This is a genomic window from Aphanothece sacrum FPU1 (assembly GCF_003864295.1).
GTDB classification, from domain to species: domain Bacteria; phylum Cyanobacteriota; class Cyanobacteriia; order Cyanobacteriales; family Microcystaceae; genus Aphanothece_B; species Aphanothece_B sacrum.
This window is the reverse complement of sequence record NZ_BDQK01000017.1, coordinates 173,014-227,948: the sequence shown is the minus strand read 5'-3', so window position 1 is coordinate 227,948 and position 54,935 is coordinate 173,014. Positions and strand designations below refer to the sequence as shown.

Sequence of the window (54,935 nt, the reverse complement as noted above, 5' to 3'; positions counted from 1 at the left end):
TCCCTATCTCGAATTTGATCAAGAAGCAACTTCCTTTAGAGAAGCTGTCATTTCTGCTATTCATCAAGTAGAAACAATTAATGATGTAATTAAAGTAGAAAGAATTGAAGCAGATGATTTAGTAACAGCATCAGAAATTGCTCGAAGAATCAACAAAAGTAGAGAATATATTCGTCTTTATCAGATTACAAACAACAACATACTTAAAATTGCAAAATAATGTGGAACCAGATTTTAATCAAACGAGTGAAGATGAGTCACCTCAAGATCCCATTAATCATCCAGATGACAAAGAATGGGAACGTACTTTTAATTTGTTTAAATTAGAGTATGAACAAGCTGCACAACGTTATGAGAATGTATATAAAGCTATTTGGCAAATCTTTCAGTACATGGCCTTATTAGCGGCTGGTATTTTTACGTTTGGTTCAAAAGTAAATGAAAATGATAAATTTCCCTTTGAATTAATTCTATTTATTGCACTATTTCCTCTTGTTTTTTGGTTTTTTGCAACTTATATTCCAATGGATCAATATGGAAAAAACAACTTAGAGCATCTCAAAAATCTTGAAATAAAAATGAACCAAGAATATGAAAAATATCACGAAAATTTTAGCTGGAGACTAGAACATTATTCAAAATTTAAAGCTGTACTTCCTCCCTGGTCTGTAAGACAATCAGTTTTATTCTTCGGTGTTTTTATAACAATTGTTGATATCTTTTCTTTAGTTATTATGGTTCAAGAAAATGAAATAAATGATTTACTATTTCTACAATTTTTTATAATATTTATTCCGATATTCACAGTTGTTTATATTAAAGATAAATTTGATTTATGTCAGCAAAAATTAAAGGAATAGACAAATACTTAGTATGTTTTTATCCAAACAATAAATCTTAAATAAGATAAAAATAGATATACAATAATACAGTTACATAATGTATCAACTTCTTAAATTACTATCTTCTAAACCCATGATTAGCAACCAAACAACTAATCATCGCGCCAATTTTGAGAATTCTCAAAACCAGACAACTAACCATTTTAATATAACAATGATGGTAGAAGTCTATAAAAGTGTTTTAGACACCGATGAAGTCTTTTATTGTAGTTCTCCTGTCACATCAGGTAAACGATACATTGACTGGTTAGAAAGTATTGGAAAGAAATTTGTAGACATTGATAGTGCAGACGAAAACTATCGTATATTACATCATCAAGAAGTCATTACACCTAATCGTCAACACGCACAGGTTATTATTCAAAATTTGCGTCATAAAACAGGTAAAATTGTTGTAGATCCTACTGCACTTCCTCATATTCCAGGTTGGACACAACAAGACTGGCGTTTTTTTTGGCAGCAAGTGATCGAATACTATATAACGACAGCTTTTTTTATTAATGATTGGCAGTATAGTAATGGATGTGTATATGAATTTTGGGTTGCTCAAAAAAAAGGAATTCCTACCTTTAGTGAAACGCAACAACCACTAAATTTAAAAACAGGTGTTAATCTAATTAACAAAGCTATTCCAAGACTAAAAAAGAGAGAAGGAAATACAGAATTTATCGAACAAGTTTTACAAGATTTAGAGAAATTATAAACAATTAATTTCAACAACTAATAAGGAGTATCAAGAAAATGCACTTTAAAGACACAATATTAAATGACTTAGCTGATAAAGCAAATGTGGCTCAATTTGTGAGTTATGATCCTACATTGACACAACGTTATTCTAGAATTTATGGCTACGAAACTAACGATAAATTTACTTCAATTAATGAAGCTATTAGCGCAGTGCTGAATCAGTCTGTTGAAAACTCGGTTAATATACGAAGTTTTGACCCAAAAGATCCAAAAAGTCGGGAATTTTTTTATGGACTTAAAGACATAAATCAAATTGAAGAATCTCTGCAACGTTTATCATCTGAAGGACTCTATACTATTGTTAATGAAACCATTGACATAAATGATGGAGGAGTTTCAGGAGTTATTCTTGGAGATGTGATTGAATTTGCCCCTGGTGATACTCCCCGTTGTGTCGAAAAACCTGGAACAGCATCTTTACCACGCGAAATTGGATTAAATTTACTTAAAATAGTTTATGGTTTCTTACCAGCTTTAGACTATTCTCCCCAAACTCGTGTTGAATTTAGTATTCACCCTTTGCGTCGTGGTTTTCTTCACGATCATACAATTATCTGGGAATTAGAAGATATAGGAATTAGTCATGCTAACGCTAACATTAATTGGCCAAACCGTTTTAGTCAATTTATTGGCGACAAAACTTATGGATTATTAATTGCTTATTTGCTTAATTTACCTGTTCCTTATACAACAGTTATTAGCCGAAAAATAGCACCTTTTAGCTTTGGTCAATCTACAGGATGTACTGAGACTTGGATTCGTACCTCTCCGATGGTTCAAATGCCAGGAAAGTTCACTACTAAGCGAGGATGGTGTGATCCTTTTGAACTGATGAAAACAGAAGATCCCGATGATAATGCAATCGCTTCTATCCTCTCACAAATAGGCATCGAAGCGGCTTATTCCGGGGCATTAATTGTTGGGAAAAATGAAGAAATAATTATTGAAGGAATACAGGGATATGGTGAAGATTTTATGATAGGACAAAAGCATTCTATGGAACTTCCTGATGATATCCTCAACTCAGTAAAAAATATTTATAAACAAGTCGTTGAACAATTAGGTGCTGTTAGAATGGAATGGGTAGCTGACTCTCAAAAAATTTGGGTTGTTCAATTACATCAAGGTTCCACGAAAAGTTATGGTAATACTATCTATCCTGGGAGTGTTTCTTACTACTACAAATTTGATGTCAAACAAGGACTTGAGGAACTTCGGCATTTAATATCTACAATTAATCCTCACTCTGAAGGTATTATCTTAATGGGTGATGTGGGTATTACCAGCCATTTTGGTGATGTACTTCGACGGGCTAAAATTCCTTCTAAAATTGAAGCAGTAGAAAAAATATTTAACAACGAAAATGATGACATATAATTTCACCTTAGTATTGTCAGGTATTAGTCAAATATCAGAAGAATTAGATGCTTTAGCAGATGCTATTTTTGAAGCAGGGTGTGATGATGCTACCCTATGCTTTCGTGATTTAATTCCCTATCTTGAATTTGATCGGGAAGCAACTTCTTTTAGAGAAGCTGTCATTTCTGCTATTGAACAAGTTGAAGGAATAAATGATACTATAAAAGTGGCAAGAATCGAAAAATGAATATTATTTTTACTTATAATGGTATTACTTTTGAATGGAATAAGGAAAAAGCAGTCTCGAATTTTCGCAAACATAATATTTCCTTTGAAAAAGCTTGTGAAACTTTCTTTGATCCTTTTTTATTACCATTAGATAGTGATTATGTAGAAGGAGAAGAACGCGATCGCTTAATTGGTTTAACCTTAGATTGGCAACTTTTATTAGTTGTCTATCTATTAAAAGAAGATACAATAAGAATAATCTCTGCTCGTTCTACAACTTCGTCAGAAAGAAAACAGTATGAAACTCGATAAACTCAAACAACGTTTACATCAAGATAGACCAACGGTTACGATTAATTTACAAATACCAGAAGATGTTTTAAAAGATTTACAAGAAATTGCCCCTAAATTGGGATTTTCTAATTATCAAGCTTTAATTCGTGCGTATATTGGTCAAGGGTTAAGAGTTGATTGGGAAAAATTAGAAAATAATGCTTTATCAAGTTTAATTGAAAGTTTACGAAAACATGGTGTCACTGATGACATAATTTCTGCTGCAATCGCTGATATTAAACAATTTTAACTAAGCTTAAGAACGGATTTTATTAAATCAATGAACAATCAGTTAAACTCAATTTTAAAATCAATAGAGAAGTATTTAAAAACCATCTATCAAGATGAACTAGATCAAGTCATTCTTTTTGGTTCTCAAGCTAGAGGGAATGCTACTGCTGAATCAGATATTGATATTCTAATTATTTTAAAACACCCATTTCGTTATTATCAAGAAGTTCAAAGAATCAGTGAATTTATTAGTGAATTATCCTTAGAATACAATCAATTAATTAGTTGTTGTTTTACCACATCTGAACAATGGCAAACAGAAAATAGTGCTTTTTATCGAAATATTCATAAAGAAGGAATAATCTTATGAATAAAATTCAGCTTAAATTTTTAGAGAAGGCACAAAAAAGTTTAGCCGTTGCTAGATAAATTAATGAGACAGGTTATCCTGAGTTTGCCGTATCGAGAGCTTATTATACTATGTTTTATGTTGCTTCTGCTTTCTTAGAAGGAGAAAATTTATCTTACGGAAAACATTCAGCAATTATTTCTGCATTTGGACAATATTTTGCTAAGAATGAACGAGTTCCTAAAAAGTATCATCGCTATCTAATTGAAGCAGAAAAACTCAGAAAAGGGGCAGACTATAATCTCGATATTGAAATTAGTTGTGATGAAGCTAATCAAATCATACAGCAAGCAGAAGAAATGTTATTGTTTGCCTTTGATCATTTATAAAAAAGTTTATTCAGTCGGAATAAAACCTATATTTGATGCAGTATGGAATGCAGCAGGTTATCCGCGATCGCTTAATTGGTTTAACATTAGATTGGCAACTTTTATTAGTTGTCTATCTATTAAAAGAAGATAGAAAGTGGGATCACCACATTAATTCCTAAAAAATCAAACTCCCCAGGTAGGATTCGAACCTACGACCAATCGGTTAACAGCCGACCGCTCTACCACTGAGCTACTGAGGATTGCTCATCACGATTATTAATCATAGCAACAACCTGTGTAATTTGGCAAGCCCCTAATTCATGTTTTGTGAAAAATTCACCAAAAAGAGCGTTGTGAATTGTTCCCTTACAACGATATCTTATAAGTATGCCTCTCTTAACAGTTAGTCCTAATGCGTACCCATCACTCTTGTCCTGTGTCTTTGTCCCTGATGTCTACGGACCTGCCAATTTTATCCACCATTGAAACGGCCGGAACCCTATATCAAAAAGATCATCTTCGTTTTCATCTGCTGTTGAACCAACCCGATACAGAAGGAACAGCAACCGGAGAGTTTAGCTCATCAGTAGAGACGGCTAAACAATTATTGTGGTTAGAAATTTCTCCGTCTCGTGTCATTATGACTTTACAAGGCAATGGAAAATTTGCTTATCGACATTTTTGGGAAACAGGTATTTATGGGGTCAGTCGTTATTGGTTAAATAATGAGGGAGGAGAACTCACGGATGCGTTTCGCCTACGAAACTACACTCGCAGTATTGAGTTACACGGAGAGGTCTTCCCTGAGTACTTACGGGTAGAATACGAATTATGGACAGGCCGAGTACAACTTGGGCATTATGTCCTACATCTGGAAGTTTATTCGTGAACTACCTCAACTAATCGGCTCTCCCGACATCTTGGTATAAAATGTATAATCAGCTACAATACTTTATATGGTGGGTTACGACGCGCCTTAAAACTTATTAGTTTTTCATCAAAATCATAGCCGCGTCTAACCCACCCTACGAATTATAAGCTTTACTTATCACCACAGGTACGGGAGAGCCAGTTTTTAGTCTTTAGTATTTACCTGAAAGCTATTTCTCTATCTTGGTTAAAATCTACTTATTTTAGCCATTTAGCTATTAAAATAGGTAAGTTTAAGTAATTTTAGCTAATTTTTTAGTCTTTAGTATTTACCCCTTAAAAACTAAACTCTGTCAACACAATAAAAAATGTAACGAAATGTAACGTATAATGAGTAACACACACAAACCCTTATAGAGATTACTATAGATGCGAGTTGCGATCGCCGGAGCAGGTTTAGCGGGCCTTTCTTGTGCCAAATATCTAGTTGATGCGGGACACACCCCCATTGTTTTAGAACGTAGGGATGTATTAGGCGGTAAAATAGCTGCCTGGAAAGACAAAGACGGAGACTGGTACGAAACCGGACTACATATCTTTTTTGGAGCATATCCCAATATGCTGCAATTATTCAAGGAATTGGGCATTGAAGACCGTTTACAGTGGAAAGAACATTCCATGATCTTCAACCAACCCGAAACCCCTGGAACCTATTCTCGCTTTAATTTTCCAGATATTCCCGCCCCTGTCAACGGTATTGTGGCAATTTTGCGCAATAACGATATGTTAACATGGGAAGAAAAAATTAAATTTGGACTAGGGTTAATTCCAGCTATCGTGCGTGGACAAAGCTATGTCGAAGAAATGGATCGTTATTCTTGGTCAGAATGGCTAAAAAAACAAAATATTCCGGCTAGAGTCGAAAAAGAAGTCTTTATCGCCATGTCCAAGGCCTTAAACTTTATTAACCCCTCAGAAATCTCAGCCACCATTTTATTAACTGCCCTGAACCGCTTCTTACAAGAGAAAAACGGCTCAAAAATGGCCTTTTTAGATGGTTCTCCCACAGAAAGACTATGCCAACCTTTAGTAGATTACATTAGCGAACGAGAGGGTCAAGTCAGACTAAATGCGCCCTTAAAAGAAATATTACTCAATGAAGATAATACCGTTAAAGCCTTTCTTTTAAGAGGGCTTGATGGCGCACCAGATGAGGTATTAGAAGCAGATTTATATCTATCTGCTATGCCCGTTGACCCATTAAAGGTCATGTTACCCCAATCCTGGCGACAACTGCCAGAATTTAAACAATTAGAAGGGTTAGAAGGGGTTCCCGTCATTAACCTTCATCTGTGGTTTGATCGTAAATTAACCGATATTGATCATTTGTTATTTTCTCGTTCAGACTTACTTAGTGTCTATGCGGACATGAGTAACACTTGTAAAGAATACGCTAACCGAGATCGCTCCATGTTAGAGTTAGTCTTGGCTCCTGCTCATGATTGGATAAATCAATCTGATGAAGCCATTATTGCTGCGACCCTGGCAGAATTAGAAAAACTCTTTCCTCAACACTTTAATGGGGAAAATCAAGCTAAATTGCTAAAATCTCACGTGGTTAAAACCCCTCGTTCCGTTTATAAGGCAACCCCAGGACGACAAGCTTGTCGCCCTTCCCAAAAAACCTCCATTGCTAACTTTTATTTAGCGGGTGACTATACCATGCAAAAATATTTAGGAAGTATGGAAGGGGCTGTACTCTCAGGAAAATTGGCGGCACAAACCATTGCTCAAGATTATCCGGCTAACTCGACTTTTTCTCACCAAAAAAGCCAAAAACAAGCCTCTTTAGTTTAGGATGAGACATAATCATCCCCTCTTCCTAAAAACTTATTTTTGGGAAATAATGACTAAGGCCTCATTGAATGGGACAATGCTAAATGGTTAACCCCTCAATGATTCGGTCAAGTTCCATACTATAGACAATCATTCTGCCTGTGCTGAATGCTGCAACTGCCTAAACCAACCCAACCCCAAAAATCTCTGGCCCCTCTCGATGAGGCCTACGAATTGTGTCGCCAAATTACCCAGAAATATTCCAAAACCTTTTATCTGGGAACCCTGTTAATGCCCCCCGAAAAGCGTCAAGCAATATGGGCTATTTACGTTTGGTGTCGGCGTACTGATGAATTAGTTGACGGGCCTCAAGCCCAGTTAACTACACCAGAAACCCTAAAACTCTGGGAAGAACATCTAGAATCCCTATTTTCGGGTCATCCCATCGATGATGAGGATGTGGCCTTAGTGGATACTCTGGAACGTTTTCCCATTGAGATTACTCCCTTTCGGGATATGATCGCTGGACAAGAGATGGATTTATATCGCAGTCGTTATGAAACCTTTGAAGAACTAAAACTATATTGTTACCGTGTGGCGGGAACAGTGGGGTTGATGTCAAGCTCAGTATTAGGCATTGAAGGGAATCATTATGGGGCTGCCTGGGAACAACATCAAGAAAAATATCTCCCTAAAGAAGAAGCGATCGCCTTGGGCATTGCTAATCAATTAACTAATATTCTGCGGGATGTGGGAGAAGACGCTCAAAGAGGGCGTATTTATCTACCTTTAGAAGATTTAGAGCGGTTTAATTACACTGAAGATGATTTATTCAATGGAGTGATTGATGATCGTTGGCGTAATTTAATGGCTTTTGAGATTCAACGGGCCCGCCACTATTATCAAGAGTCTGAAAAAGGCATCCGAGGTTTGAACAGAGATTCTCGCTGGCCAGTTTGGGCAGCTTTGATGCTTTATCAGGGAATTTTGGATGTCATCGAAGCTAATGGCTATGATGTTTTTACAACGCGGGCTTTTGTTCCAACTCCGAAAAAGATGCTCTATCTTCCGGTCGCTTGGTTACGGGCCCAAGTCCTTTAACAGTGAACAGTTATCAGTCAACAGTTATCAGTTAAATCCTTGAGTCTAAATCTCTCATTATATGACTGATAATTATTTTAACAAATAGGGGTCAACGGCCGTTGACCCCTACACTTAGGTAATAGTTGACTGAACTAAGATAAACGGTTGTAAAATTAAACTTTTAAATAATTTTGAGGGTTCAATATTCCAGGTGTTTAACTGTTCAACAGAGGGTTTACCAATCAACTCCTCTGCCATCCAATGTTGCACTGAATTGACTTGATCTTGAGCGATCGCTAATCCTACTTCTAATAAGTCTAAATTTTCATTGACGATAATAATAGCATCTCGTTTAGCATGAGGAATTAAGTCTTGCCATTCTACCTCAGCCATATCTTTGATTAAGCGTGTTTTCAGGTCTTCCATGAAAAAATTGGGTAATTATAGTCATTCTGGCGTGGGGACATGAAACCCTGAAAGCCTTACCAGATGACGAAAAGAGCAAAACATGGTAAAAAGAAAATGTTCTTTTTTTAGCGATCGCCGTCTAAACCCAAAATGTTACCAGAAATTTATAACAACCATTTAACAAAGTATCTGAAAAAATCGGAATATTTAATACTGTTAATCATGATAGAATTAGTGCAAGTATATAGGAAAATTAGGTTTTATGAGTTAGCTAGTTATTTTCCCAGTCCCATTTTATTTGAAAGTAAGAGAAAAAAGTTAAAACGGTTTTTCGAGATTCCTTGTTTGACAATTGAAGGAGTATGGATACCTATCATAAAACAGTGGTTAAAGCAATCATTTAGTACAGGAGATGTCTTACATATTGCCATAGATAGAACCCAATGGGGGTTGATTAATATTTTGATGGTAAGTCTGGTAATTGATAATAGAGGAATTCCCTTATATTTTGAGTTGCTAGATCACATCGGTAATAGTAACTTTGACACACAGAAAAGTATATTAGCCCGAATATTACTCTTTCTAAAAGAATATAAAATAGTTGTCTTAGGGGATAGAGAATTCTGCTCAGTTGAACTAGCAAAATGGTTACATGGACAAAAAAGAGTTTATTATGCACTCAGATTGAAGAAAAGCAACTATATTGAAGTAGAAAAGGAAATGTGGACGCGACTAAAAGATTTAGGATTATCTTCAGGAATGTCTTTATTTTATCAAGGAGTTAAAGTTACGAAAACAAAAGGATTTATAGGCAGTAATATAGTGGCGAAATGGAAAAAGAAGTATAGAGGAATAGAGACAAAAGAAGCTTGGTTTATTATCACAAATTTAACCAGTATTGATGAGACGATTGACGCTTATAAAAAGAGATTTTGTATTGAGGAAATGTTTCGGGATTTTAAGAAAGGTGGTTATGATTTAGAAAGAACGAAATTAACAGGACATCGCCTTACTTCCTTAATTATATTGATTACTCTAGCTTATTCAATGGCAACATTTTCTGGAAAAATTATTAAAGAGAAAGGATTGGCAAAATATGTGGGGAGAGTCAGAAAAAACAAGAAAATGCGACGGAGACACAGTAACTTTTATATCGGTCTTCATGGAAAAGATTGGGTTGACTCTTGTGATTTATTTACCGTTGAAGCCCAGGCATTAATGCAATTAAGCCCCGAAAAACGCGCCTATTATCGACGAGGACGACGGGCTATATCCCTGATTAAGTCTAGCTTATAGATTTTTATGTCCCCACGCCAGGAACTTTCCATTATTTTTAGCTGGTTTCAAATCAATGGTTACATTAAAATTAACTCATTCTAGCTTTTCTGTAAACTTTTTAAGGAGGTAACATCCATCCCAATCTTGTCGATTGCTGATATATTTTTTTTAATGTATTAATATCTCTGACAGAAATTAAAGGAGGAGTACGCACCTGAGAAAAATAGAGAGCATCAGTTTCTTTTGGACTATGGCCCCAAATTCCTAAAGCATGGCCTAGTTCATGACGGGCTGTCACCAAGATAGATGACTGACTCCCTCGCGGACTAATCTCAATGATCATGCGATGAAAAAGTTGCCGATCTTGAATATAAAAATTATAGCGAGTTTGGGCGGCTCGCGCTCTAGAAATCTGTAATTGTCCTGTTTTGGGGTCAAATTGACCATCTAAGGGAGGATCAGTTCTTTTAATAATAATATCGGCTAATTCAGTACCTTCAACTTCTTTTAAAGGTAAATAAACATTCCATTGCGCGATGGCCTCTGTTACCGCTTCTGACCATTCTACAAAGCGACGGGTACTAGCTGCGGTATCATCAGGATTAGGAGGACGATCAAGATAGACGTTAATGGGAAATTTTGACCAAATTAAATATCCCACCAAGGTTTCTGTCACTTGCTCAAAATAGTCTTCTGTGTTTTGGTCATTTTGCCATTGAGCTAAGGTAGAGGGAAGGGGATGAATTTTTGGGGGGGGAAGGGATGAGGTTAAATCATCTGCTTGAACTTGAGAAAGGGACGTTAAAGGTATCAGTAAAGCGATTATTATAATCAATCCCCCCATTAACAATAGTTCCCTATATTTCCGCCCGGAACAATTAAAATGACGGAAAATCATAATATCGTAGGAGGGGTAAAGTAGGTTTTCATCAATATAAAGAATGTTTATAGTAGGTTCCCTAAAGGACTTGAAAGCTATTAGGAGTTACGCACTGTAAGGTCATAATAAGGGTTTGAGATTGCTTCGCTATCGCTCGCAATGACACAAAATTGTTGTTTTTGGTTGGTGAGTGCGTAACTCCTCGCTATATAAGGGCGGGTTTATTTAGTCTTTTTGTGAGAATCATAACTCCTGTAAAAAACCCGCCCCTACGAAAACCTGCCCCTACGAAAACCTGCCCCTATAATCTAATTATGAATTGTGAATTGTTGAATTATCCTTTAGGAGTTAACCATCCGGCACTCAAGACGATAGTCAGTCCAATAAACACCACACTGAGGGCCCAAGTTACTTGGTTGAGGGTTTTTTCAGCACTTTTGGCTGAGGTAAATAATTGAGCTTGTCCACCAATACCCCCAATACCGTCTCCTTTGGGACTATGTAACAGAACAACAACGATTAATAAAGCGGCCGAAACGGCCCAGATAATTGAAATCAATTGTACAAGGTTCATAAAGCAATTAAATATCTACCAAAAGAATAGTTTAACGAGAAATGCGGATGGGGGTACGATTTAATTTGATTTCTACCTCTGTGGGTTTAATTAAAGATCGTCCCGTCATTTCTTCCGGTTGAGGTAATTGTAGAATTTGGAGGATAGTAGGAGCAATATCCGCGAGTTTTCCATCCTCTCGTAAATCAACCAAACCTCCATGTCCAGGAATTTTTCTTTGTTCTCCTTCGACTAAAATTAAGGGAACAGGGTTAGTGGTATGAGCCGTCCAAGGATTACCTAATTCATCGCGCATGACTTCTGCATTACCATGATCGGCGGTAATTAATACCGTTCCTCCCATTTTACTAATACTTGAGAGTAATTGTCCCAAACAATTATCAACAGTTTCAATAGCAGTGATGGCAGCTTGAATATTCCCCGTATGACCAACCATATCAGGGTTGGCATAGTTCATGACTATCAGAGAATAAATACCTTTTTCAATAGCTTGACAAGCTACATTTGTCACCGCTTCTGCTGACATGGCTGGAGATTGATCATAAGTTGCTACCATAGGACTTTGGATCAATTCTCGATCTTCCCCTTCAAAGGCAATTTCGAGTCCCCCATTAAAAAAATAGGTAACATGGGGATATTTTTCTGTTTCGGCGGTACGGAATTGTTTTAAGCCATGACGGGCCACCACTTCCCCCAAAATATTATTGAGATTTTGGGGTTCAAATGCTACCTTAACAGGTAGTTTGGGATCGTATTGGGTAAAGGTAACAAAACTCAAGGGTTGAATTAATTCCCGTTCAAAGCCATCAAAATTGGGCATAGTCAAGGCATAACACATTTGTCTAGACCGATCTGGACGGAAATTATAGAAAATAACTCCATCTCCTGATTCTATGGCACCTGGTGCTATGCGAGTCGGGGGAATAAATTCATCGGTTTTATCTTGCTTATAAAAATCTTCGATCACCTCGGTTGCGGTGCGTCCATCTTCTAACCCATCTTGAGTTAGGATATCATAAGCTAGTTTAACCCGGTCCCAACGGCGATCGCGATCCATTGCATAATAACGACCACTGAGGGTACTAATACGCCCGATGCCAATTTTATCGATGTGATTAGTTATTTTAGCAATAGCATTAATCCCTTCGTTGGTGCTAGTATCTCGTCCATCAGTAATGACGTGAATACAAACATCCGAGAGATCTTGTAATTTAGCTAAGTCAAGTAATCCTAACAAATGATCGAGGTGAGAATGAACACCACCATCAGAACATAATCCAATTAAGTGTAGTTTACCCTTGCGAGAACGTACTTCCTCGCAAATTTTGACTAAAACGGGGTTTTTCAATAATGATCCATCTTCTACCGCATCTGAGATCCGTACTAATTCTTGGGGGACAATACGGCCCGCACCAAGGTTAAGATGGCCTACTTCTGAGTTCCCCATTTGACCATGAGGAAGACCAACATCTTTACCGGAAGTCTTAATCAGTGTTCGAGGATAGGTAGTCCAAAGACAGTCCATTACAGGAGTTTTCGCCAAGGCAATGGCATTAGCTTCTGTAGATTGACAATAACCCCATCCGTCTAGAACCACTAGCACCACCGGAGATACAGGTGCTTGCGCCATGATTGTTCACCTATTAATGATAGTTTGATGCACATGATACCATTGACTTCTCAAAAGTACCTAATTTTTAGAATGTTTCTTGAGGTTAAATTTTTAGTCCACACACTCAATTATATATTAACAAATTTCTCCAATAATGAAAACCCCCCTTTTTACGGGGGGAAAAAATACTCTTGATTGGCGTTTAAATGGAACAGGAGTCTCGATAACACCATTTGAGCAAAGTTGCCCCCAGAAGAAATTTCAACCCTTCTAGCAGCCAATAACTCCAATGTAGGGTGATCATGGCTGGTGGCATGGTATTTGTCGCTTCAAAGGGGTTTAACTGAAGACCTAAGCCACTCATTTGCGGGGTTAGTATATAAGTGTATATGAGAGCGATCGCTAGTAAAACACCGGCTAAAACAATTGACCAACGTTCTTGAAGATGGATGAGAGTATGATGGCGACGGAATACTAAAAATCCCGTTAAAACAATGGCTGCACAGATTAATTCTATGCGGTTAAATAATCCGAAAATGAGATATCCTGCACTGGCAAAACCGCCTTGATTCATCATACCGGATAGGGATAATCCAGGAATTATGACCAAATCAAGCATGATACTGGCACTTAGCCAAAATCCCAGGGTCAACATGACTACGGTTGTCCAGCTAAGGGACTTCCCATTTTTTTCAGAAATACTATTCATAGGAGTCCTCTACATTTACTGTCCTGTTTTCATTATTAAAGACATTGCTTATAACTCTCCTATTTCGATAAATATCTTTACAATTAACAGTGTTTGGGGTTTAACATTATTCAATTACTAAAAATTAACTGGCTTCCTTAAATAATATTATGGCTCTCCCGTATCTGTGGTGATAAGTAAAGCTTATAATTCGTAGGGTGGGTTAGACGCGGCTATGATTTTGATGAAAAACCCATAACTTTTAAGACGCGTCGTAACCCACCATCTTGAGTATTTTATCTGATTATACATTTTATACCAAGATGTTGGGAGAGGCTAATATTTAGTGAGATGCGTTGGGAACGCATCCTACTACATAATTAAAATGGCCATTTCCAGTCATTAATTTCTGGTTTATCTATGCCATTTTCGTAAGCATAAGCACGGTGTTCAATAATCGCATTTTTCATGCGTTCCCGTACATAAGCGGCGGCTGATCCTAATTTTGGAACCCGATCAATTACATCAATAACTAAATTAAACCGATCAATTTGATTATTAATGGCTAACTCTAAAGGCGTATTAATATTGCCTTTTTCTTTATAACCTCGTACATGAAGATTATGATGATTAGTGCGACGATAGGTTAATTTATGAATTAACCAGGGATAGCCATGAAAATTAAATATAATCGGCTTATCTTTGGTAAATAAACTGTCAAAATCCCAATCAGATAACCCATGAGGATGTTCTGAATGATCTTGTAATTTAAACAAATCTACTACATTGACAAAACGTACTTTTAATTGAGGAAATTCTTGCCGTAAAATGGCAGTAGCAGCTAAAGATTCTTTTGTGGCTACATCCCCACAAGAAGCCATCACAACATCAGCAAGATCGGGTTCTGTGCCACAATCATCATTACCGGCCCATTCCCAAATTCCAATGCCTTTTGTACAGTGTTTAATGGCATCTTCCATGTTTAAAAATTGCAGATGTTTCTGTTTATCAGCTACAATTACATTGACATAATCTTGACTTTTTAAACAATGATTAGCAACGGATAATAAACAGTTAGCATCAGGAGGAAAATAAACCCGAACAACTTCAGAACTCTTATTAGTAACTAAGTCAACATATCCAGGATCTTGATGAGAAAATCCGTTATGATCTTGTCGCCAAACTGTCGAAGAAAGTAGAATATTTAAGGAAGAAACAGAAGCCCGCCAAGGTACTTCATTCTTACAAATATCTAACCATTTTGCGTGTTGGTTAAACATGGAATCTACCACATGAGCAAAGGCTTCATAAGTGTGGAAAAAACCATGACGACCTGTTAATAAATACCCTTCTAACCATCCTTGCAAAGTATGTTCACTTAACATTTCCATCACTCGACCATCGGTGGTCAGTTCGCTGCCGTCTGCATCATCTTCAATGATATCAGCCATCCATACTTTTTTGCTGACTTCGTAGATAGCATTAAGACGGTTTGAAGCGGTTTCATCTGGGCCGAAAACACGAAAATTTGTCATGTTTTTTGCCATGATATCCCGTAAAAAATTGCCCAAGGGTTTGGTATTTTCTGCTTCTACCTTTCCGGGATGATCAACCGTAACCCCATAGTCACGAAAGTCTGGCATTTTGAGATCTTTTCGTAATATTCCCCCGTTAGCATTGGGGTTCGCACTCATCCGATGGGTTCCGGTGGGGGCTAAATCTTTTAATTCTGGTAATAGTTTACCCGTTGCATCAAATAATTCTTCGGGCTTATAACTTCTTAACCAATCTTCTAAAATCTTAATGTGACCAGGGTTGTTGTGCATTCCTGATAGGGGGACTTGGTGCGATCGCCAAAAATCTTCAGTCTTTTTCCCATCGACGGAGGCTGGGCCTGTCCATCCTTTAGGTGAGCGTAACACAATCATAGGCCACATGGGACGTTGTGCAATGCCACTGATACGCGCTTCTTTTTGTATTTCCTTAATCTCTAAAATAGCAGTTTCCAGGGTTGCTGCCATTTTTTGGTGCATTATTTCGGGGTCGGAACCTTCGACAAAATAGGGTTTGTATCCATACCCTTTAAAGAGATATTCTAATTCTTCGTGACTAATACGGGCTAAGATGGTGGGATTAGCAATTTTATAACCATTAAGGTGCAAAATGGGTAAAACTGCCCCATCTCGGATAGGATTGATAAATTTGTTAGAATGCCAAGCAGTAGCAAGGGGCCCGGTTTCTGCTTCTCCGTCTCCGACAACTGCGGCTACAATCAAATCAGGGTTATCTAAAATTGCTCCGTAAGCATGAGATAAAACATAGCCTAGTTCGCCACCTTCATGGATAGAACCAGGGGTTTCTGGAGTGCAATGACTACCAATACCACCAGGGAAAGAAAACTGTTTGAAAAAGGCTTTCATTCCTTCTTCATCTTCACTCTTTTCGGGATAAACTTCTGAATAAGTTCCCTCTAAATAAACGGGGCCTAAAACTCCAGGGGCCCCATGACCTGGGCCAGCCATATAAACAGTATTAAGATCGTATTTTTTGATCAATCTGTTGAGGTGAATATAGATAAAACTTAGCCCAGGACTTGTTCCCCAGTGACCTAATAAACGGTTTTTGACTTGTTGTTCTGTAAGAGGTTCTTTAAGTAAAGGGTTATCTTGTAAATAAATCATGCCTACAGCTAAATAATTACAAGCGCGCCAAAAAGCATGAATTTTTCGCAATTCTTCGACGGATAAATGGGTTTGTTCTATTTGGATTTTATCGGGTGTTGCTACCATAATGAAGACTCCAAAATTACACCGTAAATTTAAAATGTTAACCAGAAAACCTATCTTGAGTTAACTTATTATTGTTTAATATAATGGCTCAGAGTCAATAATGCAATTAATTAGGTAAAAATTTTATACACTATACATATTCAGTCTCTTTGTAGGGGCTGAATACCATTAAGCCCTAAGATTTAACCCTATGTTTATCTTACTATTTACTTATTGTTAACCTGGAGTTAATTTAGATTCATCTATCTATCAAATCAGGACTTAAAATCAACATCTAGAGACATTGCCTAATTGGTACAACTCAAAATTAATATTATTTTATGATTTGTTTGTTGCTGATTGATATATAATCATTCGTCTATCAATAAAATAGTCTAATAACAATCTAAAATTTTTCTGGAACTAGAGCGAATCAGGGAGAAAATTCATAGGATGTTAATAATTAAACTTCAATCAATAGTTTAGAGTTTAGGGGATAGAGTATTGTAGAAGCAAAAGGTCTTTTTTTGATCATTTTCAAATTCAAGATTACTTATTTTATTTAGGAGTTTTGCTCATGACAACGGTGAAAGTTGGTATTAACGGTTTTGGTCGTATTGGAAGATTAGTATTCAGGGCCGGTATTAATAATCCTGATTTTGAATTTATCGGTATTAATGATCTGGTTGCACCTGACAATATTGCTTATTTACTTAAATATGATTCAACTCATGGCCGTTTTAAAGGGACAGTAGAAGCCAAAGAAGATGGTATTGTAGTCAATGGTAAATTTATCCCTTGTTTTTCCATTCGTAACCCTGAAGAACTGCCTTGGGGAGAACGAGGAGTAGATTATGTGATAGAGTCTACAGGATTATTTACCGATTATGAGGGTGCGGCTAAACACTTAAAAGCGGGTGCTAAACGAGTTCTCATTTCTGCACCTACTAAAGAGCCTGACAAAATTCGTACTTTTGTTGTAGGGGTTAACCATACTGACTATGACCCCGCCAAAGATCAAATTGTTTCTAATGCTAGTTGTACTACTAATTGTTTAGCTCCCATTGCCAAAGTGATCAATGATAATTTTGGCTTAGCAGAAGGGTTAATGACAACGGTACACGCCATGACAGCGACTCAACCCACCGTTGATGGCCCCAGTAAAAAAGATTTTCGTGGGGGACGAGGTGCGGCTCAAAATATCATTCCTGCGTCTACGGGAGCGGCAAAAGCGGTTACTTTAGTTATACCAGAATTAAAAGGCAAATTGACAGGGATGGCTTTACGGGTTCCTACTCCTGATGTATCTGTGGTTGATCTTACCTTCAAAACCACAAAAGCGACCAGCTATGCTGCTATTTGTGAGGCGATGAAATCTGCTGCGCTGGCTGAGCTTAAAGGAATTCTGGGCTATACTGAGGAAGATGTGGTATCAATGGATTTTCAAGGGGATGGCCATTCAAGTATTTTTGATACTAATGCAGGGATGGAATTAAATTCTAATTTCTTTAAAGTTATCTCTTGGTATGACAATGAGTGGGGTTATTCTTGCCGAATGTTAGATTTAATGAAAGTTATGGCAGCTAAAGAAGCAGAAGTAATGGCTACTGTTTAGTGATTAAATGTAGAGGCGTTTTAGCTAACGTCTCTACTTATTCTTGGCGTTGCATCCCTGCGCGATGATCTACTATTTCCTTTATCACTACATATTTACTACTACCCTTTCCCACTTGTACCAGGAAGACCGCGCCGAAGGGTATTCTGCTATAACCAGAATACCCTAGCCATTTTGACGACAAAATACAATTTTTCTATGAATAGCTTTTCTACTGATCAATGGTTAATATATAAAGAGTTTCGTTTTGAAGCGGCCCATCAACTTCTTCATCATGACGGTAAGTGTCGCCGTCTTCATGGCCATAGTTGGGTGGGAAGGGTTTATGTGATAGGCGATCGCTTGATTACTGAGGGGCCTAAACAGGGAATGATTATGGATTTTGCCGATATTCAGCAACATTTAGACCCTCTGATTGAGAATTTTTTGGATCATTATTATCTCAATGAAAGTACAGGACTCGAAAACCCTTCTTGTGAAGCGATCGCTAAATGGATTTTTGAAAAATTAGAAGGGGCCGGACTTGAGGGACTTCAAGCAGTTGAAATTCAAGAAACTTGTACTTCTGGTGCTAGATATATGCGAATAAAGCCTTAATTGTTTGATAGTTCCTGTTATGAATGCATCATGATCACAATGAATGAAAAAACAGAAGAATGGCAATCACTCTTAAGCATAATCGTCTGAGATCTTGTAAATTAGAAACATAGCCATCAAAGATAACAAAAAGGAGAAAACTATCATGACTTGGCGCGGTTCAGCAGATATAAAAGATCGTATATTTGGGACATTAGTATATTGTTTTGCCATCTTCGATACGATTTCTTTCAGTGTATTTTTAGTCAGTCAGTTTCCCGTATTTGGATTTTTTCTAATTCCTGCTTTTCCTGTAGGTTTTCTATATGGACTAATAGGGCAAACCCTAGGCCCGTTAGGCAATTGGGGCAGTTTTATCGTCTTTTTAATCTTATTTTTTGTCGTTGTCCGTAACGAAAAAATTAGTCATTTTATTCGTTACAATACCATGCAAACCATTCTCATCGGTATCTTATTAGCCCTATTCCAAATTATCATAGAAACCTTAATGCCCGCATTAGGTCAAGGAGGATTACTCATAGAAACCCTCTTTAACGTCGTATTTCTTGGTGGAATTGCCGCTTGTTACTATTGTATGGTGCAATCAGTCTTAGGACGTTATGCAGAAATTCCTACGATTTCTGAGGCTGCTTATTCTCAGGTTCGCTAATAGATTGAGACGGGTCAAAAATAGCTAAGACAGGATTTTCTAAGCTACCAATGCCTTCAATTTCAATCTTAACAACATCCCCCACGATTAGGGGGCCTACCCCTTCAGGGGTTCCCGTCAAAACCACATCCCCTGGCAATAAGGTCATAATATTAGAAATATAGGAGACAACCGCTTGAGGCGAAAAAACCATATCTTGAATTAAGGCAGACTGTCGCGGTTGAACTTCATTATTGATAAAAGTTTGTAGTTGCGCTCCAGCACTCAATTCTCGCACAATCCAGGGGCCAAGAGGACAAAAACTATCAAATCCTTTGGCCCTGACCCACTGATTATCTTTTTGCTGTAAATCCCTGGCCGTAACATCATTAGCAATAGTATAGCCCCAAATTTTGGTTCTAGCTTCTTGGGGAGAACAATTTTTAGTAGTTTCACCGATAATTAGGGCTAATTCTCCCTCATAATCAACCTGTTTAGATTGTAGAGGATAATAAATCCCTTGAGTATCAGCAATTACCGTACTAGGAGGTTTCAAAAATAATAAAGGTTCGGCCGGAACAGTATTACCTAGTTCAGCCGCATGGGCCCGATAATTTCTACCCACTGCTACAATTTTAGAAGGAGAACAAGGAGCTAACAAACTATAGGTTTCCGGTTTTAAAATGACCCCCGTTGCTTCTCCCCCCTGCCAAGGAGCAAAATCTAAAACCGATACACTGCGGTTGAGATTGAGTAATCCATAATGGATTTGTCCTTGATTGGTTTTAACTCGAACGTAGCGTTGCGTCATAACGGTGAGCAGTCAGTGTGATGAAAATTAAATGAATTAGCCAAACTTAGGGATGTAGTCCTAGTCTGATTGTATCGAATTCCGTTAGAATGCCGAATCAAATCATTAAACTACAGCTTATGCTATAATTTAGTGTTTGTAACCCAAAAAGTAAAGAATCGATTTTGATCCTTGCTTCTGGGCCTTGTCCTAGAAGCCTTTTTGTCCTTAAGGAGATTAATACCATGAGTGAACAGTACGAAATGATCTATATTCTGCGTCCCGATTTATCAGAGGAACAGGTACAGCAAGAAGTAGACAAATACCGAGATTTTTTAGGGGAAAATAAAGCCTTAGATATCCAAATTAAGATTTGGGGTAAACGACGACTAGCTTACCAAATTGGCAAATATATGGATGGTATCTATGTCCAAATGAATTATGAAGCTGATGGTACCCAAATTGCTCCCTTAGAACGGATGATGCGCTTAGGGGAGGAAGTCATTCGCTATCTCACTATTAAACTCAAGAAAGTTGCCTCCCCTACCCCTGAAACAGAATCAGAAGAAGCTACAGTCGAAGAAGAAGCAGCCGCTTAAAGACAGAGTGATATCCTCCCACGCACTCCGTAAACTTCGTGCGGGGCTTCCCTAACTCACGATAGGGCATTCCTGCTTATTCCCGTTTACCGAAAATTTCGGTAAAAGCCCCGCGTCTTCAGCGCGGCTTTTTATTTTATGAGCGTTGCATCATTACGGGATGATTTAACTTTTTCCTAATTTTTAAAGTTTCTAATTTTAGCCGCGATCGCTGCCATAAAATTTTCTCCTTAATTATAAATCATCCCGCAACTATGCAACGCCAAATGATTGATATATAATCAATTAAAGCACAGAAACAAAGCCCTAAAAAATAGGGCAAGCATTGCTCACCCTATTGATCAGTTTAGGAAACCTTAGACTTAGTAGTCAAAGTCCCCACCACCGCCACCACCTGCAGAAGGTTTTTCTTTCTCAGGTTTGTCCACTACAATACATTCAGTGGTTAAGACCATTCCCGCAATAGAAGCAGCATTTTGTAAGGCAGAACGAGTCACTTTAGCAGGGTCAACGATCCCTGCATCAAACATATCGGTAAACTCGTTATTAGCCGCATCATAACCTACGTTAAAGGGTTTTTCTTTGACGCGCTCAGCAATAACCGCTCCGTTTTGACCCGCATTTTCTGCAATACGTTTTAGAGGTGCGGTTAAAGCACGCGAAACAATTAAAGCTCCTGTTAATTCTTCATTGAGTAGGTTATCTTTAGCCCAAGTTTCTAAGTCAGGAGTCAAATGAGCTAAGGTAGTACCACCCCCAGGAACAATACCTTCTTCTACAGCAGCTTTGGTAGCATTGATCGCATCTTCTAAACGCAGTTTACGATCTTTCATTTCGGTTTCAGTAGCAGCACCCACTTTGATGACAGCCACACCACCGGATAATTTCGCTAACCGTTCTTGCAATTTTTCTTTATCGTAAGAAGATTCGGTTTCTTCCATTTGACGACGAATTTGCTCACAACGACCCTTAACGGCTGCTTCGTTGCCTTCGGCGATAATGGTGGTATTATCTTTGGTTAAGGTGATACGACGGGCTTTACCAAGCATTTCTATCTTAGTATTTTCCAGTTTCAGACCCGCATCTTCGCTGATGACTTTACCACCAGTCAGGATGGCAATATCTTCTAACATTTGTTTACGGCGATCGCCAAATCCAGGTGCTTTAACCGCAGCAACAGTCAGAACGCCCCGTAGACGGTTGACAACTAAGGTGGCTAAAGCTTCTTTTTCAATGTCTTCTGCAATAATAACTAAGGATTTGCCTTGACGAGCAACTTGTTCTAAAACAGGTACTAAATCTTGAACTAAGGCGATTTTTTTATCGGTGAGTAGAATGCAAGGATCGTCTAAAATTGCTTCCATGCGTTCGGGATCAGTGACAAAATAAGGGGAAATATACCCTTTATCAAAACGCATCCCTTCGGTAATTTCCAGTTCGGTGAACATGGATTTTCCTTCTTCTAAGGAAATTACACCTTCTTTGCCCACTTTATCCATAGCATCGGCAATCATTTTACCGACTTCTTCGTCGTTTCCAGCAGAAATAGACCCAACTTGGGCGATCGCTTTGGAATCTTCTACGGGTTTAGCGTGTTCGGCAATTTTGGAAACTAAAAAGTCAGTAGCTTTATCAATGCCTCGTTTGAGAGAAATGGGGTTAGCTCCTGCGGCGACGTTCCGTAACCCTTCTTTAACGATAGCATGGGCTAAAACGGTGGCGGTAGTGGTTCCGTCTCCGGCCACATCGTTGGTTTTAGAAGCAGCTTGACGAATTAGAGATACTCCGGTATTTTCGATATGATCTTCTAACTCAATTTCTTTAGCAATGGTGATCCCATCGTTAACAATTTGGGGGGCCCCAAATTTTTTCTCTAGTACAACATTACGACCTTTGGGACCAAGGGTCACGGCCACAGCTTCAGTCAGAATGTCCATGCCTCTTTCTAAGGCACGGCGGGCATCTTCATTGTAGACAATAATTTTAGCCATAATATGATATCTCCAATCAGTCGATTAATGAACTTGGGTGATAAATGCAATGTTGAGGGAATGAGTTATCCTTATCTACTTAGGCGACAGTTGCTAAGATATCTTTTTCTGATAACAATACGTAATCTTCGCCAGCTAGTTTGACATCGGTGCCAGCATACTTAGAATAGAGGACTTTATCGCCTACTTTGACTTCTAATGCAGAACGGGTTCCGTCATCGTTGCGTTTACCAGGCCCCACGAAAACTACTTCTCCAATTTGGGGTTTTTCTTTGGCGGTGTCAGGTAGTAAAATTCCTCCAGCGGTTTTTTCTTCTGAGGCACTGACTTTGACAAATACGCGATCGCCAAGGGGTTTGACGGTAGATACGTTAATACTGATTGCTGCCATAAATTAATTAATCCTCTTAATGGTTCTTTTCTAGAAGTCTGTGCTGTCTTAATTAAATTAGCACTCTCACCTTCCGAGTGCTAATCTAACGAAATTAAGGGGTACGTGGCAACTCGTAAAAGGGTACGGGTTCCCGAACTTATTATTTCGCTCAAAGTCTGCAAGTGAGTAGATGTGGATTTTTTGTAGGGGCGGGTTTTTTACAGGAGTTATGATGCTCACAAAGAAATTGAATAAACCCGCCCCTCTTTTATGATGCTCACAAAGAAATTGAATAAACCCGTCCCTCTTTTATAATGCTCACAAAGAAATTGAATAAACCCGTCCCTCTTTTATGATGCTCACAAAGAAATTGAATAAACCCGTCCCTCTTTTATGATGCTCACAAAGAAATCGAATAAACCCATCCCTCTTTTATAATGCTCACAAAGAAAAGGTTATTTATTCTTAATTTACAGTTCTAAAAGAGGAACTCTAATTGCAAGATGAGAGAAAAAAAGCTTAACTAAACGGTTTATAGAAGCAAAGAAATTGTTAATTTAATTTGAGTTAATCCCTGTGGGATCAAGGGTTAAATATGTTATCTCTTAGCTAGGGACTGAATTTACTCCAATAACGTCCCGATTAACAGGACATTTTAAACTAAAAGAATTCTCTAACTTAACCGCTTTTTCTAAGCTTTCCCAAGTATTAGTAAATGGTCGAGAAGCTAAGGTACAAGCTTTCCACTCAGCCCTTACAGGCACTCCTAATTGTTGACACATTCCCCCTCTACGTCCTTCAGTTTGATAATAACGACAATAGCGACAAGATGAGGCGAGAAAATTAGTTGTTTTCATGGGAGTTATTTAAAAAGGGATTATCGGTTGACCCTACGATTTATTATCTGATATCCCCTATTAATTCCTTATTGGGTCTTGTTATGCTTCTTGTATAGGTTTGAGTCTCCTCTTCAATTAAGAAGTCTTCAGAATTTTTTAATATTGTTTTTACAAAAGGATACAGGATGTCTCGATCATCTATATAACTTGTTAAACTATGATCCCTAAAGATAGGTGATTTCCCTAATAACAGCTTGGGGATCAAGGATAAAAATATTGTTAAACGGTATAAACTTGCAAGGTATCTCAGTAATTTTATCTAGATAAACTCCAATCTAAGCTGCCTTAACTTCCTAGAGAATTGTATAACATTAGACATTTTTCTGCCAAGATTGGGACGCACAATGACAACACTTTGACCAACGTTCTAGTTCCCCTGGAGGTGTAGGGCAATTGCACTGAGGACAGAGGGGAAGAAATTGCGATCGCTGTTTAATTACTTGAGTCCATCGCCCAAAGGCTATCTCTGGTGTCATTATAGACTTAGACTCCTGGGGATCACTTAGAGGAGGAACAGGAGGAATAAAACTCGGATGTTGTGGTACTTTATTGTCTACTGCCTCAGAAGACTTTTGCTCTCTTTTGGGGGAACTGTCCCATCCCACTGAAGAAAAACGAATATCTTCTAACGGTTCTGTTCTCACTATATTGTTAAGTTTTATTAATATAAAATACCGTTGTAAGGATAAAGTTTGCGCCCAAACTGCGCTAGAAGTGGCGACCCAGAGGATATTTCTCTGAACAAAAAGTAACCGAGTTTGAGCAGTTACTTGAGGTTCAACAACTGTCTCCCAAGCTTGACACAAATCTTTGTAGCGTCGATAATTGGCAAAATTAGGTTGTTTTTCTAAAGCAGCTAATAGACGATCAAGGGAATTAAAAGTCATATTTAAAGGAATAAGTCAGTAGGTTGAGTTGAACGATAGTGAAACCCAAAAACCACCAGTTCGGTGTTCATCGTGGATAATTTTTTCCACAAATTACCTGATGTCGAACTCAGGCCAGTAGGTTAGGTGGAACCATAGTGAAATCCAACAAAACCCATGTGCTGTGTTGGGTTTCGTTCCTCAAACCAACCGACGGAAATGGTTTATTGATGATCTCCCATATACCAAGTTAAAACACCCCCCAAAATTGCTAATGCAGCTAAAGCTAATAAAACAGATTGTAAACCAAATAAAGTTTCAGCAATACCGGCCAAAACTAAGGGTAAAGAAAGAGCAATATTAACCGCATTATTTTGTAATCCAAACACCTTACCACGCATTTGAACTGGAGTTTCTGCCTGAATGGTGGTTTGCATGGGAACACCGATAAAAGCGGCAAATAAACCTAAAAAAGTAGTCATAATTAAAGTTGACCAAAGACTATTAGTAGAGACAGATAACCCAAACAAAGAAACTGCCATTCCGAAAGAACCTAATAAACCCAATTGACTGTGACGAAATTTTTGGCCCCAATTCCCTAAAATTCCTGCTCCTAAAGCCATTCCTAAACCGCCACCTGCTAACAAAAAGCCAAATTGTTCTGCTTTCATACCTGGAATTGTTTCAGCCATCCGTACGGCCAAAACTGACAAAGCGGCAAAGATAGAAAAGAGAATGACCAATTGAAATAAGGCATTACGAACCCGATAATTACTACCTAAATAACGAATACCATCTTTAATATCATCAAATACATGAGGACGTTCTTTTTGATAATGTTTTGCTTTTTCTCCTGTGCGGAGTAACAATAACATTAATCCCGAAATAGAATAAGCTGCACCTACAACAAATGATTTTCCTTCTTCCCAGGAAAATCCCCAAAATTCGGCTAATCTTGCTGAGACTTCTAATAAAGGTTCTCCAATGGCAAAACCGACAATAGTCATGGCCATCATAGTAGTAGTAAACAAAGAATTAGCTGATAGTAAGTGACGACGTTTAACTACTAAAGGAATAGTCACTTGTTCAGCAGGTGCAAAAAATTGAGTGATAGTTGAATCAATAAAACTGAGAATTAATAAAATCAAAAAACCGACCGGCAAGAAAAATATATCTTGAGTGTGAGAGTGCCATCTTCGTAACCAAATTGGCAGCCAATTTACCGATAAAGCAATAGTTTTGTCTTGAGATAACCAAAGTAAAGGAGGAATAATAAAAACCAATACAGCGCGAACAAGATTAGAAATTACTAATACCTCTTTTTTGGGCCAACGATCAACATAAACCCCTGCCAAAGTTCCAAATAAAATTGCTGGAATTGTAAAAGTAATCATAATCGCGGATACCCAACCACTAATAGGCTGATTTTCCCCTTGAAAATGGCCTGCAATTAAAGCGATCATTAAGACTAGATAGACTTTATCCGCTAATTGGGAAAATACTTGTCCTGTCCAGAGAATGAGAAAGCGAGGATTCTCTAAAACGGCGGCAAATCCCTGTCTGGGAGTTGGAATAGGAGGAGGAGGAGGCTGACGATCCATAGGAGTAGATAAAGGAGTTTTATTAGACAATTCTGCCGATTCATCGGGAACCGATGGGGTTGACTCGGATTGGGAAACGGTCATATTTTTGGTTAGGGTTTGTCAGAAATTACACAATTTTTATTAAACCTTAAAACTCTAACTCTGATAAAGTATCTACGAGGGTAGCTGCGCGAAAAGAACGGCCTAGATGGTATTGGGCATACTCTCTGAGCAAGTGTTCCACTCTAACCCAAGTCACAGACTCCTCATAAGCAACCGCTTCTTCCTCAAATTGTGGTAAAGAAGAGAGGTTTAGTTGTTGTAACAAGCTTAATTCTAAGGAACCTAGTTGATGATTAATCAGGGGTAAAGTCCAGGCACTTGGAGCAATAATAGATAGTTTAACTGTTTGTGCGATGGTTTCACGGGTTGATAAATTAATCAGTCCTCCCGCTTCAAAACTAAAACCGACTCTCCACTTAGCATCTGTAAAATTCCCAACTATGGTTTCTTGGGTGAGACAACAACGTTGTACTTCCGGTACCATACCGGCGATCGCTAATAAATGAAAGATCCCATGGGCTAAATGACCATGTAAACTTTGCTTTTCTGACATTTGTTCTAAACGTCGTAGATGTTCGTTTAGGACTTGATACAATTCGCTTTGAGGCTGTTCGCTTAAGGCCAAACATAATACTACTTCGGCTAAATATTGACTTCCTGCTAATTTCCCTAAATTTTTCGTTAATCCTGGATAAGATTGCAAAATATCGGCTTGAGTAATTTTATCAAGTGATCGCCCTTTAGCAATTAAAAAATTATTGACCACGAATAATTCACACCGTCCCCGCAGTTTAGATTGGTGTTTTCTGGCCCCTGGTGCCACAGCGCGAATTAAGCCAAATTCTGGCGAAAGAATTGTTAATAGGCGATCTGCTTCTCCAATGGGCATTCCTTTTAAAATAATTCCCGTAGTTTGATAAGTTCGACTCATGGACAATAATATATAAATAGTTGGAGATTACAACCTTTTAGGCTGGTGATTTTGACGAACGAGAAAAGCCAGAGGCTAAAAGATTGTTATATGATCAAAAAACCGACACAATGGTAAAAAATCCCATTTATTATTTAGTAGTTTATTATGTCAGTTTTGGCCGCGATCGCTGTTTTAGCCCTATTAATTGTTGTTCATGAATTAGGTCACTTTGCCGCAGCTAGACTGCAAGGTATCCATGTTAATCGATTTTCTATTGGTTTTGGCCCTATTTTACTGAAATATCAAGGGTCACAGACAGAATATGCCCTTCGTGCTTTTCCTTTAGGGGGATATGTGGGATTTCCTGACGATGATCCCCAAAGTAATATTGTCCCAAATGACCCCAATTTATTAAGTAACCGTCCGATTTTAGATCGGGCGATCGTTATTAGTGCGGGAGTCATTGCTAATTTAATTTTTGCTTATTTTCTGTTAGTAGGACAAGCAGGAACGGTTGGCATTCAAGAAATACAACCAGGATTAGTGATACCCAAAGTTGATCCGGCTTCGGCTGCTATGGTAGCAGGAATTGAACCAGGAGACATCATTTTAGGGGTCAATAACCAATCATTAAATAAGTTTCCTGAGGCTACGACTTCTTTTATTGAAATCGTCCAAACTTCTGTTAATAAACCTTTGACTTTTGAGGTGAAAAGAGAAGAAAGTTCTTTAACTTTGACAGTTACACCTCAAGCAAATGAACAAGGACAAGGAAAAATTGGGGTGGCACTTCTACCAAATATTAAGTTAAATCAGGCACATAATTTTCTAGAAGCTTTAACTTATGGTGCAGATACTTATCAGAACTTAGCTATTTTGACCGTTAAAGGTTTTTGGCAACTGATCAGTAATTTTCAAGAAAATGTTCAACAAGTAGCTGGCCCAGTCAAAATTGTAGAATATGGAGCCAATATTGCTAGTCATGATGCCGGTAATTTGTTTCAATTTGGGGCATTAATTAGTATTAACTTAGCCATTATTAATATTTTGCCTTTACCTGCTCTTGATGGCGGTCAATTGGCATTTTTACTCGTGGAAGCTTTGTGGGGAAAACCCTTGCCTAATAAAATCCAAGAGAATATTATGCAGACAGGATTAGTGCTTCTGTTGAGTTTAGGAGTGTTTTTAATTGTTCGTGACACGGTTAATTTAGCGATTTTTCAACAATTGATTCAACAAATCGGATTGTAATGCCTATTATCCGCAAATGGCCTCCTAAAAAACAACGAGCTTTAGAGATTTTACAGATTCTCAAACGGCTTTATCCTGATGCAACTTGTAGCCTAACTTATGAAAATCAGGTACAACTTTTAGTAGCGACAATTCTTTCAGCACAATGTACAGATGAACGAGTTAATAAGGTTACTCCTGGGCTATTTGCTCGATTTCCTGATGCGACCTCTTTAGCTCAAGCTGATAGGGAAGAATTAGAAACTTTGATTCGTTCTACCGGATTTTATCGTAATAAAGCTAAAAATATTCAAGGAGCTTGTCAGAAAATTGTTCAGGAATTTGAGGGGAAAATTCCCCAACAAATGGAAAAATTATTGACTCTCCCTGGTGTTGCTCGAAAAACAGCTAATGTGGTGCTATCTCACGGATTTGGGATTAATGAAGGGGTGACAGTAGATACCCATGTTAAACGGTTAAGTGGGCGTTTAAGGCTGACTGAAGCCACTGATCCGGTTAAGATAGAAAAAGACTTAATGGTATTATTACCTCAAGCTGACTGGGAAAATTTTTCTATTAGGATAATTTATCATGGCCGGGCTATTTGTAAAGCGCGTAATCCTAATTGTCAAGCTTGTGATTTAGCTGATCTTTGCCCTTCAGTTGGACTAGGTTAAAATCTATGATAAAACCATTAATAAACCTAAATGTTATACCCAATCTAAAATGAGTCAGACAAATCCAAATCATTCTCACACAGAGTCTAACTTATATGAGGTTAAACCTCAAAAACCGATGCCTGTGGTTGTTTATGAACCTGAGAGTCGTTTAAGGCATCCACTTCAACTTTTTCAGGAAATGTGGGCGGATTTGCTCTCATCACGAGATTTAGCTTGGCAACTTCTTAAACGGGATATTCAGGCACAATATCGTCAATCTTTATTAGGCATTATTTGGGCGTTTATTCCTCCATTAGTGACTGCTGCAGGTTTAACCTTTCTCAGAGAGGCGAAAATACTGAATTTAGGAGAAACGAGTATACCTTATCCGGTTTTTGTTATTTTTAGTATGACCTTGTGGCAAACGTTTACTCAAACTCTCAATAGTATGATGGGGGCATCTCGAACGGCTAAAGCAATTTTAACAAAATTAAAAGTTCCTCCTGAAGCTTTTGTTATCTCTAAGATAGGGCAAATTATATTTAATTTTGCTATCCAATTGATTCCTGTTGTGTTCTTTTTTATTTGGTTTAAAATACCAGTCACTTGGAGTTTATTACTTGCTCCTGTTGCCTTTATTCATTTACTTATGTTAGCTGTCGGAGTTGGTTTGTTAATTGGGCCATTATCTTGTTTATATGGTGATGTTAGTAAATTCATGACCTATATTATTCAAGGTTGGTTATTCATTACTCCAGTTATTTATCCCATGCCTTCTCAGGGTTTTTGGCGAATCTTACTTAAGCTAAACCCTGTTACTCCTCTATTAGTAACTACTAGAGATTTAGCAACCACAGGAGAAGTTTCTCAAGTTTTAGGGTTTTGGATAGCTAGTGTGATTGCCATTATTAGTCTATTATTAGGATGGATTTTTTATCGTTTAGCCATGCCCTTTATTGTCGAAAGAGCGTGACATCCTCCCGACCCTAACCCAAGGGTAAGTACCTGGACAAAAATAAACGTTACGGTGAAGTGAGCAGGGGAGCGCCGGAGCGCCCGAGAGGGGTTACAACCTAGTTACATTTCTTAACATAGTATTGTTTATTTATGTCCGACTACTTATAAGCTAATACGCATCTAAATTTTATATAACGAAATTGCGGTGACTAATTACTATGATACTTTAGCCAAAAGGAGTTAAAGCGATGTTAAAAGATTTAGATGAAACCTTAAAATTGCTATTAAACAATAATTTAAAAAGTGATGTGATCGGTTAACTGAGCTAAACTTAGTTTAGTCAACAAACTAAGTTTAGCTTGCCCTGCGAGAAGCCCCGCACCGTACCGCTTCGGTCGGTGTCGGGATGAGAGCAGGGGCCGAGATTGACAACAAAGCTTGTGATTATTGTACATGATTTCTTTCTAGGGATTGACAATTATCCCCTAAGTATTTTATAATATGGAAAATGTGTTCAGTTGATAAAAGTGTTAAACCTTAACTACGCTTATCGAATTTATCCTGATGCCAGTCAAGAGAAAGAATTGCTTGAATGGCTAGAAATTTGTCGAGGTGTTTATAATTACGCCTTGGCAGAAAGAAAAGAATGGATAAATTCTCGTAAATGTCAGGTTAACGCTTGTAGTCTTCATTCTGAATATATCATACCTGCTCACCAGCCCTTTCCCGACTATTATAAACAGAAAAAAGCCTTAACAATAGCTAAAAAACAATATCCAGAACTTAAACGAGTTCAATCTCAGGTATTGCAAGAGGTTATGGGTCGTTTGGATAAAGCGTTTAACTTTTTCTGGAAACGAAGTTTTGGTTTTCCTCGTTTTAAGAAATATGGTCAGTTTCGCTCAATTAATTTTCCTCAATTCACGGAAAATCCGATAACAGGGTATCAATTAAAACTCCCAAAAATAGGGGATGTTCTAATTAATCTACACCGCCCTATTCCTGATGGATTTATCGTTAAACAAGTTCAGATAGTTAAAAAAGCTTCTGGTTGGTATGCTGTCATTTGTATTCAATCAGATGTCAAAATACCTTCTGCAAAGCCTCAAGGAAAATCTTTGGGTATTGATTTGGGGCTGGAGAAATTTATTGCCACATCTCTTGGGGAACTGATTGCTAGACCCAAGTTTTTTGTCGAACTTCAAAGTAAGCTTAAATGGCTACAACGAAAACTAGCCAAAAAACAAAAAGGGTCTAAAAATCGACTTAAAGCTATTCAAAAAGTAGCTAGACTTCATGAACATATTTACAACACTCGTAAAAACTTTCATTATCAAGTAGCTCATCATCTTTGTGACCAATCGAACATAATCTTTGCTGAGGATTTAAACTTAAAAGCCATGTCTAGAGGGATGCTATGCAAGCATACTCTTGATGCGGGTTTTGGTGTTTTTTTGGAATCATTGAAGCACGTTGCTTGGAAACGAGATGTTTATTTTGAGAAAGTTGACGCTAATTTTACCAGTCAAATATGTCCCAATTGTAGCGTAGTAACTGGTAAAAAAGAACTGTCTCAACGAGTACATGATTGTTCTCATTGTGGTTTTTTAACCGATAGGGATGTTGCTTCAGCTATGGTTGTTGAGCAACGTGGACTTGCAGCCCTCGGACTGGGGGTCAAGCTGCCTGTGGAGGAAGATGTCATCGGGGATATCCCTAAAAAGGTATCTAGAGCGTCCCGTAAAAACAGGAAAGCCTCATAGTGATATGGGGAAGCCCGCGCTATACTGCTCTTAGCAGTTAGCGTCGGGAGGATGTCACTCTATCCTAAAGCTTATTCTGGTAAGCTTTTGAGGTTTGCGATCGCTTGGTTTATCTAGATGTCGTATCACCTCTTGAATTAATCGTGTTATCATCATTGTATATACATTTTGTGTATGCTAATGGACTTTGAATGGGATGAAAACAAAAATCGACAGAATCAACAAAAACACGGGATAAGCTTTGAAGAAGCCAAAGAAATCTTTCAAGGGATTTACTTCACCGCGATCGATGACCGTTCCGACTACGGCGAAATACGAGAGATTGGTATCGGCACCATCCGGGGCACTGTTATCGTCACCGCAATCTATACCGACAGAAACGGAAAAATTCGTCTAATCTCCGCCCGAAAAGCCACACCCAAAGAAAGGAAACAATACAATGACTATCTCCGATGAACGACTTAAAGAAATCGAAAATATCCCCGACTCCGCCATAGATACCTCCGATATCCCCGAACTCGACGAGCATTTCTGGGCTAACGCCAAAATGGTCAAACCTACTGCCAAAAAAGCCATCTCAATTCGGATAGACGAAGATATTTTGGATTGGTTTAAAAATCAAGGTAAAAATTACCAAACGATGATTAATACCGTTCTGCGTTCCTATGTCGAGCATCATCAAAAGTAAACCTATCTTGTCGGTCGTGTGGAGGAACGAAATCTAACAAATTCAGTGCGATCGCCGACGAGTGTAGGGTGCAAAGCATGAAATGTAACGCACCCAATTGATTATTATTCACCATCATCGTCTTAATATTAAGTATGGGATCTTAATGCGATCGCCGATAATCTCTTGATCCTATGCGATCGCCGTTCGTCTATTGTGATCCCTATCTTGTAGTGTGATCGCAGACCATGCAATACGAAGCTATCTATCAACGTCCTAATTTATTAGGAATGTCGTAACAACCTCCTGGAATTGTTCCTCTGGTCAGTTCTCCTCCCCAAGTACAACAATAATAACGCTGTTCCTCACTGAGATTTTGAACCTTACTCAAATTAGCATTTTCCAGGACAACTCCCGTATAAGCCCCTGTTTCGTAATCTGGTGATACACTACGAGAGCGAGGACTAGCGGTTTGAAGCGAACCATAAAACAATCGAGTCCCTCTAAGATCAGCCCCCTTGAGATTAGCATCATAAAGAACCGTCCGAGATAGATTAGCCTTAATCAGATCACAATTACTCAAGTCAGCACGAACCATATTAGCCTCACTCAACTCTGTCCAGCGTAAATCTTGTCCCGATAAGTTAGCACCAGCCAACATTACTCCCAAATTTATCACCCGTACCCCAGAAGGACGATCTTCGGCATAACCTCCAGAACCATCGAGCATGGGTCGTCCTAAACGACTATCTCGCATGAGAGGAACTAATAACTTAGATTGAGATAAAAACCGGAGAATTTTAGCTTTTCCGGCCCCATCCACACTACTGAGAATAGCTGCGGTACGTCCTTCTGCAATAGAACGTTCTTGAGGCCAATCTTCGAGCATTCCTTCCCCATCGAGAACTAAATCAGAAATTCCCTGAAAATAGGTATCAATGGTCTGTTGTTGGGTAATGAGGTTTTGTTGAAGGGTTAAATCTTTGGAGATGACATATTGGGCCCAAGCGATATAAACCGCCAAAATAGCGATCATAATTTGACCTAAAGCCCCTACCCATTCAGCCCAAGATCCAAATTCATCGTATTTAAACTGATTGAGCCAACCTTTAATATTTTGATATATGCCCAAATAGTGTGCTAATCCGGCTATAGACAGGATAAAAACCACAAATCCGCTCACAGAGCTTCGTTCTTGAGGAGTCAAATAACGAATCAGCCATTCTCGGATAGAAGGTAAGATCACTTGAAGAGACAAGATCAGAGCTACGATTGCTCCTGTTACCCCTATCCAAGAAATTTTCAACAGTAATCCCAGACCCATGATAGCGGCTGAAGTTATCAGTAATAAAGGATTAGAGGGTTTCACTTGTTGTAAATAGAAAGATTTAGGAAGGGGTTCAGATAAAGACTGAGCATCTGGATTTGATTTTTCTAGAGAAGAAGTCACCAAACTAGAGGTAGGTTTCTTGCCGTTTTCTTGTGAAGATATAATCGGAGTATCGCCCGCAGAAGTGGACTCAGATTGGGTCGTCATAATCTATCGTTAATCAAAAGGTCGTGTTTGAGAAGAAGACTAAGAACTCGGTTAAGTCCCATTATTATTAGGGATAGTAGGAGATGGAGGTTGTACCGGAGTTGATGGAGGATGAGATGTTGAAGATGGTTGTACCGGAGTAGGAGTAGTTTCCGGTTGAGGAGTAGGGGTAGTTTCCACTTCAGGAGTAGGGGTAGTTTCCACTTCAGGAGTAGGGGTAGTTTCCACTTCAGGAGTAGGAGTAGTTTCCACTTCAGGAGTAGGAGTAGTTTCCACTTCAGGAGTAGGAGTAGTTTCCGGTTGAGGGGTAGGAGTAGTTTCTACTTCAGGAGTAGGAGTTATATTTGAGTTAGGAAATTGATTAACTGGCCGTCGCTGACGAGGTTGAACCGTCGGTTCAGGGGATTCAACCTTCGGAAAAGTTTGAGGAGTTGGAGATTCAATAACTTCTTGCGGGGATGGACTAGGACGAGAACGATTTTTATTTGCTAAAATTACTCCTAGAGTTAATCCGCCAAAAATAGCACTAGCAACTAAAAAAGAAGCCAGAATTAAAAGAGGCCAAGGAGTGTCTTTTTCTTCTGAGGTGATCGTTTCTGTCAGTTCAGGTGTTTGTAATGATAGTTGATGGGGGGCAACCACCAAGGTTGCTGCGGTCGCTATTGGTGCAGATGCAAGCAATGCTTCTAACATTTTCTGGGCCGAAGGAAAGCGATCGCGCGGATGAAAGCGAATAGCGCAATCAATAACTGTTCCTAGATTAGAATTTAGTGATGGTACTTCTTTGCGCCAAAGAATTTCCCCTGTCTGCAAATCTGTATCTAAATATTGGGGGGTTTTCCCCGTCAGTAAAAAAATGGCCGTTAATCCTAAACTATACATATCACTAGAATATACAGGGCGGCCAGCCGCTTGTTCTGAGGACATATAACCAGGGGTTCCCAACGCTACTGAATAGGCACTGTGTCCATCTGTAGCCACTATCGTAGCCACTGCTTCTTTAACGATACCAAAATCGATCAGCACTGGTTTAACATCGGTGGCCCGTATAATAACGTTATCAGGTTTAATATCTCGATGAATAATGCGCTGATGGTGAATAAAATCAAGAATGGGCAAAATCCCCATCAGAATCTCTTTAACATCCTTTTCTGATAAGTTTCCCCGTCTTTTATGAATTTGGGTTAGGGTTTCTCCTTCAATCCATTCTTGGACGAGAAAAAAATCTCCTTTTTCTTCAAAGTAGGCATAAAGTCCCGGAATTTGCGGATGATTAGCCCCTAGTTGCTCTAAGATAGCCGCTTCTCGTCCAAATCGCTCTTTTAACCATCCTGGAATTTCAGGAGATTGTAAGGCCGGTTTTAGCTTTTTGATGACACATTTTCGCTGAGAGGGTAGATGGGTGTCAATGGCTAAAAAAGTTTCACCAAAGCCACCTTTGCCAAGGGTTTCTAGGATTTTATAGCGATTATTTAAGAGCAGTATGGTCATTCATCGAAAAGCAATTTTATTGCCCCAACAACATGATTAGGTTAATTGTATCGGAAAGCTATTCGCTATTTACCAATCTAATTGAGCGATTGGTTCCCAATTTAAGATATCTTGTCGTAAGGTTTCATAGCCTAAAACATTGGGATGGAGTCCATCATCGCTTAAACGCGATCGCCGCCAAGTTGCTGGCTGTCCTAACCATAAATCAAAAATATCTAAATAGGGAATTTGACGAGCTTCACAGGCTGTTTTTACAGCTTCTTTATAACGATATTGATCAAAATGATTAAAATAAAAACAATTTAAAAAGGGCATTTTGTCTTCATCAACCGGAACCATTCCCACAAACAACACTGGACATAATTTTTGAGCTTGATCGAGTAAGTCTGAGATTTGTTGACTAAACTGTTCAAACTCGGTAAATAAACGACCATCAGGCTGTCTTAATCTCGCTGAATCATTGACCCCAACCGAGAGAATAATTAAATCAGGCACTCGATTACGCAACTCTCCGCGATAGCGAAATTCCCCTGCTAATCGTTGACTGACTTGAGCCACGCGATCGCCCCTAATTCCCAAATTATACAACACATGACCGCTTTGATAATCTCCCATCCATTGACGACGTAACCCTTCTACCCATCCCCCACCTACAGGATCTCCATACCCATAAACTAAACTGTCCCCAATAGCTACCACTTTAAGTGGTTGTCTAACCTCTAATCTGCCTGTTTGAGTCGGTTTCGCCTGGGTTTGCATAGACAGTTTGCTCCTAAAATTTCTCAACACTTTATTTTTCGATACAAAACTTTATTTTAGCTTAATAAGTAATTATTCTCAGTTTATAGCACTAGACATTAAGGTTAGGACATTTTTGACGAACGCGGCAAACTTTTTTATGTAGGGGTCAACGGCCGTTGACCCCTAATGAATGTCTTTTGTAAAAGTGCCATATTAAGAAATCAAATAGCTTGTTAAACTAGAGATTGTCCCATTAACGAAAAGCGATCGCCATGCAAAAACGACATTCCTTTGACTCATCACAAGTAATATATCGGGCCCAAGAATTATTAGATGCGGCTTCTAACCGTTATCGTATTACAGTACAAGTCTCTAACAGAGCCAAACGTCATCGCTACGAAGAATTTGACAGTATTGATGATCCCGCCATGAAACCAGCGATTCGTGCCATCATTGAAATGTCAGATGAACTGACGCAACCAGAAATTATCAGCGATAATTAACCTCAATTGCTTATGATTTGGCAAACGCTTCAGCCTCATGTCCCATTTTTCCTCAAATCCTGGAAAGGATTACTGATTTTCCTGATCGGTTTGAGTTTAGCTTTGGGAATCGGACAGTTTAACCCTAATTTACCCTCCGTTCAGGGTCAAACTATCCGGGTAGAAACAGCCGCAGAAATGGTTTATCAAAAACTTCCTTATCTTCCCAAAGATAATCAATATATTCGCCAAGAAACCAAACAAGTCGATCCAGACTTTACTTTAATTAACCGTTTGATTCGCTATCATGAGGACTTAAAAAAGCGTTCTACTATCTTTCGTCTTGACTGGCAATTGACTTTAGCTGATTATTTAGGAGTTAATGAAACTATTAAAGAGGATCGTTATCCAGGCAATTCGACTTTAACTGCGAATCCTATGCAATCCGATATTCAAGCAATTCGTCAACTCAATCGTCGTCAACGTCAAGAATTAATTGATGTTTTGGTCAGTATTTATACTCCTCAACCCAAACCAGCAGAGAATTCTTCCTCCCAAACCGAATCTAACCCAACCGGGTCTCCCCGTAAACCATCATCTGGCCCCACTCTGTCTAAACCTGGAGATGCTCAATTATTAGGGCCATGAGCGATCGCATACTCAAAAAAGGCAGAGGATGGCGTTTAGGTTGGAATCCCCAAGTTTCAACCTATCAGGGGTTAGTGGGGGGTGATGATTGGGCCATAGAACTTACTGCTGCTGAATTTAACGATTTTTGTCGATTAGTGCAACAGTTAGCCGACACCATGACTGCTATGACTGAGGAATTAATGGATCAGGAGAGAATCGCTTGTGAGGCTGAAAGTGACAAGTTATGGTTAGAGGTAGAAGGATACCCTGACGCTTATTGCCTACGATTGATTGTTAATGGGGGTCGTCGTTGTGAGGGAAACTGGCCCGAAGGGGTTGTTAAGGAGTTAATTGAGGGAATTCAAAATTTAACAATATTTTAATTTGCTATTTACCAATCATTACCTGTATAATTGGAAATTGTGAGTCTTCGGGGCGTAGCGCAGCTTGGTAGCGCACTACTTTGGGGTAGTAGGGGTCGTGGGTTCGAATCCCGCCGCTCCGATTCACAGAAACCCGTTCAATGAGCGGGTTTTTGTTTGTCTTTATTGTAGATTAAACTTAATAAAGAAGATTATGAAAGCAAAGTACGATTTTTCTCAAGGAGAACAGGGAAAGTTTTATCATCCTGATGTCGTGTTTGAGTTTCCTATTTATCTTGAACCCGATGTCAATGAATTTATGACAGAATTAGCGAAACAACAAGGGGTTGAAATTAACATTTTAGTTAATGAATGGTTAAGAAGTCAGATTAAGAAGGTTGATGAGGTACGATCATCATAAGGAATCAATGTTAATTTTCGGCAAAATTGGGGAATACTAAACCTAGATACTTAATTGAGGTTAGGGTATGATCTATGAGATTATTTTGAATAAAACTCCAGAAGTGGAAGAATTAGAGCAAAAAAACGCAGAATTAACTTTAATAGAAACAGAATTAATTCAAAAAGAGTTAGAGTTAACAACGCTTCATGCAGAGTTACACACTTTTGAATTAGATTATCTACAAATTGTAGGAAATTGTAATACGGCTGATTATTGGAGATTGAAGGGTAATAATTTTTTTATAATAGAAGCTTATGAAGAAGCTATATTAGCTTATGATAAAGCTTTAGCTATTCAACCTAATGATGAAATGACTTGGACTAATAGAGCAAAAATTCTAGGAAAATTAAATCGTTATGAAGATGCTATCTATAGTTATGATAGAGTGTTAGAAATTAATCCAGATAATTATGAAGCTTGGTGCCTAAAAAGTCATTACAATTTAGTTAAGTTTCTTCTTTTTAATGACTCTAAAATAAAGAAAGATATTAAAATCTAAATCACCCATTACAATAATTGACAAGTTAGTATAATGTGAAACTTCCTAATTCTGACAATGCCATCATAGATGATAACAAATTATTGGGTTATTCTCTCAATCCTAATCATCCAGATGGACAACATAAAGCACGAGTTTTTAAATCAGCATTGAATCTTGACAGTAACAATGTTCAAATTCTTAAAAATGCACTTTTAGAAGTCGTAAAAACCTATGATGCTATTCCTGATAAAACTAATCAATATGGACAAAAATATGTTATTGATTTTCCTCTAACGCATCAAAATAAAGTAGCTATTATTCACAGTGTTTGGATAATCAGAAAAGACGAAAAATTTCCCCGTTTAGTCACTTGTTATGTACTTTAAGTAAATGATCTCATGAAACTATTAGATGTCGTTGCTTTATTAGAAGACTTACCCCAATTAGGATTATATCGGGGACAAGTTGGAACCATTGTAGAAGTGTATGAACCAAAGGTTTTTGAAGTCGAATTTAGTGATACTTCTGGACGAGCTTATGCGATTGAAACATTACAAGAAAATCAATTGATTTTATTACATCATTATCCCTTAGAATCTGCAAAAGTAACCGCTAATTTAGGATAAAAAGGGAGACTTAAACCATGGCCAATTAAATTGTCATATAACGCGGAAGAATATTTCATTGAAAGTGACAGCAGAAAAATGATATAATAAAAATCAAAGAGATTATAGAAAAATAGAATTAAAACGATCATGAAAATTAAAAATATAGAAATACCGATAAAAACAATTCAAGACATTTGTAAGCGTTGTAAAATAATTGAATTTTCTTTATTTGGTTCAGTTTTGCGGGATGACTTTAATGATAAAAGTGACATTGATATATTAATTGATTTTGCTCCAAATGCTCATCCCACATTATTTACCTTAGTTGACATCAAAGATGAATTAAAGTCAATCTTTAACCGTGATGTGGACTTAATTACTCGTGAAGGAATTAAAAATAGTCGAAATCATTTTCGTCGTTCCGAAATTTTATCATCAGTAGTAGTTATTTATGATGCGAGACAATCAATCCCTTTATGATATTTTAGATTCTGCTAAACTCGCTGTATTGTATATAGCTAATAAAAGTAAACAAGAATTTTTATCAGATTTGCAATGTCAAGATGCAGTAATTCTAAGAATTATAATTATAGGAGAAGCTTCTAATCGTATTTCAGAGGAAACTCAAACTCAGTTTAACAAACTTCCTTGGCGACAAATGATTGGAATGAGAAATTTGGTTGTTCACCAGTATGATGATATTAACCTTAATATTATTTGGGATACCGTTAATAATGATTTACCTAAATTAATTAGAGAACTAGAAAAACTATTTGAGACAAGATAAGTTACAATGAATAATTATTTACCTAATGAAGATTAGCGAGATAAAGCCATTGTAATAAGTCCTTGTTGTCCGATTAAAAATTCTCGCAATAAACTACAAATTCCGACCAAAATAATAGGACTAATATCTACCCCACCCACAGGAGGAATAACCTGACGCACAGGAATTAATAAAGGTTCAGTCGGTAACGCAATTAACCTCCAAGGAAAACGATTCAATTCAACTTGAGGATACCAAGTTAAAACAATACGAATAATAAATAAAAAGGTCATGAGTCCTAATAATAACCCTAAGGCCAAACTACCGATACTAGCTATATTCATATTGGGGTAGATAATTAACTAAACTGATGTCATAAGCTGTTATATTAAGATAACATAAAATTTTTAGTCAATGAACATGATCACTTATCCTAAGCAAGAGATTAAGATTGCCGTGATAGGAGATATTCACGAGCAGTGGGAAGAAGCTGATAATCTAGCTCTTGAAGCCATAGGAGTTGATCTAGCTTTATTTGTCGGGGATTTTGGCAATGAATCTGTCCGTGTCGTCAGTTTAATCGAGTCCTTATCCATTCCCAAAGCGGTCATTATGGGGAATCATGATGCTTGGTACACCGCATCAGACTGGGGACGTAAACAATGTCCTTATGACCATCAAAAAGAAGACCGAGTCCAAACCCAACTTGATATTTTAGGGGATATCCATGTCGGTTATAGTAAGCTGGACTTTCCTACCCTTAATCTATCTGTTGTGGGGAGTCGTCCTTATAGTTGGGGTGGCCCAGAATGGAAAAATAAAGAATTTCTGCGTGATCGCTATGGGATAACTAATTTTATCGAATCTACTGCTAAAATGGTCGCAGAAGCCAAGAAAACCGCCTTTGAGACAGTGCTTTTTTTGGGACATAATGGACCAACAGGACTAGGAAAAGAACCTGAAGCCATGTGTGGCCGAGATTGGCAACCTTTGGGGGGTGATCATGGTGATCCTGATTTAGGGGAGGCGATCGCCCAAGTTCGTGGTCTGGGGAAACAGATACCTTTGGTGACGTTTGGCCATATGCACCATCGATTACGTCATACTCGTTCTCAACTGCGTACTAGGGTCAAGAATGATCCTCAAGGGACGATTTACTTAAATGCGGCTAGTGTCCCCCGCATTATTGAGCAGGAAGGGGAAAAGTTGCGTAATTTTTCTTTAGTGTCTCTTAATCAGGGTCAGGTGATTGAAATTGCTTTAATTTGGCTCAATCAAACTTACAGGATTATTTATCAGGAATATTTGTATTATCAAGAGGTTCCTCAACTTGTTTAACGAGATTGGGGCTTGTGAAATAGACCGATTTTGCTACAATAGAAATCTGTGGCTCTTTGGAGAGGTGGCAGAGTGGTCGAATGCGCTCGACTTGAAATCGAGTTTGGCGAAAGTCAACGTGGGTTCAAATCCCACCCTCTCCGTTATTGACTTTTGTCGAGTTAGTGGTATTTTGCACGCACGTTTTTTTAATATTGATAAGCTAAAACGCACTTTACATACGCTTTAGCTTATTTTTCACCTAAACTTAACTAAAAAAACCACCCGTAAGAATGTAAACCCTTACCCAATAAATTCACCCCTAAATAACAAACCCAAACCACCATAAACCCACTAGCAGCTAAGATAGCAGGTTTTCTTCCTTGCCAACCTTTCGTAATACGTGCATGAAGATAAGCAGCAAATACTAACCAAGTAATTAAGGCCCAGGTTTCTTTCGGGTCCCAACTCCAATAAGAACCCCAAGCTTCATTAGCCCAAACTGCTCCTGCTATGATACCAATAGTTAATAAGGGAAACCCTAGCCCAATAATGCGATAACTTATATTATCTAGGGTATCAGCTAGGGTGAGAAGTTGGGGAGATAGAATAGCTTCACTCTTTGTTGCTGTTGCTATCATGTCTAGAACTGCGGTACCGCCACTACCATTTTTATCAGCTATGGCTATCGCAGGTTCTTTATGGTTATTATTAGTAGAGAATAGCTGCGATCGCCCTAATTTATCCCGATAGCCTCCAGTTCCTACGGAACTGCCTCGTAATTCAATATCTTGGCCACGGGTTACAATGAGAAAAGCAATGGCTAATACTGCCCCGACCATTAAAGTCGCATAACTGAGCATCATGACGCTAACGTGCATCATTAACCAGTTAGACTTAAGGGCAGGGACTAAGGGTTCACAGAACTGCATTTCTGAAGGGAGGGTCAAAGCAGCAAAAGCGGTAATCCCCATAGCAACAGGGGTTGTCACCACTCCGACTAAGGAACTCTGACTCATTTTTTCAGCCATGAGGTGGACTGCGGTAATACCCCAAGCGAGAAAAAATAAGGATTCGTAAAGATTACTTAAGGGGAAGTATCCTCCCTCAATCCAACGAGCAATAAGTAGTCCGGCGATGGAAAGGTTAGCAATAGCGACCCCTGCCGTTCCCAAGGTAGATAACCAAGGAATTCCTTTAAAAGCTGCTGCTGACCAATAAATTAACATGGTGAGCAATAAAATCAAAAAGGCAGTGTTATCGAGAAAACTTTGTAGCGTGATTAAATCCATATTCCATTACGTCTCTAGCGGTTGATTCTGTTATGAGATCATTATTTGAGTTCTTTATCCATTCTAGGCTAACAATAGTCTTACTTAATCTATATGAGAAATGTTATCGGAAATTTTGGGTTTAAAACCCCGTCATTCTACGACGGCTTTTTGATGGTTGTCAATGACGAGCATTGTATGCTAACCTATATCTAGCTGTTATAGCTTAACATAAATGTTAGTTTTCGAGTTTAAAGTTAGAGCGAAAAAACATCAATACTTAGCCATAGACGAGGCAATCAAAACGGCTCAGTTTGTCCAAAACAAGTGTTTACGCTATTGGATTGACAATAAAGAAGTTGGGAGATATGACCTTAATAAGTATTGTCGTGTATTGGCTCATGACTTTAAGTTCGCTAACGAATTGAATTCTCAAGCTAGACAGTCAAGTGCTGAAAGAGCATGGTCAGCCATATCGCGTTTTTACGAGCAATCGCGCCTCAGCGAAGCGAGGAACAACTGCAAGAAGAAGATTCCAGGCAAAAAAGGATATCCAAGGTTTAAAAATAATTGCCATTCTGTTGAGTATAAAACAACAGGATGGAATCTTGACCCTTTAACCCGTAAGGCTATTACCTTTACTGACAAAAAAGGTATTGGGCGGCTTAGATTAGTTGGAACGTATGACTTACATTTCTACAAGATTGAGGCTATTAAACGGGTTAGATTAGTTAAACGTGCGGATGGATATTACTGCCAATTCATTCTTTCAGTTGACCTAAAAATAGAAACCCAACCAACAGGTAAAGCTATCGGTTTAGATGTTGGGCTCGAATCTTTCTACACTGACCACGAGGGAAATAAAGTAGAAAACCCTCGCTTTTTAAGCAAAGGTGAAAAGAAACTTAAAAAACTTCAAAGAAAAGTTTCTAAGAAGAAAAAAGGTTCTTCTAATAGAAGAAAAGCTAGACAGAAATTGGGTAGGAGACACCTCAAAATAAGTAGGCAACGTAAAGAGTATGCTAAAAGAATAGCATACTGCGTAGTTCAGTCGAGAGATTTGATCGCTTACGAAGATTTGAGAATAAAGAACCTAGTTAAAAATCATTGTTTAGCTAAGTCGATAAGTGATGCTGCATGGTATCAGTTTCGTCTTTGGTTAGAGTATTTTGGGACAAAGTATGGTAAACATACTATTGCCGTTCCACCCCAATATACATCTCAAAATTGTTCTAACTGTGGCAGAACTGTGAAAAAATCTCTGTCAACGAGGACTCATATTTGTTCTTGTGGATGCACTCTCGACAGAGATGAGAATGCGGCACGAAATATATTAAGAATTGGGTTAAGTACCGCAGGGCATACGGGAACTTGGCTGCATGACAGTCAAAACGCTTGGGGAGAGGATGCCTCTACTTTGGTTGGTGGTAACACCTGTCATGCGCAAGCAACCTCTGTGAACCAAGAATCCCCGCCCTTCTACGGCGAGGGAGTGTCAAATGAACTTTTTTGACAAATTAAATCAAGCGATCGCTTCTCATGATAGTTTACTGATTGTTGGACTTGATCCTAACCCAGAAATGATGCCTCATCTTTACTGTACCCAAGAAGGGCCAGAAAGTTTAATCATTGAGTTAGAAAAATGGTTAAAATCAATTATTGTACAAACATCAGAGTTAGTTTGTGCTTATAAACCGACTCTGGGATTTTATGAAGTATTAGGGGCCCCAGGATTAGATTTATTAGGTAAAGTTATAGCTGCTATTCCTGATGATATTCCTATTATTTTAGATGCTAAACATAGTGATATTAATACCAGCACTATTTTTGCTCAAGCAATTTTTGAAAAATGGGGAGTAGATGCGGTTACAGTAAATCCTTATGCGGGACAAGATCAGGTTGCGCCTTTTTTAGTGTATCCAGATAAAGGTATATTTATTCTTTGTCATACGTCTAATCCTGGGGCAGTTGCATTACAAGAATATCCAACCCCTGATGCTCCTTTTTATTTACAAGTTGTCAAGGAAGTTAAGACTTGGGGAACCATTGAACAATTATTTTTAGAAGTAGGAACTACTGATGTAGAAGTCATTAAAAAAGTTCGTTCTATTGCACCTGAAAGATTTATTTTATTGCGAAGTATTTGGTCAAATAGTCAAAATTTTGACTCTATTTTAACAGCAGGTTTAAATATTCATGGGGAGGGATTATTGATTCCGGTTCCTCAAGATTTACTAAAAGAAAATGAATTAATAGAACCAATAAAATCTCTAAATCAACAAATTAATCAAATCAGAAATGAAGTTATTAAAGAACAGTCAAGCTGTCAACTATGGACTCCTAATGTATGTGGACTTAAACATCATCCCCATCACAATTTAATTTTACAACTATATGATATTGGTTGTTTACTGTTTGGAGAGTATGTTCAAGCATCGGGAGCTACTTTTTCTTATTATATTGATTTAAGACAAATTATTTCTAATCCTCAACTATTTCATCAGGTATTAAATGCCTATGCAGACATTTTAAAGACGTTAACTTTTGATCGTATTGCCGGGATTCCTTATGGTTCTTTACCGACAGCAACCGGATTATCTTTAATGTTACATCATCCCATGATTTATCCACGAAAAGAAGTAAAAGCTCATGGCACTCGTCGATTAATTGAAGGAACTTTTAATCTAGGAGAAAAAGTTGTAGTAGTTGATGATATTTTAATTAGTGGTAAAAGTGTTATGGAAGGAGCAGAAAAATTAACATCTTCTGGGTTAAATGTTGAGGATATTGTCGTCTTTATTGATCATGAAGAAGGAGTCAAAAACAAGCTTAAAAATAATGGTTATAACGCTTATTCTGTGTTAACAATTTCTGAAATTACGGAAACTTTATATGAAGCAGGAAGAATTAATTATGAACAATATCATAAACTAGAAAATTAGCTAAAAATTTCATAAATGTACATTAAATATCTTGTTTTCTAAGTATTTATACTCAATTAAGGCAAAGAATATGCTACAAAAAATACTACAAAAAAAAGTACGTAATGTGGGTTTAAATAACTTAATATTAAGAACTAATTGACAAAAGAAGAACAAATACCATGTAATATCAAATAAGGATCTTAAAAAAACATAAAAAGTTTAACATTAATATGAGTCCCAAAAAATTAGGCCCCGATAGTCTTGAGTTACTTCTGTCTTTCGTGCTTCCTGCGGGTTGTCGTTCGTCTCTTGTCTCTGGTTCTACCTATCGTATCCAATGTCCTAACTATGACATCGCCCATCGGGTTTGGGAAAATCGTGTTGGTTGTGTGTATCCCCTTTTAGGTGAAGGAGAAGTGCTAGAGGTAGTTGCTTCCGACTATTATGCTAGAAGTTATCCTAAACACTAAACTTGACCATCACCAGTCAGGTGTGAGTAATTATGAAAGTTAATCCCGATTTAGTTAGACAATGGGATTTATCAAGTTTTACCCTATAATAGAGAACATCCTCGATTACGAAAAATGGGTTATTGGTTAACCCTCAGTAGTTTAGCCCAAATTATTTGGGTTTATATATTTTTATCTCGTTGGTTTTTCTTGTCAGTCGTGGCAATGATCGCTATTTTGATACCTCTAATTGTCCTTTATTTACGATTAGATATTGCTTTAGAACCCTTGACATTTAAACAAAAATGGTTGGTTAATTTTCCCATTAGTTTATATTTGGGATGGATCAGTATTGCTACAATTGTTAATATTGCTTCAGCCCTTGATTTTGCTGGTTGGAATCAATGGGGAATAACCGATATAAATTGGACAATTATGATGATTTTAATCGGGGGAATAATAGCAATATGGATTAGATTACAACACTATGATAAAGTCTATTGTGGAGTTTTTGTCTGGACATTTATAGCGATCAGTATACGACATTTAGACATAATTAGTATTGCCGCAACGGCAGGAATTTTAGGGTTTTTACTCATATTATTAATGTTAATGCCTCAGCTTAAACTAGCTAATAGAAAAAACAGTTAGCAATATCGAATCCCTTAACAAAAGAGGAGAAAAAAGATTAAACCTCTCAAGTTAACTTAAAAGACCATGCATGATGCTAACTGATCCACTGTTGTTCCCTAACCAAATCCATTGTCAGGGGGATAAGGAAAACAGACCAGGGAAGTTTAGGGTTTTAAGCAAAAAGTTAAGAAATTTGGTTCTAAACTACTTTGCATCCCTTATCGTGCAAAAGTTTGACAGATTAAAAAACACATTAGGAAAGACTGGTCCTAAGTTAAGATTCTAACTTAAGAGATTTTAGGCCAATTTATGACCACAACTCGAACAAAAGCGATCGCCAATTTCTACTTTAGCCCCACATTGACTACAAAATCGTTTTTTCTCTTGAGTGGTTGAATCTATACGCATTTCCATATTACCCATCCGCATTTCCATGGGTTTCATACTCATTTGCATATCTCCCATTTTCATCGGTTGCATGGGTGACATTGGTGGCATAGTAAAAGATGGGGAATGGGAAACTTGCTCTATAGGGAGTGGGTTAAAATCACTTAAGACTGGAGAACTATTCATAATTCCTATACTATTACCTTGAATTAAAATGTAGTAGACTCCCTGAGTTGAAGTAATTTTTAAGATGACCCCGTTGGGAGTTTGATACAATTGGGGGAGTATGGTCCAGGTTCCCGTCCCAAAAGAACTACTTGATTGTTGCTGCTGTCCTAATGACTGAGTAGCCATGATGATAACAGTTTGTGTTCCCTGGTTATCGAGATGGACGCTTTGATGATTGCCAAGTTGACAGACATACGCCATGATTAATGACCCCTTCGTCTAATGATTATATTTTAGAAGAATATTTGCAAGTTTTCCAAACACTGTGTTATGATAGGAACTTGTGCGGACGTATAGCTCAGTTGGTTAGAGTACATCGTTGACATCGATGGGGTCACTGGTTCGAGTCCAGTTACGTCCATTTCAGAAAATCACAGGTTTTGTATCTTCCGTACTTGTGGTGATAACAAGATCTTATTATTCGTAGGATGGGTTAGGCGCAGGCAATAATTCAGGGATTTTAGACCAAAATTGACTTGCCGCGCTGTAACCCATCTTCAGAATATTGTACTTTATTATACATTTTACCCCAGGGTATGGGGATATCAGCCTATTTTCTGTTGCCTATTCCCTATAAAAATTCCCCCGACAAACAGGATGTCAGGGGAAATAATCAAAAAAAACGTTACATAATACGTTCTTCAATTACCTTATCAATCAGACCGTATTGTTGAGCTTCTTCGGCTGATAAATAGTAATCTCGGTCGGTATCTTTAGCAATTTTTTCCAAAGTTTGGCCCGTACGTTGAGCCATAAGTTCATTTAATTGTTGACGAATTCGTAGAATTTCATTCGCTTCAATTTCAATATCCGTCGCTTGTCTACGTCCAGTTCCCCCCATCGGTTGATGTATCATAATACGAGCATGGGGTAAAGCTAAGCGTTTTCCTTGGGTTCCAGAAGCTAACAAAAAGGCCCCCATTGATGCAGCTAAACCAACGCAAATGGTAATAACATCAGATTTAATATACTGCATAGTATCGTAAATCGCCATACCTGCTGTTACCGAACCCCCAGGAGAATTGATATACAAATAGATAGGTTTGCCAGGATCTTCAGAATCAAGATATAACAAAAAAGCAACGATACGATTAGCTAAACTATCGGTCACTTCTTGACCCAAAAAAATGATTCTTTCCTGACTCAAACGAGTATAGATATCAATCCATCGTTCGTATTGACTACCAGGAAGACGAAAAGGAACACTAGGAACACCAATAGGCATAAGAAATTATCTGAAAAATAGGGGTGAACAACAATTAACCAACGGCTGTTAAGGGTTTTGGGAGATCTTTCGTACTTTCTAATACCTTATCAATTAAGCCGTATTCTTTCGCTTGTTGAGGCGTTAAATAGAAAGTGCGATCAGTATCTTTTGAGATTTTTTCAACAGTTTGTCCTGTCGTTTTCGACAAAATTTCCAACATAGTGAGCTTATTTGAGAGTACCTCTTTAGCCCGAATTTGGATATCCGTCGCTTGTCCCCTGGCACCTGAACGGTTTTGATTGAGGACAATCGTAGCATGAGGTAAACTAGCGCGATAGCCTTTAGTCCCTGCCGCAAGAATCATCGCGGCAGTTCCCATTGCTTGACCAATACAAATGGTATGAATGGGAGGCTTAATATAATTCATGGTATCGCAAATGGCAAAGGCTTCGGTTTCAAAGCCGATGGCATCCCCTGTATACCAAGATGTCCCCGTAGAGTTGATATAAAAATAGATTGGTTTATCGGGATCATCAAATTGTAAATACAGCAGTTGAGCGATAATCAGTTGAGTCACATCAATGCCGACCTGCTGTTTGACTTCATCGGAGGAAAATAGAGGCATTCCCAAATAAACAATACGCTCTTTGAGGAGCAAAGACTCTAAGTCTGGGGGTGGGGTTCGGTAGTTATTATCTCCGTAATAGGCACTTTGAACGGCTTTGATTTCCATTGGTCGGTTATTCGTGATTAAGGGTTAACATTTCATCCCGTTAAGCGGATGGTTTTCGCTGTTATATTATGGTTCTGCCTTAAATTGTGACATTTCCCACACTGAAACGCTCATATTTGATTATAGGACAATTCCTCAGACTCTGTGGATACCTTGCCTCACAGCAGTTTTCATTTGCATGGAATAAACATCAAAGTAAAAATTCTACCCACACGAACCGTAGGGGCGGGTTTTCAACAAAATTTCAATATTGATTGTAACAAATATGTTAGATAAACCCGCCTCTACACCCACACTCACTCAACTGAAATATTGACGCTCAATTGAAAACTGCTATAGTCTTACCCGATGGGAGATTATTTGATTTAATTAAACAACATAAGATTCAGGTTAAATTTATGGGTTTCCCCCATAATTATCAAAATTGAAATCGAACAAAAGTAATGTGTTCATAGGGAGAAGACTTGCCGCACTCGTAGAGACAACCTATACTTAAATCAGGGAGTATCGTAAGACAAGAATAAGCAGAAGGGCCCCCATCAATTTGACGGGAGACTGGCCAAGTTTTGCCTTCATCTTTACTAAGGCGAACTGTTAAGTTAATGCGCTCTTTTTGAGAGGCTGGGTTAGAAAAAATAAGCTTACCTTCTTGATTTTGGTTTGGTTTAATATAACGTAAGAAACTAGCTTGACAGGTCGGGTCGATCAGAGTAGAATCATAGGAAAAATTAGACCATGATAGTCCCTGATCTTTGCTCAAACAAATACCCCGTTTTCGAGGAGAAGGATTTTGATTTCGCATATTTAACATTAGTGATCCATTGGCAAGTTCTACCACTTGACACTCATTCATCCCTGGTCGATCTGATGGACTGCTACCACCTAATTTCCACGTCTGGCCATGATCGTCAGAATAAAAAATGTGAGAATAATATTTTTTACTTTCAGCTTCACAATGATTACAAGGAATGACTAGACGATCATTTTTTTGAAGTTGAATGCCAACACCTGGCCCTGTCGCGTACCATGTCCAGTCAGGTTGTTTAACAGATGGGGTAATTTCAACAGGTTTAGACCAAGTTTTGCCTTCATCTTGACTTGAACATACCCAAACGGTTCGCGTCCCTTTGCTAGTTTGTTCGATAATTTCCTGTTCGTGGTCACTACCCAAATTCCCCGTCATCAACAAATATATCTTCCCTGTTGTCTGATCAAAAACTGGGCAGGGGTTGCCACAGACATTATCCCCATTTTCCCAAATTATTTGCTGTTTAGACCAAGTTTTGCCCCCGTCTTGACTCCTTTTAAGTAATAAATCAATTTTGCCACTATCTTTCTGACTCTGTTTGCGTCCTTCACAAAAAGCGAGTAAATTGCCAGAGGGAGTACACAATAGTGAAGGAATGCGATAAGTATGGTAGCCATCTTTCCCTCCAGTATAAACCTTCACTTTTTCGAGAGGCTGGTTAAAACATCCCGTTACTAGGGTTGTGCCAGCAGCCCCGACAGATAACGCTAGAAAACAGCGACGATTGATTAAATAAGGCTTCATTTAATTGTTCCCTAACTTTGTGATCAATTATATGAAATCCTTATTATTAGTGGCTGAGTTCTTAATCCTGTGAAGAAGCGAAAACTTAATTTAAAAGGCCGTTTGTTCCAAAAACGCCTAAAACGTCTATTTAAAACCTTAATTTTAGCTGGTTTGGTTCTAATCTTGGTTAGCTTGTTATTCAATACCTTGGTCAAACTACCAATCAATTCCAGTAAACCCGTTGATGCCATTTTAGTGTTAGGGGGCAGTATTCAACGAGAAATGTATGCAGCTACCTTGGCTAGTCAATCTCCTGATTTACCGATTATTATTTCTCAAGGGTCGAAAGAACCTTGTATTTGGCAAATTTTCCAGCGACAATTGGCCCCAAACAAAAAAGTGTGGTTAGAAAAATGTGCTAATTCGACCTTTGAGAATTTTGTCTTTAGTGTTCCTCTCTTACATCGTTGGGGTGTTCATAAGGTCAAAGTGATTACCTCCGGGACTCATTTACCGAGAGCAAAATGGCTGGCCCAAATTCATCTAGGGGCCCAAGGAATGGCCGTTGAAATAGAAATTGTTAAGGAATGGGGGGTTCCTGGAAATCGAGAGTCAACCCTGAAAACTCAACTGGATGTAGCCCGTAGCTTAATTTGGGCGGTTTTGAGTCAAATTGTTCATCCTCCCTGTTTTAATCTCATTCCTTTAAACGAGGTTAATCTCTCGGCCTGGGAACAAGAAGGTTTTGTTTGTGAACATCAAGGAGGCGTTTAACCCAACAATTGGTCCGTGATAATGACAAATATCTCTATTATTAATGGTTATGGGCTTGCTTGGACTTTGGTATGGGCAATTACATTACCCCAATCTTCCCAAATTTCACTGATAAGTTGTAATTCTTTAATACTTAGGGTTCTAGCTGCTTGTTCGGCTTTTTGCTGAGAGACTCCTGCTTTGATTAGGTGTTCTTGATAAGATTGCTGAAGTTTATCGTAAGTCATTTGTTTATTCTCCAAGTCTTAGACTAAGTTCATCATTTTATAGTTATCAGTTTAAACCATCAGTGTTAGCGATGATGTTAGCGATCATGTATAACTTATGTATAACTTCTGAGATTTGTCTAAAATTTATCTGCTTTATACCTAATGAAGTAATCCATATTACACATCTTAGATATTTTTTGTATCTATTGTTACTTAAATAAAATTAAAACAATCTTTTGAATTTGTACAATAAAATGGCAGCAGATAATTTATCTAAAATTTAACTTATGGGCTTTATTGCAGTTATTGACTATGATATGGGAAACTTACATTCTGCCTGTAAGGGACTCGAAAAAGCAGGGGCTACCCCCAAAATTACAGATTCTCCTCAAGATATTGCCCAAGCTAATGCAATTGTTTTACCAGGAGTTGGTTCTTTTGATCCTGCTGTCCAACATTTGCGATCGCGTCATTTGGTAGAACCGATAAAAGCGGCGATCGCTAGTGGTAAACTTTTTTTAGGTATTTGTTTAGGGTTACAAATTCTCTTTGATAGTTCTGAAGAAGGAACTGAAGCGGGTTTAGGAATTATTCCAGGAGTGGTACGTCGTTTTCGTTCTGAACCGGATCTAACCATTCCTCATATGGGTTGGAATCAATTAGAATTAACTCAACCTAATCTAAGTTTATGGCAAAATTTACCGCCTGATCCTTATGTTTATTTTGTCCACTCTTATTATGTTGATCCGATAGATCCTAATGTCAAAGCAGCAACCATTACTCATGGAACTCAAACTGTTACAGCAGCAATCTCTATTGATAATTTAATTGCGGTACAATTTCACCCCGAAAAATCATCAGACTATGGCTTACAAATTCTCTCTAATTTTGTTAATAATGTATTTACATGAGAATTTACGGAAATCGACTCTTAAAAACTTTATCTGGAGATTTAACTCGTCCTACTTCTGCTAAAGTTCGAGAGGCTTTATTTAATATTTGGCAAGGTAAAATTGATGGCTGTCTTTGGTTAGATTTATGTGCAGGTAATGGCACAATGGGGGCAGAAGCTTTATGTCGAGGCGCAACGGAAGTTATCGGCATTGAAAGGTATAGTAAAGCTTGTTTTATTATTAATGAAAATTGGCAAAATCTAGCTAATATTGAACAACAATTTCAAGTTATTCGAGGTGATATTATTAAAGAATTAAAAAGTTTAAAAAGAAAAGAATTTGATCTAATTTATTTTGATCCTCCCTATCATAGTGATGTTTATCAACCTGTTTTAGAAATAATTTCTCAAGGAAAGATATTAGCTGATCAAGGAGAAATTGCTGTTGAACATAATCCGAAATTATGGCCAGCAAAGGAGATTCAAGGATTAAAAATATGTCGGAAAAAAAATTATGGAAATACAACCTTAACTTTTTATCAACACTTTCATGAACATAACCTGTAAGGTGGGCATTGCCCACCCTACATTATCTAAGCAGCTAAGGGGAAAGATGACTGATTCAAAACAGTTTGATAATACTTTCTTAACTGATTTGTTGAAGCGGCCCAGCTCCATTTTTCCGCTTCTAATCGAGCATTTTCTCGTAATTTTTCCCGTTCTTCTTTAGCAGCTAAAAGACGTTTTGTGGCCATAATTGCCCCATTAGGATCAGTCGGTTCAAATAAATAACCATTGACCCGATCCGTCACAATATCAGGAATTCCCCCAGAATTAGCCGCTACTACCGGACAACCTGCGGCCATCGCTTCTAATAACACTAATCCTAACGTTTCCGTGCGAGAAGGGAAAATAAACGCATCTGATGAGGCAAAAGCTGAGGCTAATTCTAATCCCTGGAGGTAGCCCACAAAATTGGTCTGAGTCTCTGCAAAATGCGCCTCTAATGCCTCTCTGTGGGGGCCATCCCCAACAATTGCCAAATGTGCATCAGGAATGGCTTCTAGGACGGGTTTTATCTGGTCAATTTGCTTTTCGGCAGAGACTCGTCCGACATATAATAAAAGAGGATTTTCAGGATTGCCTTCAGATAAGCGCGATCGCATCTGTTTTGAGGCTAAATGGGGATGAAACATCTCTGTATCGACTCCCCGTTGCCATAAGTCTACTCGTTCGATACCATGGGTGACTAATTCATTAACCATTGCGGTTGAGGTACAAAGGTTTAAACGCGCTTGGTTATGACCTAATTTTAAGAGTTCCCATAATAACCCTTCTAGGGAACCTAAGCCATAATGGTGTAAATATTGGGGTAAATGGGTATGATAAGAAGCAACTAGGGGAATATTCATGGTTTTGGCATAATAAATGCCTCCTAATCCTAAAACTGCCGGATTTACCACATGAACCACATCAGGTTTAAATTTTTCGATCGCTTTACCTACTGTTGGGGTAGGAATGGCTAATTTTAGTTCAGGATATAGAGGTAAGGGTAAACCTTTGACTCCATGAATTTTAGCCCCTTTGTGTTCCTTTAACCCCCCATCAGGGGAAAAGATTAAGACTTGATCGCCATTTCGTTGCAAATGTTCAACGGTATGACGTAAACGGGTGACAATACCATCAATTTTGGGTAAAAAAGTTTCGGTAAATAGGGCAATTCGCATACTATTGTCAGTTTCGAGTATCTCATAGATATGGTAGGCGATCAGGTGACATTTGACTTGTGTTTAACTATTCATTTGGGAAAAATAAGGATTTTAGCTTGTTAAAGTTGATCATATTTTAATTTATACTTAAATTATTCTTAATGATTGTCTCATCTTTTGTTTTTCTGACTTAAACTTAAATAAACTATCCCTGACTTTGGAGTCTAAATAAATGTCAGTCACCATTGAATCAGATTTAAAAGAGATTCTTAATAAGTTTGAGCAGAAATTAGATAAATTAGATAGCAAAATTGATAAGCTTTCTGAAGATGTTGATAGAAAAATTGAGAAGTTAGACAAAAAGATTGATAAACTTTCTGAAGATGTTAATAGTGTC

The 54,935-nt window shown here is 38.1% G+C and carries 65 protein-coding genes and 4 tRNA genes (2 of these 69 only partly in view); 44 read left to right on the top strand and 25 right to left on the bottom strand.

Annotation, left to right across the window (positions count from 1 at the left end):
- The 9 genes from AsFPU1_RS21010 to AsFPU1_RS20970 form a co-directional block, all read left to right on the top strand.
- Window positions 1–220, top strand: partial view of a hypothetical protein gene (locus tag AsFPU1_RS21010; RefSeq protein ID WP_227873440.1) — the 3' portion only. 125 nt of this gene lie to the left of the window's left edge; the window shows 220 of its 345 coding nt (coding positions 126–345); its start codon lies beyond the left edge, outside the window; the stop codon is at window positions 218–220.
- Between the two features lies 1 nt (window position 221).
- Window positions 222–860: a hypothetical protein gene (locus AsFPU1_RS21005; RefSeq protein WP_124973329.1), complete on the top strand. Its 639-nt coding sequence runs from the start codon at window positions 222–224 to the stop codon at window positions 858–860.
- A 79-nt stretch (window positions 861–939) separates the two neighbouring features.
- Window positions 940–1,605: a hypothetical protein gene (locus tag AsFPU1_RS21000; RefSeq protein ID WP_124973331.1), complete on the top strand. Its 666-nt coding sequence runs from the start codon at window positions 940–942 to the stop codon at window positions 1,603–1,605.
- Between the two features lie 38 nt (window positions 1,606–1,643).
- Window positions 1,644–3,026 carry a hypothetical protein gene (locus AsFPU1_RS20995; protein ID WP_124973333.1) on the top strand — a complete coding sequence of 461 codons (1,383 nt, stop codon included), beginning with the start codon at window positions 1,644–1,646 and terminating at the stop codon, window positions 3,024–3,026.
- Window positions 3,013–3,255, top strand: coding sequence for a hypothetical protein (locus tag AsFPU1_RS20990; RefSeq protein ID WP_227873441.1), 243 nt, complete (start codon window positions 3,013–3,015; stop codon window positions 3,253–3,255). The genes AsFPU1_RS20995 and AsFPU1_RS20990 overlap by 14 nt, the downstream gene beginning before the upstream one ends.
- Window positions 3,252–3,548, top strand: a complete 297-nt coding sequence (locus AsFPU1_RS20985) for a BrnT family toxin (RefSeq protein ID WP_124973335.1) — start codon at window positions 3,252–3,254, stop codon at window positions 3,546–3,548. Before AsFPU1_RS20990 ends, AsFPU1_RS20985 begins: the two co-directional genes overlap by 4 nt.
- Window positions 3,535–3,819, top strand: a complete 285-nt coding sequence (locus AsFPU1_RS20980; protein ID WP_124973337.1) for a hypothetical protein — start codon at window positions 3,535–3,537, stop codon at window positions 3,817–3,819. The genes AsFPU1_RS20985 and AsFPU1_RS20980 overlap by 14 nt, the downstream gene beginning before the upstream one ends.
- Window positions 3,820–3,849: 30 nt before the next feature.
- Window positions 3,850–4,170, top strand: a complete 321-nt coding sequence (locus AsFPU1_RS20975; RefSeq protein ID WP_124973339.1) for a nucleotidyltransferase domain-containing protein — start codon at window positions 3,850–3,852, stop codon at window positions 4,168–4,170.
- A gap of 59 nt (window positions 4,171–4,229) precedes the next feature.
- Window positions 4,230–4,538 (top strand): HEPN domain-containing protein, encoded by a 309-nt coding sequence (locus tag AsFPU1_RS20970; protein ID WP_227873446.1) that lies wholly within the window; start codon window positions 4,230–4,232, stop codon window positions 4,536–4,538.
- 170 nt (window positions 4,539–4,708) lie between these two features.
- On the opposite strand, the gene AsFPU1_RS20965 is transcribed toward AsFPU1_RS20970, so the two are convergent.
- Window positions 4,709–4,780, bottom strand: a tRNA-Asn gene (locus AsFPU1_RS20965).
- A 152-nt stretch (window positions 4,781–4,932) separates the two neighbouring features.
- Here AsFPU1_RS20965 and AsFPU1_RS20960 point away from each other — a divergent pair.
- The 3 genes from AsFPU1_RS20960 (at window position 4,933) to crtB (ending at window position 8,327) form a co-directional block, all read left to right on the top strand.
- On the top strand, window positions 4,933–5,409 hold the full coding sequence (locus AsFPU1_RS20960; RefSeq protein ID WP_124973341.1) for a hypothetical protein: 477 nt from the start codon (window positions 4,933–4,935) through the stop codon (window positions 5,407–5,409).
- A gap of 410 nt (window positions 5,410–5,819) precedes the next feature.
- Window positions 5,820–7,247, top strand: a complete 1,428-nt coding sequence (pds, locus tag AsFPU1_RS20955) for a 15-cis-phytoene desaturase (protein WP_124973343.1) — start codon at window positions 5,820–5,822, stop codon at window positions 7,245–7,247.
- Between the two features lie 147 nt (window positions 7,248–7,394).
- On the top strand, window positions 7,395–8,327 hold the full coding sequence (gene crtB / locus AsFPU1_RS20950; RefSeq protein WP_124973345.1) for a 15-cis-phytoene synthase CrtB: 933 nt from the start codon (window positions 7,395–7,397) through the stop codon (window positions 8,325–8,327).
- Window positions 8,328–8,441: 114 nt separating this feature from the next.
- Here crtB and AsFPU1_RS20945 read toward each other — a convergent pair whose 3' ends face one another.
- Window positions 8,442–8,735, bottom strand: a complete 294-nt coding sequence (locus AsFPU1_RS20945) for a DUF2288 domain-containing protein (protein WP_124973347.1) — start codon at window positions 8,733–8,735, stop codon at window positions 8,442–8,444.
- A gap of 132 nt (window positions 8,736–8,867) precedes the next feature.
- Between AsFPU1_RS20945 and AsFPU1_RS20940 the strand changes: the two genes are divergently transcribed.
- Window positions 8,868–10,013: an IS4 family transposase gene (locus tag AsFPU1_RS20940; RefSeq protein ID WP_124969650.1), complete on the top strand. Its 1,146-nt coding sequence runs from the start codon at window positions 8,868–8,870 to the stop codon at window positions 10,011–10,013.
- 100 nt (window positions 10,014–10,113) lie between these two features.
- Here AsFPU1_RS20940 and AsFPU1_RS20935 read toward each other — a convergent pair whose 3' ends face one another.
- From AsFPU1_RS20935 to AsFPU1_RS20915, 5 genes are all read right to left on the bottom strand, one after another.
- The gene (locus AsFPU1_RS20935) at window positions 10,114–10,839 is read right to left on the bottom strand and encodes a peptidase (RefSeq protein WP_124973349.1); all 726 of its coding nucleotides are present in this window, start codon (window positions 10,837–10,839) and stop codon (window positions 10,114–10,116) included.
- Between the two features lie 370 nt (window positions 10,840–11,209).
- On the bottom strand, window positions 11,210–11,449 hold the full coding sequence (gene secG / locus AsFPU1_RS20930) for a preprotein translocase subunit SecG (protein ID WP_124973351.1): 240 nt from the start codon (window positions 11,447–11,449) through the stop codon (window positions 11,210–11,212).
- A gap of 31 nt (window positions 11,450–11,480) precedes the next feature.
- Window positions 11,481–13,079, bottom strand: a complete 1,599-nt coding sequence (gene gpmI, locus AsFPU1_RS20925) for a 2,3-bisphosphoglycerate-independent phosphoglycerate mutase (RefSeq protein WP_124973353.1) — start codon at window positions 13,077–13,079, stop codon at window positions 11,481–11,483.
- A gap of 184 nt (window positions 13,080–13,263) precedes the next feature.
- A complete protein-coding gene (locus tag AsFPU1_RS20920) occupies window positions 13,264–13,770 on the bottom strand; it encodes a DUF4149 domain-containing protein (RefSeq protein WP_124973355.1) in 507 nt (168 codons plus the stop codon).
- A gap of 359 nt (window positions 13,771–14,129) precedes the next feature.
- On the bottom strand, window positions 14,130–16,538 hold the full coding sequence (locus AsFPU1_RS20915; RefSeq protein WP_124973357.1) for a phosphoketolase family protein: 2,409 nt from the start codon (window positions 16,536–16,538) through the stop codon (window positions 14,130–14,132).
- 556 nt (window positions 16,539–17,094) lie between these two features.
- On the opposite strand from AsFPU1_RS20915, the gene gap reads away from it, so the two are divergent.
- The 3 genes from gap to AsFPU1_RS20900 all read left to right on the top strand — a co-directional run bounded on the left by gap (window position 17,095) and on the right by AsFPU1_RS20900 (window position 19,378).
- Complete coding sequence (gene gap, locus AsFPU1_RS20910) at window positions 17,095–18,132, top strand: type I glyceraldehyde-3-phosphate dehydrogenase (RefSeq protein WP_124973359.1); 1,038 nt, start codon at window positions 17,095–17,097, stop codon at window positions 18,130–18,132.
- Window positions 18,133–18,330: 198 nt separating this feature from the next.
- Window positions 18,331–18,729: a 6-carboxytetrahydropterin synthase QueD gene (queD, locus tag AsFPU1_RS20905; protein WP_124973361.1), complete on the top strand. Its 399-nt coding sequence runs from the start codon at window positions 18,331–18,333 to the stop codon at window positions 18,727–18,729.
- Between the two features lie 145 nt (window positions 18,730–18,874).
- Window positions 18,875–19,378 carry a Tic20 family protein gene (locus AsFPU1_RS20900; RefSeq protein ID WP_124973363.1) on the top strand — a complete coding sequence of 168 codons (504 nt, stop codon included), beginning with the start codon at window positions 18,875–18,877 and terminating at the stop codon, window positions 19,376–19,378.
- Here AsFPU1_RS20900 and AsFPU1_RS20895 read toward each other — a convergent pair.
- The gene (locus AsFPU1_RS20895) at window positions 19,341–20,168 is read right to left on the bottom strand and encodes a fumarylacetoacetate hydrolase family protein (RefSeq protein WP_124973365.1); all 828 of its coding nucleotides are present in this window, start codon (window positions 20,166–20,168) and stop codon (window positions 19,341–19,343) included. The two genes, AsFPU1_RS20900 and AsFPU1_RS20895, sit on opposite strands and share 38 nt — an antisense overlap.
- Window positions 20,169–20,392: 224 nt before the next feature.
- On the opposite strand from AsFPU1_RS20895, the gene rpsF reads away from it, so the two are divergent.
- Complete coding sequence (gene rpsF / locus AsFPU1_RS20890) at window positions 20,393–20,746, top strand: 30S ribosomal protein S6 (RefSeq protein WP_124973367.1); 354 nt, start codon at window positions 20,393–20,395, stop codon at window positions 20,744–20,746.
- A gap of 362 nt (window positions 20,747–21,108) precedes the next feature.
- Here rpsF and groL read toward each other — a convergent pair whose 3' ends face one another.
- The 6 genes from groL to recO all read right to left on the bottom strand — a co-directional run bounded on the left by groL (window position 21,109) and on the right by recO (window position 27,452).
- Window positions 21,109–22,737: a chaperonin GroEL gene (groL, locus tag AsFPU1_RS20885; protein ID WP_124973369.1), complete on the bottom strand. Its 1,629-nt coding sequence runs from the start codon at window positions 22,735–22,737 to the stop codon at window positions 21,109–21,111.
- A 79-nt stretch (window positions 22,738–22,816) separates the two neighbouring features.
- Window positions 22,817–23,128 (bottom strand): co-chaperone GroES, encoded by a 312-nt coding sequence (gene groES, locus AsFPU1_RS20880; protein ID WP_124973371.1) that lies wholly within the window; start codon window positions 23,126–23,128, stop codon window positions 22,817–22,819.
- 587 nt (window positions 23,129–23,715) lie between these two features.
- Window positions 23,716–23,967, bottom strand: coding sequence for a hypothetical protein (locus AsFPU1_RS20875; RefSeq protein ID WP_124973373.1), 252 nt, complete (start codon window positions 23,965–23,967; stop codon window positions 23,716–23,718).
- Window positions 23,968–24,320: 353 nt separating this feature from the next.
- Window positions 24,321–24,896: a DciA family protein gene (locus AsFPU1_RS20870; protein WP_124973375.1), complete on the bottom strand. Its 576-nt coding sequence runs from the start codon at window positions 24,894–24,896 to the stop codon at window positions 24,321–24,323.
- A 203-nt stretch (window positions 24,897–25,099) separates the two neighbouring features.
- Window positions 25,100–26,560, bottom strand: a complete 1,461-nt coding sequence (locus tag AsFPU1_RS20865) for an MFS transporter (RefSeq protein WP_124973377.1) — start codon at window positions 26,558–26,560, stop codon at window positions 25,100–25,102.
- Window positions 26,561–26,606: 46 nt separating this feature from the next.
- Window positions 26,607–27,452 (bottom strand): DNA repair protein RecO, encoded by an 846-nt coding sequence (recO, locus tag AsFPU1_RS20860; RefSeq protein WP_124973379.1) that lies wholly within the window; start codon window positions 27,450–27,452, stop codon window positions 26,607–26,609.
- A gap of 147 nt (window positions 27,453–27,599) precedes the next feature.
- Here recO and rseP point away from each other — a divergent pair, with 147 nt between their 5' ends.
- The 6 genes from rseP to AsFPU1_RS20830 all read left to right on the top strand — a co-directional run bounded on the left by rseP (window position 27,600) and on the right by AsFPU1_RS20830 (window position 32,731).
- Window positions 27,600–28,685, top strand: coding sequence for an RIP metalloprotease RseP (gene rseP / locus AsFPU1_RS20855; RefSeq protein WP_124973381.1), 1,086 nt, complete (start codon window positions 27,600–27,602; stop codon window positions 28,683–28,685).
- A complete protein-coding gene (nth, locus tag AsFPU1_RS20850) occupies window positions 28,685–29,341 on the top strand; it encodes an endonuclease III (protein WP_124973383.1) in 657 nt (218 codons plus the stop codon). Before rseP ends, nth begins: the two co-directional genes overlap by 1 nt.
- A gap of 49 nt (window positions 29,342–29,390) precedes the next feature.
- The gene (locus tag AsFPU1_RS20845; protein WP_124973385.1) at window positions 29,391–30,296 is read left to right on the top strand and encodes an ABC transporter permease; all 906 of its coding nucleotides are present in this window, start codon (window positions 29,391–29,393) and stop codon (window positions 30,294–30,296) included.
- 511 nt (window positions 30,297–30,807) lie between these two features.
- Window positions 30,808–32,043 carry an RNA-guided endonuclease InsQ/TnpB family protein gene (locus AsFPU1_RS20840; RefSeq protein ID WP_124973387.1) on the top strand — a complete coding sequence of 412 codons (1,236 nt, stop codon included), beginning with the start codon at window positions 30,808–30,810 and terminating at the stop codon, window positions 32,041–32,043.
- A gap of 180 nt (window positions 32,044–32,223) precedes the next feature.
- Window positions 32,224–32,499, top strand: coding sequence for a BrnT family toxin (locus AsFPU1_RS20835; RefSeq protein WP_124973389.1), 276 nt, complete (start codon window positions 32,224–32,226; stop codon window positions 32,497–32,499).
- Window positions 32,483–32,731: a BrnA antitoxin family protein gene (locus tag AsFPU1_RS20830; RefSeq protein WP_124973391.1), complete on the top strand. Its 249-nt coding sequence runs from the start codon at window positions 32,483–32,485 to the stop codon at window positions 32,729–32,731. Before AsFPU1_RS20835 ends, AsFPU1_RS20830 begins: the two co-directional genes overlap by 17 nt.
- Before the next feature lie 247 nt (window positions 32,732–32,978).
- Here the strand turns inward: AsFPU1_RS20830 and AsFPU1_RS20825 are convergent, their stop codons facing one another.
- The 3 genes from AsFPU1_RS20825 to AsFPU1_RS20815 all read right to left on the bottom strand — a co-directional run bounded on the left by AsFPU1_RS20825 (window position 32,979) and on the right by AsFPU1_RS20815 (window position 36,497).
- Window positions 32,979–34,247 (bottom strand): pentapeptide repeat-containing protein, encoded by a 1,269-nt coding sequence (locus AsFPU1_RS20825; RefSeq protein ID WP_124973393.1) that lies wholly within the window; start codon window positions 34,245–34,247, stop codon window positions 32,979–32,981.
- Window positions 34,248–34,298: 51 nt separating this feature from the next.
- Complete coding sequence (locus AsFPU1_RS20820; protein WP_124973395.1) at window positions 34,299–35,738, bottom strand: serine/threonine-protein kinase; 1,440 nt, start codon at window positions 35,736–35,738, stop codon at window positions 34,299–34,301.
- Window positions 35,739–35,807: 69 nt separating this feature from the next.
- Window positions 35,808–36,497 (bottom strand): GDSL-type esterase/lipase family protein, encoded by a 690-nt coding sequence (locus AsFPU1_RS20815; RefSeq protein ID WP_124973397.1) that lies wholly within the window; start codon window positions 36,495–36,497, stop codon window positions 35,808–35,810.
- 254 nt (window positions 36,498–36,751) lie between these two features.
- On the opposite strand from AsFPU1_RS20815, the gene AsFPU1_RS20810 reads away from it, so the two are divergent.
- The 10 genes from AsFPU1_RS20810 to AsFPU1_RS20765 all read left to right on the top strand — a co-directional run bounded on the left by AsFPU1_RS20810 (window position 36,752) and on the right by AsFPU1_RS20765 (window position 40,292).
- Window positions 36,752–36,982 carry a DNA-directed RNA polymerase subunit omega gene (locus AsFPU1_RS20810; protein ID WP_124973399.1) on the top strand — a complete coding sequence of 77 codons (231 nt, stop codon included), beginning with the start codon at window positions 36,752–36,754 and terminating at the stop codon, window positions 36,980–36,982.
- 12 nt (window positions 36,983–36,994) lie between these two features.
- The gene (locus AsFPU1_RS20805; RefSeq protein WP_124973401.1) at window positions 36,995–37,609 is read left to right on the top strand and encodes a hypothetical protein; all 615 of its coding nucleotides are present in this window, start codon (window positions 36,995–36,997) and stop codon (window positions 37,607–37,609) included.
- Window positions 37,606–37,974 (top strand): DUF1818 family protein, encoded by a 369-nt coding sequence (locus AsFPU1_RS20800; RefSeq protein WP_124973403.1) that lies wholly within the window; start codon window positions 37,606–37,608, stop codon window positions 37,972–37,974. Before AsFPU1_RS20805 ends, AsFPU1_RS20800 begins: the two co-directional genes overlap by 4 nt.
- A gap of 48 nt (window positions 37,975–38,022) precedes the next feature.
- A tRNA-Pro gene (locus AsFPU1_RS20795) sits at window positions 38,023–38,096 on the top strand.
- A 71-nt stretch (window positions 38,097–38,167) separates the two neighbouring features.
- Window positions 38,168–38,374 (top strand): hypothetical protein, encoded by a 207-nt coding sequence (locus AsFPU1_RS20790; RefSeq protein WP_124973405.1) that lies wholly within the window; start codon window positions 38,168–38,170, stop codon window positions 38,372–38,374.
- A gap of 85 nt (window positions 38,375–38,459) precedes the next feature.
- Complete coding sequence (locus AsFPU1_RS20785; RefSeq protein ID WP_172957474.1) at window positions 38,460–38,915, top strand: tetratricopeptide repeat protein; 456 nt, start codon at window positions 38,460–38,462, stop codon at window positions 38,913–38,915.
- Between the two features lie 35 nt (window positions 38,916–38,950).
- Complete coding sequence (locus AsFPU1_RS20780; RefSeq protein ID WP_124973409.1) at window positions 38,951–39,283, top strand: DUF6883 domain-containing protein; 333 nt, start codon at window positions 38,951–38,953, stop codon at window positions 39,281–39,283.
- 12 nt (window positions 39,284–39,295) lie between these two features.
- Entirely contained in the window at window positions 39,296–39,523 is a 228-nt protein-coding gene (locus tag AsFPU1_RS20775; RefSeq protein ID WP_124973411.1) for a DUF4926 domain-containing protein, read from the top strand.
- Between the two features lie 129 nt (window positions 39,524–39,652).
- On the top strand, window positions 39,653–39,985 hold the full coding sequence (locus tag AsFPU1_RS20770; protein WP_124973413.1) for a nucleotidyltransferase family protein: 333 nt from the start codon (window positions 39,653–39,655) through the stop codon (window positions 39,983–39,985).
- On the top strand, window positions 39,957–40,292 hold the full coding sequence (locus tag AsFPU1_RS20765) for a HepT-like ribonuclease domain-containing protein (RefSeq protein ID WP_124973415.1): 336 nt from the start codon (window positions 39,957–39,959) through the stop codon (window positions 40,290–40,292). The genes AsFPU1_RS20770 and AsFPU1_RS20765 overlap by 29 nt, the downstream gene beginning before the upstream one ends.
- 32 nt (window positions 40,293–40,324) lie before the next feature.
- Here the strand turns inward: AsFPU1_RS20765 and AsFPU1_RS20760 are convergent, their stop codons facing one another.
- A complete protein-coding gene (locus tag AsFPU1_RS20760) occupies window positions 40,325–40,615 on the bottom strand; it encodes a YggT family protein (protein ID WP_124973417.1) in 291 nt (96 codons plus the stop codon).
- Window positions 40,616–40,691: 76 nt separating this feature from the next.
- Between AsFPU1_RS20760 and AsFPU1_RS20755 the strand changes: the two genes are divergently transcribed.
- Window positions 40,692–41,609, top strand: a complete 918-nt coding sequence (locus tag AsFPU1_RS20755) for a TIGR04168 family protein (RefSeq protein ID WP_124973430.1) — start codon at window positions 40,692–40,694, stop codon at window positions 41,607–41,609.
- Window positions 41,610–41,667: 58 nt separating this feature from the next.
- Window positions 41,668–41,752, top strand: a tRNA-Ser gene (locus AsFPU1_RS20750).
- A gap of 108 nt (window positions 41,753–41,860) precedes the next feature.
- On the opposite strand, the gene ccsB is transcribed toward AsFPU1_RS20750, so the two are convergent.
- Window positions 41,861–42,880, bottom strand: a complete 1,020-nt coding sequence (gene ccsB / locus AsFPU1_RS20745; protein ID WP_125061180.1) for a c-type cytochrome biogenesis protein CcsB — start codon at window positions 42,878–42,880, stop codon at window positions 41,861–41,863.
- A 214-nt stretch (window positions 42,881–43,094) separates the two neighbouring features.
- Here ccsB and AsFPU1_RS20740 point away from each other — a divergent pair, with 214 nt between their 5' ends.
- The 4 genes from AsFPU1_RS20740 to AsFPU1_RS20725 all read left to right on the top strand — a co-directional run bounded on the left by AsFPU1_RS20740 (window position 43,095) and on the right by AsFPU1_RS20725 (window position 46,883).
- Window positions 43,095–44,372, top strand: a complete 1,278-nt coding sequence (locus AsFPU1_RS20740) for an RNA-guided endonuclease InsQ/TnpB family protein (protein WP_124976636.1) — start codon at window positions 43,095–43,097, stop codon at window positions 44,370–44,372.
- Complete coding sequence (locus AsFPU1_RS20735; protein WP_124976638.1) at window positions 44,359–45,801, top strand: bifunctional orotidine-5'-phosphate decarboxylase/orotate phosphoribosyltransferase; 1,443 nt, start codon at window positions 44,359–44,361, stop codon at window positions 45,799–45,801. The genes AsFPU1_RS20740 and AsFPU1_RS20735 overlap by 14 nt, the downstream gene beginning before the upstream one ends.
- 212 nt (window positions 45,802–46,013) lie before the next feature.
- The gene (locus AsFPU1_RS20730) at window positions 46,014–46,253 is read left to right on the top strand and encodes a hypothetical protein (RefSeq protein ID WP_124976640.1); all 240 of its coding nucleotides are present in this window, start codon (window positions 46,014–46,016) and stop codon (window positions 46,251–46,253) included.
- Between the two features lie 66 nt (window positions 46,254–46,319).
- Window positions 46,320–46,883 (top strand): TspO-related membrane protein, encoded by a 564-nt coding sequence (locus AsFPU1_RS20725; protein WP_497462951.1) that lies wholly within the window; start codon window positions 46,320–46,322, stop codon window positions 46,881–46,883.
- A gap of 279 nt (window positions 46,884–47,162) precedes the next feature.
- Here AsFPU1_RS20725 and AsFPU1_RS20720 read toward each other — a convergent pair whose 3' ends face one another.
- A complete protein-coding gene (locus tag AsFPU1_RS20720) occupies window positions 47,163–47,681 on the bottom strand; it encodes a zinc ribbon domain-containing protein (protein ID WP_124976644.1) in 519 nt (172 codons plus the stop codon).
- A gap of 86 nt (window positions 47,682–47,767) precedes the next feature.
- Here AsFPU1_RS20720 and AsFPU1_RS20715 point away from each other — a divergent pair.
- A tRNA-Val gene (locus AsFPU1_RS20715) sits at window positions 47,768–47,841 on the top strand.
- A 264-nt stretch (window positions 47,842–48,105) separates the two neighbouring features.
- Here the strand turns inward: AsFPU1_RS20715 and AsFPU1_RS20710 are convergent.
- The 3 genes from AsFPU1_RS20710 to AsFPU1_RS20700 form a co-directional block, all read right to left on the bottom strand.
- Window positions 48,106–48,705 carry an ATP-dependent Clp protease proteolytic subunit gene (locus tag AsFPU1_RS20710; RefSeq protein WP_124976646.1) on the bottom strand — a complete coding sequence of 200 codons (600 nt, stop codon included), beginning with the start codon at window positions 48,703–48,705 and terminating at the stop codon, window positions 48,106–48,108.
- A 34-nt stretch (window positions 48,706–48,739) separates the two neighbouring features.
- Window positions 48,740–49,420, bottom strand: a complete 681-nt coding sequence (locus tag AsFPU1_RS20705; RefSeq protein ID WP_124976648.1) for an ATP-dependent Clp protease proteolytic subunit — start codon at window positions 49,418–49,420, stop codon at window positions 48,740–48,742.
- Between the two features lie 418 nt (window positions 49,421–49,838).
- Window positions 49,839–50,972, bottom strand: coding sequence for a sialidase family protein (locus AsFPU1_RS20700; protein ID WP_124976650.1), 1,134 nt, complete (start codon window positions 50,970–50,972; stop codon window positions 49,839–49,841).
- Window positions 50,973–51,041: 69 nt separating this feature from the next.
- On the opposite strand from AsFPU1_RS20700, the gene AsFPU1_RS20695 reads away from it, so the two are divergent.
- Complete coding sequence (locus tag AsFPU1_RS20695; protein WP_124976652.1) at window positions 51,042–51,728, top strand: YdcF family protein; 687 nt, start codon at window positions 51,042–51,044, stop codon at window positions 51,726–51,728.
- A gap of 47 nt (window positions 51,729–51,775) precedes the next feature.
- Here AsFPU1_RS20695 and AsFPU1_RS20690 read toward each other — a convergent pair whose 3' ends face one another.
- The gene (locus AsFPU1_RS20690; protein WP_124976654.1) at window positions 51,776–51,955 is read right to left on the bottom strand and encodes a hypothetical protein; all 180 of its coding nucleotides are present in this window, start codon (window positions 51,953–51,955) and stop codon (window positions 51,776–51,778) included.
- Window positions 51,956–52,224: 269 nt separating this feature from the next.
- Between AsFPU1_RS20690 and hisH the strand changes: the two genes are divergently transcribed.
- Both hisH and rsmD read left to right on the top strand, forming a co-directional pair.
- Window positions 52,225–52,848: an imidazole glycerol phosphate synthase subunit HisH gene (hisH, locus tag AsFPU1_RS20685; RefSeq protein WP_124976656.1), complete on the top strand. Its 624-nt coding sequence runs from the start codon at window positions 52,225–52,227 to the stop codon at window positions 52,846–52,848.
- Entirely contained in the window at window positions 52,845–53,396 is a 552-nt protein-coding gene (rsmD, locus tag AsFPU1_RS20680) for a 16S rRNA (guanine(966)-N(2))-methyltransferase RsmD (RefSeq protein ID WP_124976658.1), read from the top strand. Before hisH ends, rsmD begins: the two co-directional genes overlap by 4 nt.
- Window positions 53,397–53,422: 26 nt before the next feature.
- On the opposite strand, the gene AsFPU1_RS20675 is transcribed toward rsmD, so the two are convergent.
- Window positions 53,423–54,556, bottom strand: a complete 1,134-nt coding sequence (locus AsFPU1_RS20675; RefSeq protein WP_124976660.1) for a glycosyltransferase family 4 protein — start codon at window positions 54,554–54,556, stop codon at window positions 53,423–53,425.
- Window positions 54,557–54,770: 214 nt separating this feature from the next.
- On the opposite strand from AsFPU1_RS20675, the gene AsFPU1_RS20670 reads away from it, so the two are divergent.
- On the top strand, window positions 54,771–54,935 hold the 5' portion of the coding sequence (locus tag AsFPU1_RS20670) for a coiled-coil domain-containing protein (protein ID WP_124976662.1). It continues 153 nt past the right edge of the window; 165 of the gene's 318 nt are visible here — the first part of the coding sequence; the start codon lies at window positions 54,771–54,773; the stop codon falls past the right edge of the window.

What these genes read in the sequence shown, in the direction of transcription:
- AsFPU1_RS21000 (WP_124973331.1), top strand. Translation starts at nt 940, where the DNA reads ATGTATCAACTTCTTAAATTACTATCTTCTAAACCCATGATTAGCAAC.
- AsFPU1_RS20995 (WP_124973333.1), top strand. Translation starts at nt 1,644, where the DNA reads ATGCACTTTAAAGACACAATATTAAATGACTTAGCTGATAAAGCAAAT.
- AsFPU1_RS20990 (WP_227873441.1), top strand. Translation starts at nt 3,013, where the DNA reads ATGATGACATATAATTTCACCTTAGTATTGTCAGGTATTAGTCAAATA.
- AsFPU1_RS20985 (WP_124973335.1), top strand. Translation starts at nt 3,252, where the DNA reads ATGAATATTATTTTTACTTATAATGGTATTACTTTTGAATGGAATAAG.
- AsFPU1_RS20980 (WP_124973337.1), top strand. Translation starts at nt 3,535, where the DNA reads ATGAAACTCGATAAACTCAAACAACGTTTACATCAAGATAGACCAACG.
- AsFPU1_RS20975 (WP_124973339.1), top strand. Translation starts at nt 3,850, where the DNA reads ATGAACAATCAGTTAAACTCAATTTTAAAATCAATAGAGAAGTATTTA.
- AsFPU1_RS20960 (WP_124973341.1), top strand. Translation starts at nt 4,933, where the DNA reads ATGCGTACCCATCACTCTTGTCCTGTGTCTTTGTCCCTGATGTCTACG.
- pds (WP_124973343.1), top strand. Translation starts at nt 5,820, where the DNA reads ATGCGAGTTGCGATCGCCGGAGCAGGTTTAGCGGGCCTTTCTTGTGCC.
- crtB (WP_124973345.1), top strand. Translation starts at nt 7,395, where the DNA reads ATGCTGCAACTGCCTAAACCAACCCAACCCCAAAAATCTCTGGCCCCT.
- AsFPU1_RS20945 (WP_124973347.1), bottom strand. Translation starts at nt 8,735, where the DNA reads ATGGAAGACCTGAAAACACGCTTAATCAAAGATATGGCTGAGGTAGAA.
- AsFPU1_RS20940 (WP_124969650.1), top strand. Translation starts at nt 8,868, where the DNA reads ATGTTACCAGAAATTTATAACAACCATTTAACAAAGTATCTGAAAAAA.
- AsFPU1_RS20935 (WP_124973349.1), bottom strand. Translation starts at nt 10,839, where the DNA reads ATGGGGGGATTGATTATAATAATCGCTTTACTGATACCTTTAACGTCC.
- secG (WP_124973351.1), bottom strand. Translation starts at nt 11,449, where the DNA reads ATGAACCTTGTACAATTGATTTCAATTATCTGGGCCGTTTCGGCCGCT.
- gpmI (WP_124973353.1), bottom strand. Translation starts at nt 13,079, where the DNA reads ATGGCGCAAGCACCTGTATCTCCGGTGGTGCTAGTGGTTCTAGACGGA.
- AsFPU1_RS20920 (WP_124973355.1), bottom strand. Translation starts at nt 13,770, where the DNA reads ATGAATAGTATTTCTGAAAAAAATGGGAAGTCCCTTAGCTGGACAACC.
- AsFPU1_RS20915 (WP_124973357.1), bottom strand. Translation starts at nt 16,538, where the DNA reads ATGGTAGCAACACCCGATAAAATCCAAATAGAACAAACCCATTTATCC.
- gap (WP_124973359.1), top strand. Translation starts at nt 17,095, where the DNA reads ATGACAACGGTGAAAGTTGGTATTAACGGTTTTGGTCGTATTGGAAGA.
- queD (WP_124973361.1), top strand. Translation starts at nt 18,331, where the DNA reads ATGAATAGCTTTTCTACTGATCAATGGTTAATATATAAAGAGTTTCGT.
- AsFPU1_RS20900 (WP_124973363.1), top strand. Translation starts at nt 18,875, where the DNA reads ATGACTTGGCGCGGTTCAGCAGATATAAAAGATCGTATATTTGGGACA.
- AsFPU1_RS20895 (WP_124973365.1), bottom strand. Translation starts at nt 20,168, where the DNA reads ATGACGCAACGCTACGTTCGAGTTAAAACCAATCAAGGACAAATCCAT.
- rpsF (WP_124973367.1), top strand. Translation starts at nt 20,393, where the DNA reads ATGAGTGAACAGTACGAAATGATCTATATTCTGCGTCCCGATTTATCA.
- groL (WP_124973369.1), bottom strand. Translation starts at nt 22,737, where the DNA reads ATGGCTAAAATTATTGTCTACAATGAAGATGCCCGCCGTGCCTTAGAA.
- groES (WP_124973371.1), bottom strand. Translation starts at nt 23,128, where the DNA reads ATGGCAGCAATCAGTATTAACGTATCTACCGTCAAACCCCTTGGCGAT.
- AsFPU1_RS20875 (WP_124973373.1), bottom strand. Translation starts at nt 23,967, where the DNA reads ATGAAAACAACTAATTTTCTCGCCTCATCTTGTCGCTATTGTCGTTAT.
- AsFPU1_RS20870 (WP_124973375.1), bottom strand. Translation starts at nt 24,896, where the DNA reads ATGACTTTTAATTCCCTTGATCGTCTATTAGCTGCTTTAGAAAAACAA.
- AsFPU1_RS20865 (WP_124973377.1), bottom strand. Translation starts at nt 26,560, where the DNA reads ATGACCGTTTCCCAATCCGAGTCAACCCCATCGGTTCCCGATGAATCG.
- recO (WP_124973379.1), bottom strand. Translation starts at nt 27,452, where the DNA reads ATGAGTCGAACTTATCAAACTACGGGAATTATTTTAAAAGGAATGCCC.
- rseP (WP_124973381.1), top strand. Translation starts at nt 27,600, where the DNA reads ATGTCAGTTTTGGCCGCGATCGCTGTTTTAGCCCTATTAATTGTTGTT.
- nth (WP_124973383.1), top strand. Translation starts at nt 28,685, where the DNA reads ATGCCTATTATCCGCAAATGGCCTCCTAAAAAACAACGAGCTTTAGAG.
- AsFPU1_RS20845 (WP_124973385.1), top strand. Translation starts at nt 29,391, where the DNA reads ATGAGTCAGACAAATCCAAATCATTCTCACACAGAGTCTAACTTATAT.
- AsFPU1_RS20835 (WP_124973389.1), top strand. Translation starts at nt 32,224, where the DNA reads ATGGACTTTGAATGGGATGAAAACAAAAATCGACAGAATCAACAAAAA.
- AsFPU1_RS20830 (WP_124973391.1), top strand. Translation starts at nt 32,483, where the DNA reads ATGACTATCTCCGATGAACGACTTAAAGAAATCGAAAATATCCCCGAC.
- AsFPU1_RS20825 (WP_124973393.1), bottom strand. Translation starts at nt 34,247, where the DNA reads ATGACGACCCAATCTGAGTCCACTTCTGCGGGCGATACTCCGATTATA.
- AsFPU1_RS20820 (WP_124973395.1), bottom strand. Translation starts at nt 35,738, where the DNA reads ATGACCATACTGCTCTTAAATAATCGCTATAAAATCCTAGAAACCCTT.
- AsFPU1_RS20815 (WP_124973397.1), bottom strand. Translation starts at nt 36,497, where the DNA reads ATGCAAACCCAGGCGAAACCGACTCAAACAGGCAGATTAGAGGTTAGA.
- AsFPU1_RS20810 (WP_124973399.1), top strand. Translation starts at nt 36,752, where the DNA reads ATGCAAAAACGACATTCCTTTGACTCATCACAAGTAATATATCGGGCC.
- AsFPU1_RS20805 (WP_124973401.1), top strand. Translation starts at nt 36,995, where the DNA reads ATGATTTGGCAAACGCTTCAGCCTCATGTCCCATTTTTCCTCAAATCC.
- AsFPU1_RS20800 (WP_124973403.1), top strand. Translation starts at nt 37,606, where the DNA reads ATGAGCGATCGCATACTCAAAAAAGGCAGAGGATGGCGTTTAGGTTGG.
- AsFPU1_RS20790 (WP_124973405.1), top strand. Translation starts at nt 38,168, where the DNA reads ATGAAAGCAAAGTACGATTTTTCTCAAGGAGAACAGGGAAAGTTTTAT.
- AsFPU1_RS20775 (WP_124973411.1), top strand. Translation starts at nt 39,296, where the DNA reads ATGAAACTATTAGATGTCGTTGCTTTATTAGAAGACTTACCCCAATTA.
- AsFPU1_RS20770 (WP_124973413.1), top strand. Translation starts at nt 39,653, where the DNA reads ATGAAAATTAAAAATATAGAAATACCGATAAAAACAATTCAAGACATT.
- AsFPU1_RS20765 (WP_124973415.1), top strand. Translation starts at nt 39,957, where the DNA reads ATGATGCGAGACAATCAATCCCTTTATGATATTTTAGATTCTGCTAAA.
- AsFPU1_RS20760 (WP_124973417.1), bottom strand. Translation starts at nt 40,615, where the DNA reads ATGAATATAGCTAGTATCGGTAGTTTGGCCTTAGGGTTATTATTAGGA.
- AsFPU1_RS20755 (WP_124973430.1), top strand. Translation starts at nt 40,692, where the DNA reads ATGATCACTTATCCTAAGCAAGAGATTAAGATTGCCGTGATAGGAGAT.
- ccsB (WP_125061180.1), bottom strand. Translation starts at nt 42,880, where the DNA reads ATGGATTTAATCACGCTACAAAGTTTTCTCGATAACACTGCCTTTTTG.
- AsFPU1_RS20740 (WP_124976636.1), top strand. Translation starts at nt 43,095, where the DNA reads ATGTTAGTTTTCGAGTTTAAAGTTAGAGCGAAAAAACATCAATACTTA.
- AsFPU1_RS20735 (WP_124976638.1), top strand. Translation starts at nt 44,359, where the DNA reads ATGAACTTTTTTGACAAATTAAATCAAGCGATCGCTTCTCATGATAGT.
- AsFPU1_RS20730 (WP_124976640.1), top strand. Translation starts at nt 46,014, where the DNA reads ATGAGTCCCAAAAAATTAGGCCCCGATAGTCTTGAGTTACTTCTGTCT.
- AsFPU1_RS20720 (WP_124976644.1), bottom strand. Translation starts at nt 47,681, where the DNA reads ATGGCGTATGTCTGTCAACTTGGCAATCATCAAAGCGTCCATCTCGAT.
- AsFPU1_RS20710 (WP_124976646.1), bottom strand. Translation starts at nt 48,705, where the DNA reads ATGCCTATTGGTGTTCCTAGTGTTCCTTTTCGTCTTCCTGGTAGTCAA.
- AsFPU1_RS20705 (WP_124976648.1), bottom strand. Translation starts at nt 49,420, where the DNA reads ATGGAAATCAAAGCCGTTCAAAGTGCCTATTACGGAGATAATAACTAC.
- AsFPU1_RS20700 (WP_124976650.1), bottom strand. Translation starts at nt 50,972, where the DNA reads ATGAAGCCTTATTTAATCAATCGTCGCTGTTTTCTAGCGTTATCTGTC.
- AsFPU1_RS20690 (WP_124976654.1), bottom strand. Translation starts at nt 51,955, where the DNA reads ATGACTTACGATAAACTTCAGCAATCTTATCAAGAACACCTAATCAAA.
- hisH (WP_124976656.1), top strand. Translation starts at nt 52,225, where the DNA reads ATGGGCTTTATTGCAGTTATTGACTATGATATGGGAAACTTACATTCT.
- rsmD (WP_124976658.1), top strand. Translation starts at nt 52,845, where the DNA reads ATGAGAATTTACGGAAATCGACTCTTAAAAACTTTATCTGGAGATTTA.
- AsFPU1_RS20675 (WP_124976660.1), bottom strand. Translation starts at nt 54,556, where the DNA reads ATGCGAATTGCCCTATTTACCGAAACTTTTTTACCCAAAATTGATGGT.